49 protein-coding genes and 1 tRNA gene (1 of these 50 only partly in view) are annotated in these 57060 nt (G+C 67.3%); 33 read left to right on the forward strand and 17 right to left on the reverse strand.

Going from position 1 to position 57060, the window contains the following annotated elements:
* Window positions 1-218 precede the first annotated feature (218 nt).
* The 6 genes from S2M10_RS12765 to S2M10_RS12790 form a co-directional block, all read right to left on the reverse strand.
* A complete protein-coding gene (locus tag S2M10_RS12765; RefSeq protein ID WP_168846386.1) occupies window positions 219-452 on the reverse strand; it encodes a type II toxin-antitoxin system HicB family antitoxin in 234 nt (77 codons plus the stop codon).
* Window positions 449-703 (reverse strand): type II toxin-antitoxin system HicA family toxin, encoded by a 255-nt coding sequence (locus S2M10_RS12770; RefSeq protein ID WP_168846387.1) that lies wholly within the window; start codon window positions 701-703, stop codon window positions 449-451. Before S2M10_RS12770 ends, S2M10_RS12765 begins: the two co-directional genes overlap by 4 nt.
* Window positions 704-785: 82 nt before the next feature.
* The gene (gene uvrB, locus S2M10_RS12775; RefSeq protein ID WP_168846388.1) at window positions 786-2981 is read right to left on the reverse strand and encodes an excinuclease ABC subunit UvrB; all 2196 of its coding nucleotides are present in this window, start codon (window positions 2979-2981) and stop codon (window positions 786-788) included.
* 57 nt (window positions 2982-3038) lie between these two features.
* Window positions 3039-3647 (reverse strand): PEPxxWA-CTERM sorting domain-containing protein, encoded by a 609-nt coding sequence (locus S2M10_RS12780; protein ID WP_247650796.1) that lies wholly within the window; start codon window positions 3645-3647, stop codon window positions 3039-3041.
* Window positions 3648-3737: 90 nt separating this feature from the next.
* A complete protein-coding gene (locus S2M10_RS12785; protein WP_168846389.1) occupies window positions 3738-4193 on the reverse strand; it encodes a hypothetical protein in 456 nt (151 codons plus the stop codon).
* 57 nt (window positions 4194-4250) lie between these two features.
* Window positions 4251-5399 carry an MBL fold metallo-hydrolase gene (locus S2M10_RS12790; protein ID WP_247650797.1) on the reverse strand — a complete coding sequence of 383 codons (1149 nt, stop codon included), beginning with the start codon at window positions 5397-5399 and terminating at the stop codon, window positions 4251-4253.
* A 78-nt stretch (window positions 5400-5477) separates the two neighbouring features.
* Between S2M10_RS12790 and ligA the strand changes: the two genes are divergently transcribed.
* The 4 genes from ligA (at window position 5478) to S2M10_RS12810 (ending at window position 13035) form a co-directional block, all read left to right on the forward strand.
* Window positions 5478-7604 carry an NAD-dependent DNA ligase LigA gene (gene ligA / locus S2M10_RS12795; protein ID WP_168846390.1) on the forward strand — a complete coding sequence of 709 codons (2127 nt, stop codon included), beginning with the start codon at window positions 5478-5480 and terminating at the stop codon, window positions 7602-7604.
* Between the two features lie 143 nt (window positions 7605-7747).
* A complete protein-coding gene (locus tag S2M10_RS12800; protein ID WP_168846391.1) occupies window positions 7748-11005 on the forward strand; it encodes a TonB-dependent receptor in 3258 nt (1085 codons plus the stop codon).
* 90 nt (window positions 11006-11095) lie between these two features.
* Complete coding sequence (locus S2M10_RS12805; RefSeq protein ID WP_348770596.1) at window positions 11096-12235, forward strand: histidine kinase; 1140 nt, start codon at window positions 11096-11098, stop codon at window positions 12233-12235.
* On the forward strand, window positions 12232-13035 hold the full coding sequence (locus S2M10_RS12810; RefSeq protein ID WP_168846392.1) for a response regulator: 804 nt from the start codon (window positions 12232-12234) through the stop codon (window positions 13033-13035). Before S2M10_RS12805 ends, S2M10_RS12810 begins: the two co-directional genes overlap by 4 nt.
* A 24-nt stretch (window positions 13036-13059) precedes the next feature.
* On the opposite strand, the gene S2M10_RS12815 is transcribed toward S2M10_RS12810, so the two are convergent.
* Window positions 13060-14163, reverse strand: a complete 1104-nt coding sequence (locus S2M10_RS12815) for an FUSC family protein (RefSeq protein ID WP_247650798.1) — start codon at window positions 14161-14163, stop codon at window positions 13060-13062.
* A gap of 1 nt (window position 14164) precedes the next feature.
* Window positions 14165-14890, reverse strand: a complete 726-nt coding sequence (locus S2M10_RS12820; protein WP_168846393.1) for a dienelactone hydrolase family protein — start codon at window positions 14888-14890, stop codon at window positions 14165-14167.
* A gap of 76 nt (window positions 14891-14966) precedes the next feature.
* Between S2M10_RS12820 and gpmA the strand changes: the two genes are divergently transcribed.
* Window positions 14967-15653, forward strand: a complete 687-nt coding sequence (gene gpmA / locus S2M10_RS12825) for a 2,3-diphosphoglycerate-dependent phosphoglycerate mutase (RefSeq protein ID WP_168846394.1) — start codon at window positions 14967-14969, stop codon at window positions 15651-15653.
* Window positions 15654-15787: 134 nt separating this feature from the next.
* Here gpmA and S2M10_RS12830 read toward each other — a convergent pair whose 3' ends face one another.
* A complete protein-coding gene (locus tag S2M10_RS12830) occupies window positions 15788-17320 on the reverse strand; it encodes an amidase (RefSeq protein WP_282098052.1) in 1533 nt (510 codons plus the stop codon).
* A 177-nt stretch (window positions 17321-17497) separates the two neighbouring features.
* On the opposite strand from S2M10_RS12830, the gene S2M10_RS12835 reads away from it, so the two are divergent.
* The 3 genes from S2M10_RS12835 (at window position 17498) to S2M10_RS12845 (ending at window position 21230) form a co-directional block, all read left to right on the forward strand.
* Window positions 17498-18379, forward strand: coding sequence for an AraC family transcriptional regulator (locus tag S2M10_RS12835; protein ID WP_168846396.1), 882 nt, complete (start codon window positions 17498-17500; stop codon window positions 18377-18379).
* A gap of 435 nt (window positions 18380-18814) precedes the next feature.
* Window positions 18815-20704: a ribonucleoside-diphosphate reductase subunit alpha gene (locus S2M10_RS12840; RefSeq protein ID WP_168846397.1), complete on the forward strand. Its 1890-nt coding sequence runs from the start codon at window positions 18815-18817 to the stop codon at window positions 20702-20704.
* Window positions 20705-20867: 163 nt separating this feature from the next.
* A complete protein-coding gene (locus tag S2M10_RS12845; protein WP_168846554.1) occupies window positions 20868-21230 on the forward strand; it encodes a DUF559 domain-containing protein in 363 nt (120 codons plus the stop codon).
* Window positions 21231-21400: 170 nt separating this feature from the next.
* Here S2M10_RS12845 and S2M10_RS12850 read toward each other — a convergent pair whose 3' ends face one another.
* Window positions 21401-21664, reverse strand: a complete 264-nt coding sequence (locus S2M10_RS12850) for a DUF2171 domain-containing protein (protein ID WP_168846398.1) — start codon at window positions 21662-21664, stop codon at window positions 21401-21403.
* Window positions 21665-21762: 98 nt separating this feature from the next.
* Here S2M10_RS12850 and S2M10_RS12855 point away from each other — a divergent pair, with 98 nt between their 5' ends.
* Genes S2M10_RS12855 through S2M10_RS12870 form a run of 4 tightly spaced genes read left to right on the forward strand, consistent with a single transcriptional unit; the run spans window position 21763 to window position 23695 of the window.
* On the forward strand, window positions 21763-22098 hold the full coding sequence (locus S2M10_RS12855; RefSeq protein ID WP_168846399.1) for a hypothetical protein: 336 nt from the start codon (window positions 21763-21765) through the stop codon (window positions 22096-22098).
* Window positions 22095-22316 carry a hypothetical protein gene (locus tag S2M10_RS12860; protein ID WP_168846400.1) on the forward strand — a complete coding sequence of 74 codons (222 nt, stop codon included), beginning with the start codon at window positions 22095-22097 and terminating at the stop codon, window positions 22314-22316. The genes S2M10_RS12855 and S2M10_RS12860 overlap by 4 nt, the downstream gene beginning before the upstream one ends.
* On the forward strand, window positions 22313-22627 hold the full coding sequence (locus S2M10_RS12865) for a hypothetical protein (protein ID WP_168846401.1): 315 nt from the start codon (window positions 22313-22315) through the stop codon (window positions 22625-22627). The genes S2M10_RS12860 and S2M10_RS12865 overlap by 4 nt, the downstream gene beginning before the upstream one ends.
* A 15-nt stretch (window positions 22628-22642) precedes the next feature.
* The gene (locus tag S2M10_RS12870) at window positions 22643-23695 is read left to right on the forward strand and encodes a ribonucleotide-diphosphate reductase subunit beta (protein ID WP_168846402.1); all 1053 of its coding nucleotides are present in this window, start codon (window positions 22643-22645) and stop codon (window positions 23693-23695) included.
* Between the two features lie 161 nt (window positions 23696-23856).
* On the opposite strand, the gene S2M10_RS12875 is transcribed toward S2M10_RS12870, so the two are convergent.
* The 3 genes from S2M10_RS12875 to S2M10_RS12885 are packed head-to-tail and all read right to left on the reverse strand — an operon-like array spanning window position 23857 to window position 26965.
* The gene (locus S2M10_RS12875) at window positions 23857-24480 is read right to left on the reverse strand and encodes a 2-dehydro-3-deoxy-6-phosphogalactonate aldolase (RefSeq protein WP_168846403.1); all 624 of its coding nucleotides are present in this window, start codon (window positions 24478-24480) and stop codon (window positions 23857-23859) included.
* The gene (locus S2M10_RS12880; protein WP_168846404.1) at window positions 24477-25355 is read right to left on the reverse strand and encodes a 2-dehydro-3-deoxygalactonokinase; all 879 of its coding nucleotides are present in this window, start codon (window positions 25353-25355) and stop codon (window positions 24477-24479) included. The genes S2M10_RS12875 and S2M10_RS12880 overlap by 4 nt, the downstream gene beginning before the upstream one ends.
* The gene (locus tag S2M10_RS12885; protein ID WP_168846405.1) at window positions 25346-26965 is read right to left on the reverse strand and encodes a sodium/sugar symporter; all 1620 of its coding nucleotides are present in this window, start codon (window positions 26963-26965) and stop codon (window positions 25346-25348) included. Before S2M10_RS12885 ends, S2M10_RS12880 begins: the two co-directional genes overlap by 10 nt.
* A 192-nt stretch (window positions 26966-27157) precedes the next feature.
* On the opposite strand from S2M10_RS12885, the gene S2M10_RS12890 reads away from it, so the two are divergent.
* Window positions 27158-27898: a FadR/GntR family transcriptional regulator gene (locus tag S2M10_RS12890; RefSeq protein ID WP_168846406.1), complete on the forward strand. Its 741-nt coding sequence runs from the start codon at window positions 27158-27160 to the stop codon at window positions 27896-27898.
* Here the strand turns inward: S2M10_RS12890 and S2M10_RS12895 are convergent.
* Window positions 27895-28956, reverse strand: a complete 1062-nt coding sequence (locus S2M10_RS12895) for an SDR family oxidoreductase (RefSeq protein ID WP_168846407.1) — start codon at window positions 28954-28956, stop codon at window positions 27895-27897. The genes S2M10_RS12890 and S2M10_RS12895 overlap by 4 nt on opposite strands.
* 99 nt (window positions 28957-29055) lie before the next feature.
* Here S2M10_RS12895 and S2M10_RS12900 point away from each other — a divergent pair, with 99 nt between their 5' ends.
* The gene (locus S2M10_RS12900) at window positions 29056-29436 is read left to right on the forward strand and encodes a helix-turn-helix domain-containing protein (protein WP_168846408.1); all 381 of its coding nucleotides are present in this window, start codon (window positions 29056-29058) and stop codon (window positions 29434-29436) included.
* A 5-nt stretch (window positions 29437-29441) separates the two neighbouring features.
* Here S2M10_RS12900 and S2M10_RS12905 read toward each other — a convergent pair whose 3' ends face one another.
* The gene (locus tag S2M10_RS12905) at window positions 29442-31238 is read right to left on the reverse strand and encodes an IlvD/Edd family dehydratase (protein ID WP_168846409.1); all 1797 of its coding nucleotides are present in this window, start codon (window positions 31236-31238) and stop codon (window positions 29442-29444) included.
* A gap of 100 nt (window positions 31239-31338) precedes the next feature.
* On the opposite strand from S2M10_RS12905, the gene S2M10_RS12910 reads away from it, so the two are divergent.
* From S2M10_RS12910 to hemW, 6 genes are all read left to right on the forward strand, one after another.
* Window positions 31339-32265 (forward strand): Gfo/Idh/MocA family oxidoreductase, encoded by a 927-nt coding sequence (locus S2M10_RS12910; RefSeq protein ID WP_168846410.1) that lies wholly within the window; start codon window positions 31339-31341, stop codon window positions 32263-32265.
* Between the two features lie 205 nt (window positions 32266-32470).
* The gene (locus S2M10_RS12915; protein ID WP_168846411.1) at window positions 32471-33709 is read left to right on the forward strand and encodes an efflux RND transporter periplasmic adaptor subunit; all 1239 of its coding nucleotides are present in this window, start codon (window positions 32471-32473) and stop codon (window positions 33707-33709) included.
* 6 nt (window positions 33710-33715) lie between these two features.
* Window positions 33716-36913, forward strand: a complete 3198-nt coding sequence (locus tag S2M10_RS12920) for an efflux RND transporter permease subunit (protein ID WP_168846412.1) — start codon at window positions 33716-33718, stop codon at window positions 36911-36913.
* Complete coding sequence (locus S2M10_RS12925) at window positions 36910-38436, forward strand: efflux transporter outer membrane subunit (protein WP_168846413.1); 1527 nt, start codon at window positions 36910-36912, stop codon at window positions 38434-38436. Before S2M10_RS12920 ends, S2M10_RS12925 begins: the two co-directional genes overlap by 4 nt.
* Before the next feature lie 38 nt (window positions 38437-38474).
* Window positions 38475-38548 (forward strand) — tRNA-Gly (locus tag S2M10_RS12930).
* Between the two features lie 11 nt (window positions 38549-38559).
* The gene (hemW, locus tag S2M10_RS12935; RefSeq protein ID WP_168846414.1) at window positions 38560-39702 is read left to right on the forward strand and encodes a radical SAM family heme chaperone HemW; all 1143 of its coding nucleotides are present in this window, start codon (window positions 38560-38562) and stop codon (window positions 39700-39702) included.
* A 145-nt stretch (window positions 39703-39847) separates the two neighbouring features.
* Here the strand turns inward: hemW and S2M10_RS12940 are convergent, their stop codons facing one another.
* Entirely contained in the window at window positions 39848-41047 is a 1200-nt protein-coding gene (locus S2M10_RS12940; RefSeq protein ID WP_168846415.1) for a penicillin-binding protein activator, read from the reverse strand.
* Between the two features lie 11 nt (window positions 41048-41058).
* Between S2M10_RS12940 and rsmI the strand changes: the two genes are divergently transcribed.
* The 13 genes from rsmI (at window position 41059) to S2M10_RS13005 (ending at window position 56418) form a co-directional block, all read left to right on the forward strand.
* Complete coding sequence (gene rsmI, locus S2M10_RS12945) at window positions 41059-41892, forward strand: 16S rRNA (cytidine(1402)-2'-O)-methyltransferase (protein ID WP_168846416.1); 834 nt, start codon at window positions 41059-41061, stop codon at window positions 41890-41892.
* 145 nt (window positions 41893-42037) lie between these two features.
* Window positions 42038-42397 (forward strand): YraN family protein, encoded by a 360-nt coding sequence (locus tag S2M10_RS12950; RefSeq protein WP_168846417.1) that lies wholly within the window; start codon window positions 42038-42040, stop codon window positions 42395-42397.
* Between the two features lie 32 nt (window positions 42398-42429).
* The gene (gshB, locus tag S2M10_RS12955) at window positions 42430-43383 is read left to right on the forward strand and encodes a glutathione synthase (RefSeq protein ID WP_168846418.1); all 954 of its coding nucleotides are present in this window, start codon (window positions 42430-42432) and stop codon (window positions 43381-43383) included.
* 15 nt (window positions 43384-43398) lie between these two features.
* A complete protein-coding gene (locus S2M10_RS12960; RefSeq protein ID WP_168846419.1) occupies window positions 43399-43986 on the forward strand; it encodes a DedA family protein in 588 nt (195 codons plus the stop codon).
* Window positions 43987-44209: 223 nt separating this feature from the next.
* Window positions 44210-45172, forward strand: coding sequence for a malate dehydrogenase (gene mdh / locus S2M10_RS12965; protein ID WP_168846420.1), 963 nt, complete (start codon window positions 44210-44212; stop codon window positions 45170-45172).
* Window positions 45142-45744, forward strand: coding sequence for a hypothetical protein (locus tag S2M10_RS12970; protein ID WP_168846421.1), 603 nt, complete (start codon window positions 45142-45144; stop codon window positions 45742-45744). The genes mdh and S2M10_RS12970 overlap by 31 nt, the downstream gene beginning before the upstream one ends.
* Window positions 45745-46629 (forward strand): succinate--CoA ligase subunit alpha, encoded by an 885-nt coding sequence (gene sucD / locus S2M10_RS12975; protein WP_168846422.1) that lies wholly within the window; start codon window positions 45745-45747, stop codon window positions 46627-46629.
* Between the two features lie 65 nt (window positions 46630-46694).
* Window positions 46695-49625: a 2-oxoglutarate dehydrogenase E1 component gene (locus S2M10_RS12980; RefSeq protein ID WP_211091036.1), complete on the forward strand. Its 2931-nt coding sequence runs from the start codon at window positions 46695-46697 to the stop codon at window positions 49623-49625.
* A gap of 2 nt (window positions 49626-49627) precedes the next feature.
* Window positions 49628-50854 carry a 2-oxoglutarate dehydrogenase complex dihydrolipoyllysine-residue succinyltransferase gene (gene odhB / locus S2M10_RS12985; RefSeq protein ID WP_168846424.1) on the forward strand — a complete coding sequence of 409 codons (1227 nt, stop codon included), beginning with the start codon at window positions 49628-49630 and terminating at the stop codon, window positions 50852-50854.
* A gap of 129 nt (window positions 50855-50983) precedes the next feature.
* Window positions 50984-51250: a GIY-YIG nuclease family protein gene (locus S2M10_RS12990; RefSeq protein WP_168846425.1), complete on the forward strand. Its 267-nt coding sequence runs from the start codon at window positions 50984-50986 to the stop codon at window positions 51248-51250.
* 172 nt (window positions 51251-51422) lie between these two features.
* Complete coding sequence (gene lpdA / locus S2M10_RS12995) at window positions 51423-52817, forward strand: dihydrolipoyl dehydrogenase (RefSeq protein WP_168846426.1); 1395 nt, start codon at window positions 51423-51425, stop codon at window positions 52815-52817.
* 223 nt (window positions 52818-53040) lie between these two features.
* Window positions 53041-54225 carry an NAD(P)/FAD-dependent oxidoreductase gene (locus tag S2M10_RS13000; protein ID WP_168846427.1) on the forward strand — a complete coding sequence of 395 codons (1185 nt, stop codon included), beginning with the start codon at window positions 53041-53043 and terminating at the stop codon, window positions 54223-54225.
* Window positions 54226-54372: 147 nt separating this feature from the next.
* On the forward strand, window positions 54373-56418 hold the full coding sequence (locus S2M10_RS13005; protein ID WP_168846428.1) for a TonB-dependent receptor: 2046 nt from the start codon (window positions 54373-54375) through the stop codon (window positions 56416-56418).
* A 68-nt stretch (window positions 56419-56486) separates the two neighbouring features.
* Here S2M10_RS13005 and metH read toward each other — a convergent pair whose 3' ends face one another.
* Window positions 56487-57060 carry the end of a methionine synthase gene (metH, locus tag S2M10_RS13010; protein WP_168846429.1) on the reverse strand. The gene runs 2024 nt beyond the window's last position, so the window shows 574 of its 2598 coding nt (coding positions 2025-2598); its start codon lies off the right edge, out of view; it ends in the stop codon at window positions 56487-56489.

The raw sequence follows: 57060 nt of genomic DNA on the forward strand, positions 1-57060 counted from the left end.
GCGGCAGGCATTGCGATGGCGGCGCTGTGCGCCTGTGGCGGCGCCGTTACCGTCCCGCCAGCGGATCCGCCGCCGCCACAGGCGCACAGCGCCGCCATCGCAATGCCTGCCGCCATGCCGCTTGCGCGCATCTCACCCTCTCCATCGTCGGTCCGGCGTGCCCGGATGGGAGAAGTGTCACCCAACGAAGCGATTAAATCAATCGCTTGGGGCGGACCTCAGGCGGCGAAGCGCGCTGCATAGATCGAGGGGCGGTATCGCGGCTCGGGGATCGGCATGCCGTTTGCCGCCGCGGTCTCCAGCCAACCGGCAATGGCCTCCCGCACATTGGCGAGCGCGGCCTCGGGCGTGTCGCCATGGGTCGTGCAATAGCGCAGGTCCGGAACGTCGGCGATCCAGCACCCATCCTCGTCCGACCAGAGCAGATTGATGTGGTAATGCGGCGCGTTCATTCTTCCATACTCAATCCGAACTCTGCGACCATATCAAGAAACTGGCGCACCTGATAGCGCTTGGCGTCTTTGCCGTCCGGCTGGACTGTGAGCACAAACGGCGCCGCCGGATGAACATATTGGCGATGGCTGCCCTTGGTGCGATCGAGGCGGAAGCCGAACGCTTCAAGCAGGCGCTCGAAGTCGCGGAATGCAACAGACCCACGCGGATCGTTGAGTAACTGCGCATAAAGCTTAGAGATGCGGACCATGGTTCGCTCACTCGTCAAATAGGCGAGTCACTCAATAATGCTGAACCTGCGCAAAAAGCGAGAGCGAAAGCGTTCGCATCACCTACCCCCGCCGCGGGCCGCCGAACTTCGTCTTGGTCTGCTTGCCAAACCGCGTCTTCCGCGTGCCCGGCTTGCCCTCGTTGCTCCGCCCCATCACCGGCGCCTTGCGCTCGCTCTCGGGCAGCCCAAGCTCCTCCGCCTCCAGCGCGCGGATCTCGTCGCGCAGGCGGCCGGCTTCTTCAAACTCGAGGTTCGCCGCCGCGTCGCGCATCTTCTTCTCGAGCTCCTCGATATAGCCGCGCAGATTGTGGCCGACCATGTGCGGACGATCGGCATCGATCTCCACCGTCACGCCGTCCTTCGAGGCAACATGGGCGATGATGTCGCCGATATTCTTCTTGACCGTCGCCGGGGTGATGCCGTGCTCGGCATTATACGCCATCTGCTTCTCGCGGCGGCGCCCCGTTTCGGCCAACGCGCGTTCCATGCTGCCGGTCATGCGATCGGCATAGAGGATCACCCGCCCCTCGACATTGCGCGCGGCGCGGCCGATCGTCTGGATCAGCGAGGTCTCGGAGCGCAGAAAGCCTTCCTTGTCGGCATCGAGGATCGCCACCAGCCCGCATTCGGGGATGTCGAGCCCCTCGCGCAGCAGGTTGATGCCGATCAGCACGTCGTACACGCCCATCCGCAGATCGCGGATCAGCTCGATGCGCTCCAGCGTCTCGGTGTCCGAGTGCATGTAGCGGACCTTCACGCCCGCCTCGTGCATATATTCGGTCAGGTCCTCGGCCATGCGCTTGGTGAGCGTCGTCACCAGCGTGCGATAGCCCTTCGCCGCCGTCGCCTTGCACTCCTGGATCAGGTCCTGCACCTGCTCCTCGACCGGCTTGATCTCCACCGGCGGATCGATCAGCCCGGTGGGGCGGATCACCTGCTCGACGAACACGCCGCCGGTGCGCTCCATTTCCCAGTCGCCGGGGGTGGCCGAGACATAGGTGGTCTGCGGCCGCATCGCGTCCCATTCGTTGAAGCGCAGCGGCCGGTTGTCGATCGCGCTCGGCAGGCGGAAGCCGTACTCGGCGAGCGTGAGCTTCCGCTTGTGGTCGCCGCGCGACATGCCGTTGATCTGGCCGATCGTCTGGTGGCTCTCGTCGACGAAGAGCAGCGCGTTCTCGGGCAGATATTCGAACAGCGTGGGCGGCGGCTCGCCGGGCAGGCGGCCGGTGAGGAAGCGGCTGTAATTCTCGATGCCCGCGCAAGAGCCGGTCGCCGCGATCATCTCCAGGTCGAAATTGGTGCGCTGTTCCAGCCTCTGCAGCTCGAGCAGCTTGCCCTCGGCCTCAAGTTCCTTGAGCCGCTCGGTCAGCTCGTGGCGGATCGCCTCCATCGCCTGCTTCAACGTCGGCCCCGGCGTAACATAGTGGCTGTTGGCATAGACGCGGACATAATCGAGGCTCGCCACCTTCTTGCCGGTCAGCGGATCGAACTCGACGATCTCCTCGATCTCGTCGCCGAAGAAGCTGATCCGCCAGGCGGTATCCTCATAGTGCGAGGGGAACAGCTCCAGATTGTCGCCGCGCACGCGGAAGGCGCCGCGCCCGAAGGCGGCGTCGTTGCGCTTGTACTGGAGGGCGACCAGCTTGCGGATGATCTCGCGCTGGTCGACCACCTGGCCCTTCTTCAGGTCGAAAATCATCGCCGAATAGGTCTCGACCGAGCCGATACCGTAGAGGCACGAGACCGAGGCGACGATGATCACGTCGTCGCGCTCCAGCAGCGATCGGGTCGCGGCGTGGCGCATCCGGTCGATCGCCTCGTTGATCGAGCTTTCCTTCTCGATGTACGTGTCGGACCGCGGCACATAGGCCTCGGGCTGGTAGTAATCGTAATAGCTGACGAAATATTCGACCGCGTTCTCGGGGAAGAAGTTCTTGAACTCCCCGTACAGCTGCGCGGCGAGGATCTTGTTCGGCGCGAGGATCAGCGCAGGGCGCTGCAGTTCCTCGATCACCTTGGCCATGGTGTAGGTCTTGCCCGATCCGGTGACGCCGAGCAGCACCTGGTCGCGCTCGCCGGCACGCGCCTGCTCCACCAGCTCCGGAATCGCGAAGCGCTGGTCGCCCGAGGGCTGGTATTCGGAAACCAGCTTGAACTTCTTGCCGCCCTCCGCCTTTTCCGGGCGCTGCGGGCGGTGGGGGATGAACGCCTGCCCCGTCTCGGGCTCGGCAAGGTTGGTCCGGATCTGGATCGCCATGCGCCGAATATGGGGAGGCGCGGCCTGCCTGAAAAGCCGCGCCCCTCGCCCTTTCGTTCAGGCGTGCGCCGGCCGCCCCGCGCGGCGCCGCCGTAGGGCACCGCCGGCCATTGCCACGCCGCCGATCAGCAGCGCCCAGCTGCGCGGCTCGGGCACCGGGCTGGCGGTCAGCGCGAAGGCCACATTGTCGAGCTGGATGAAGGGCGCGCCGACCGAGATGGTGAAACGCTTCAGATCGCTGAGGTTGAGCGAAACCGCCTGCAGACCCGCGGTAGCATTGAGATCGATCTGCCCGTGGCCCGATCCGCTCAAGCTTTCATAGTCGTAGAGGATCGGTCCGGTATCTCCTCGATTCATCAGATCGGCAATATCGAAGTGCAACAGATCGAAGGCCGTCCCCTGCGTACTGCTGATCACCAGATCACCGTAGGAAGACGGCATGAGCGTCGCGCCGCCGGGATCCGCATTGGCCGGGTTGCCGGTGCCCCAGCCGAAGAAGCCGAACGGACCGATCATCTTGAAGGTCAGCCCCTTCTCGCTGTAGCTCTTGCCGAATGCCTGATAGCCGGCAGTGGCGAGCGGCGTGAAAGTAACGATTTCCGCACCATGGGCGGTCATCGGCAGCACCATCCATGCCGCCGCGAACGACGCAAGCAATCCCCGCATGATTTCCCCTCTCTACTTTGTCGAGGGCATGCATTTACCATGAATGCGGTGTATAGATCGACGCCTAAAGGATTGTACCGGAGTCTAAAATCAGGATTCGGAGGTCCGATAGGCGATCCGCCACATCGCCAGGCCGATACCAGCGGCGATCGAAGCGACGACGAGCGTCTGGCCGGCCTTGAGCGCCAGCCCGACCAGCCAGCCCCGCGTGTCGATCGGTGCGATGGTCGGCACGCCGGCGCCGTAGCCCTGCACGCCCGCGTACAGGCCCAGACCGAGCAGCCCGGTGACGAGCGCGGCATAGCGTCCGCGGCGCAGTCCCAGCGCATGGAGGAACAGCCAGACCGGGCCGCCGACCGCCACGAGTGCGATGGCAACGAAGAGGCTGCCGAGCCCCAGCCCGGCGAACAGCACCGCCACCGATCGCTGGCCGGCCCCGATCAGCAGCAGCAGCACCAGCAGGCCGCCGAGCACGCTCCCGATGGCAAGCGCCTTGCCGAGCCGCCCGATGCTCGTCTCGTACCCGCGCGCCGCCCCGCTGCCCATGTCCTGTCCGCCCCTTCGCTGCTGCCCCTGTACGGTGCAGGCGGAGGCGGCTCAAGCTCAGCGGAAGCGGTCGAACCGGCCTTCGGCGCGACACCTCGCGATGCCGTCGTCGTTCGGTGCCGACGGCGGTGCACCGATCGCCGGCACGTCGAACCCCTGCCCGATCGCGTGCTCGGCGAAGCGGGCGGGATCGGTGCGGCCACAGCGCAGCATCGCCGCGAGCATGTCCGGCGGGGTACGATAGGCTTCCCATGAGAGCCGGAACGTGCCCCAATGGATCGGCAGCGCCCAGGGCCGGCCGAGTCCGTCCCACACCCGGATCGCGTCGCGCGGGCCGATATGCGCGTCGGCCGCCATCTGCCCTGGCTTGAAGCGGAAGGCGCCGACGGGAATGGCGGCGAAGCGCACCGGCCCCAGCGCCGCGGCTTCGACCGGCCACTTGCCGTCGCCCCAGCCGGTATCGCCGGCAAAGAACAGGTTGCCGCCCGGCAGCGTCACCACGAAGCTCGACCAGAGCGCGCGGTTGCGATCGGCGAACCAGCGGCTGCTCCAATGGTGATTGCGCGTGACAACCACGTCGATGCCCGGCCGGAGCGTCAGCCGTTGCCCCCAGTCGAGCCCGCGCGCCGGCACGCCCGCCTGTCCGATCACACTGTCGTTGCCCAATCCCGTCACGACCAGCGGCCGATCGCGCTGCCACAGCGCCTTGAGCGTGGCCTTGTCGAGATGGTCATAATGGTTATGGCTGACGACGATCAGGTCGATCCTCGGCAGGTCGGCGAGCGGAACTCCCGGCACGGCAACGCGCTTGGGCCCGATGCCGAACGGCCCGGCGACATCGCTCCACACCGGATCGGTGAGGATGTTGAGGCCCTGCGTCTGGATCAGCACGCTCGCATGGCCGATCCAGGTGACCCGCATCCCCTGCCCGTCCACGCGCGCGGGTGGCCGCGATTGGCGAACGGCCACGCTGGCCGGCCAGGGCGGCTGGCGGTTCGCGCTGGCGATGCGGTGCGCGAGGAAAGCGAAGCCCAGCGCCGGTGCCGGCGCGGTTTCGCCATCGGGATTGGCGAAATGCTGCCCATCGAAATGCGCGGTCTCGCCGCCCTCGTAATAGATGCGATCGAGGAACGGCGGCACCAGCGTGAGGAGCAGGCACAACGCCACCACGATCCAGAGCAGGATTCCAACAAGTGCCTTGACCATGGTCGCAATACGCATGGGCGCGGGTGATGGCCGCAAAGCCCCTTGCGATCAACCGCCCCGATCCCCTAGCGCACCCCCATGACGCTGCCCCGCACGCCCGATGAAGCCGCCGCCGAGCTGGAAAAGCTCGCCGTCGAGATCGCGCACCACAACCGCCGCTATCACGATGCCGACGCGCCCGAGATCAGCGATGCGGATTTCGACGCGCTGGTCCGTCGCAACGCCGCGATCGAAGCCGCCTTCCCCGAGCTGGTCCGCGCCGATTCACCCGGGCGCCAGATCGGCGCGACCCCCTCGGGACCGCTCGCCAAGGTGGCGCATGCACGGCAGATGTTCAGCCTCGACAACGGCTTTTCGGACGAGGACATCGCCGAATTTCTCGGCCGTGTTCGCCGCTTTCTGAAGCTGCCCGACGATGCGCCGGTGGAACTGACGGCCGAGCCCAAGATCGACGGCCTGTCCTGCTCGCTGCGCTATGAGGATGGCGCGCTGGTCCAGGCGCTCACCCGCGGCGACGGCCGGATCGGCGAGGACGTGACGCCCAATGTCCGCACGATCCCGGACATACCGCAGCGCATCCAAGGCGCGCCGCCGGTTTGCGAGGTGCGCGGCGAGGTCTATATGGCGAAGGCCGATTTCGCGGCGCTCAACGCCCGGCTGCTCGCCGAGGCCGAGGAGACCGGCAAGGAAGCCCGCCAGTTCGCCAATCCGCGCAACGCCGCCGCCGGCTCGCTGCGCCAGAAGGACTCCGCCGTCACCGCGACGCGGCCGCTGCGCTTCCTCGCCTGGGGCTGGGGCGAGCTCAGCGAACCGCTCGCCGACCGGCAGTATGACGCGATCGACCGCATCCGTGCCTGGGGCTTTCCGGTCTCCGATCTGTTCGTCCGCGCGCCCACCCTGGCGGACGCCCTCGCCCAGTATCGCGCGATCGAGACGCACCGCGCCGATCTGGGCTTCGACATCGACGGCGTGGTCTACAAGGTCGACCGCCTCGATTGGCAGGAGCGGCTCGGCTATGTCGGCCGCGCCCCGCGCTGGGGCCTCGCGCACAAGTTTCCGGCCGAACGCGCCCAGACCACGCTGCAGGCGATCGACATCCAGGTCGGCCGCACCGGGAAGCTGACCCCCGTCGCGCGGCTGGAGCCGGTGACGGTGGGCGGCGTCGTCGTCAGCAACGCAACGCTGCACAATGCCGACGAGATTGCGCGGCTGGGCGTCCGCCCCGGCGACCGCGTCGTGCTCCAGCGTGCCGGCGACGTGATCCCGCAGATCGTCGAGAACCTCACGCGCGACGAGCCGCGACCCGACTGGCACTTCCCCAGCCATTGCCCGATCTGCGCCTCCGAGGCGGTGGCGGAGGAAGGCGAAGTCGATGTGCGCTGCACCGGCGGGCTGATCTGCCCGGCGCAGCGGCTGGAGCGCTTGAAGCATTTCGTCAGCCGCGGCGCGCTCGATATCGACGGGCTGGGCGAGAAGACGCTGGTCGAGCTGCTCGATTTGGGCTGGATCGCCGAGCCTGCCGACATCTTCCGCCTCGCGCGCCACCGCGACCAGCTGCTCGGTCGCGAGGGCTGGCAGGAGAAGTCGGTCGACGGCCTGCTCGCCGCAATCGAGGCGAAGCGCGCGCCCGACGCCGCCCGGCTGCTGTTCGGCCTCGGCATCCGCCACATCGGCGCGATTACCGCGCGCGACCTGCTCAAGCGCTACGTCACCCTGCCCGCGCTGGAGGCGCTGGCCGACGAGCTGATCGCATTGCGCGACACGACCCCGCCCCAGCTCGGCGAGACCGAGGCCAGGCACCGCGCCCGGCTGGACAAGGTGATCGCCGAGCGGATCGGCGTGGAGAATGTCGGCGCCGCGGTGGGACATGCGCTGGCGGACTTCTTCCACGAGCAGCACAACCGCGTCGTCTGGTCCGACCTGCTGGAAGAAGTGACGCCGCCGCCCTTCGTGGTCGAATCGCGCGACTCGGCCGTCACCGGCAAGACACTGGTCTTCACCGGCACGCTGGAGGCCGTGAGCCGTGACGAGGCGAAGGCACAGGCCGAACGCTTGGGCGCACGCGTGTCGGGCTCGGTTTCGGCGAAGACGGATCTGGTCATCGCCGGCCCCGGCGCAGGGTCGAAATTAAAAAAGGCGGCGGACCTGGGAGTCCGGGTCATCAGCGAGGCGGATTGGCTGGCGATCGTAAGCGCTTCCGAGTGATGCCTTTTTGCAACGCACCATAGCCGATCATTAACCGGGCGTTCAGTGTCACAATTTCGCAAAGAAATCCGAGCAGGGGGCAGCCAGACAGATGGCATCCAACGCCACGACTGGTAGCCACAGGCTAAAAAAGGGAACTCTCGATGCGAACGCACTATCTTGCAGGCGTGGCCGCTGCCGCGCTGCTTCTTCCGATCGCGGCACACGCGCAGGAAACCACCTCGACGATTCGCGGCACGGTGACCGCCAACGGCGCGCCGGTCGGCGACGCCACCATCGTCACCATCCACGTGCCGTCGGGCACGCGTTCGCAGGCGAAGACGGACGCCCAGGGCAACTTCACCGTCGCCGGCCTCCGTACCGGCGGTCCTTACACCGTCGAAGTGACCAGCTCGGCCGGCAACCAGACCGTCACCGACATCTACACGCTCGTCCAGCAGGCCTATGCACTGCCGATCGAGCTGGCCGGGACGGCAGATTCGGGCTCGGAGATCGTCGTAACCGCCTCGACCATCCGGGGCGCCGGCATCACCTCGAACGGTCCGTCGACCGTCCTCGACGCGATCCAGATCAGCAAGGTCGCCTCGGTCAACCGCGACATCCGCGACATTCAGCGCCGCGACCCGTTCGCCGCAGCCGACATCTCGAACAATGGTGAGCGCGGCGGCGCGATCTCGTTCGCCGGCGTCAACCCGCGCTTCAACCGCTTCACCATCAACGGCGTCACCGTCGGCGACACCTTCGGCCTCAACCAGGACGCCAGCCCGAACATCCGCGGCCCGGTGCCCTTCGACGCGCTCGCCCAGGTCTCGGTCTCGGTCGCCCCGTATGACTTCCGCCAGAGCGGCTTCCAGGGCGGCGCGATCGATACCGTCCTCAAGTCGGGCACCAACGAATTCCACGGCACCGGCTTCTATTCGCAGAACACCGACGGCCTGAGCGGCACCCGCATCGGTAACACCGTGTTCAACCGCCCGAAGTTCAAGTCGGAAACCTATGGCGCCACGCTGAGCGGCCCGATCCTCAAGGATCGCCTGTTCTTCATGGTCTCGGGCGAGCGCAACACCGATCCGCGTCCCTATTCGACCCAGGTGTCGTCGTACGCCAGCCCCGCGCTCCTCACCTCCGCGATCAACGACATCAGCGCGATCGCGAAGAACACCTACAGCATCGAGCCGGGCACCTCGCTGTCGATCAACGAGCGCACGGACGAGAAGATCGTCGGCCGCATCGACTGGAACGTGATGACGGGCCAGAAGCTGTCCTTCTCGTACGTGAATTCGTACAACGTGCAGGGCAGCCAGAACAACACCAGCACGTCCAGCACCACCTACGGCCTCAGCACCAACGCCTATGCGCTGAGCGAGCTGCTCCGCGCCGGCATCCTGCAGCTGAACTCCGACTGGACCAGCAACTTCTCGACCGAAGCGCGCCTGATCTATCGCTGGACGCGCCGCGGCCAGGAGCCGTTCGGCGGGCGTCCCAACGGCCAGCTGGGCGTTTGCTATGACGCCGTCTCGGCCGGTTCGACGACCTCGTGCACCACGGCGCGCCCGACCGTCTATTTCGGTCCGGACAATTTCCGCCAGACCAACGTGCTGTTCTACGACACCTGGTCCGGCTCGTTCGCGACCCGCTACCAGACCGGCAACCACGAACTCCGTGCGCTGATCGACGTCACCCAGAACCGCACGTTCAACAACTTCGTGCAGAACAGCCTGGGCAGCTGGTACTTCGACTCGGTCGCCGACTTCCAGGCGCGCCGTGCGAACAGCGTCAGCTATACCGGCATCCTCGGCGGCGGCGACAACGCCGCGGCGGATTTCAACTACACCGTCTACACGCTGGGCGCGCAGGATGACTGGCAGGTAACGGACGCACTGCGTGTCACCGCCGGCGTGCGCTACACCATGTACGGCATGCGCGACGTCCCAACGCTGAACCCGTACTTCACTCAGCGCTACGGCTTCTCGAACCTCAAGACCTACAAGGGTCTCGATCAGTTCGAGCCGCGCCTGAGCTTCGAGTACAAGCCCGCGAGCAAGCCCTACAGCTTCCGCGGCGGTGCCGGCATCTTCGGCGGCGGTTCGCCCGACATCTATCTGTCGAACAGCTTCTCGAACACGATCACCACCAACTCGCTGACCATCCAGCGCGACGCGACCTGCAACACCGCGGGCTCGCTCTGCGACATCGCGCTGAACAACGTCACCGGCAACGCGCCGGCCGCGCTCGTCACCGCCGCGACCAACGTGACGGGCAGCACCTCGCTGCCGCGCACCAACACCGGCGCGATCGCACCGGACTTCCACCTGCCGCGTTCGCTCAAGGCGACGCTGTCGGGTGACCTGACCCTGTTCGGCTTCAACTTCGGCGCCGACTATTACTATTCGAACACGCTCGACACGCCGATCTTCGTCGATGCGCGCTCGGTGGTGGTGGGCACGCTGCCGGACGGCCGTCCGCGCTACAACGGCCTGCTGGGCTTCAGCGACAACAACTACGACATCCTCGTCACCAGCGCGCACAAGGGCCGCTCGCACATCGGTGTCGTCCGCTTCGACAAGCGGTTCGACTGGGGTCTGTCGTTCGGCGGCAGCTACACGCTCCAGGACGTCCGCGACGTCGGCAACGCCACCTCGTCGACGATCAACTCGAACTATCGCAACCAGTTCTTCGCCGATCCGAACTTCCCGGTCCTCGGCACCTCCAGCGATCAGATCAAGTGGTCGTACAAGTATAACATCGGCTTCGATCATGCCTTCTTCGGCGACTATCGCACCGTGATCCAGCTGTTCGGCGAAACCCGCGCGGGACGTCCGTACAGCTACACGATGCGCGACTCGGCGGCGAACCGCACCGGCGTGTTCGGTACCGTCCTCACCGGCGGCACCACCAACACCAACCTGCTGTACGTGCCGCAGTCGGGCACCGACGCGATCGTCCAGTACGACAGCGAGGCAACCAAGACGGCGCTCGAGGCGCTGATCGACAACAGCGCGCTGAAGAACTATCGCGGACAGATCGCGCCGAAGAACATCGCCCGCAACCGCGCCTTCACGCAGATCGACATCCACCTGGAGCAGGAAATCCCGACCTTCGTGGGCCGTTCGCGCCTGTCGGTGTTCGCGGACATCAACAACCTGCCGAACCTGCTGAACAAGAACTGGGGCGGCCTGCGCCAGTTCGGCTTCCCCTACGCGGCTTCGGTCGTCACCGTGAACTGCGTCACTTCGGCCGGCGCCGTGGTGCCGGCGGGCACCGCGATCGGCACGGCGGCCAACCCGGCCAATGGCTGCGCCAAGTACCAGTACTCCAGCTACCAGGCGCCCAACGACGCCGCGGTCAACTTCAACGGCTCGTTCTACGCGATCCGCATCGGCGCCCGCTTCACCTTCTAAGCGGCACGACCGACCTTTCGAGAATGCCGGGCGCCCTGCGCGCCCGGCATTTTTTTTGCCCCCTCGCCGCGCCGATGGTACAGGCGCGACGTGGCAAAGACTTCGCTTCCGCAGACCAGCACCAGGACCCTGGGCCTTTCCAAGCCCGATCTGTTTTCGCGTCCCTTCTTCGAAGACAAGGGCCGGGCCTTCTGGATTCTCCAGGCAACCGGCTGGAGCGGCTATCTGCTGCTGCGCTCGGTCTCTTCGATCTCGAACGGATTTTCGGTCGAGGGACTGATCAAGGCGATCATCGAGGCGATCGTCGGCTATTGCCTGACGCTGCTGCTCTCGGCGCTCTACGGCTTCTATCGCCGGCTGCCACGCATCCCGGCGGTGCTGCTCACCCTCGCCACGCTGGGGGCGGCGACGCTGATCTATGCGGTGCTGGAGGCCTTCACCTATTCGTTCACCGCCGCCGAAGCGGGGATCACCGTCGCGCGCGTGATCGGCTACAGCTTCCTCACCTTCACGGTGCTGGCGGGCTGGTCGGCGCTCTATTTCGGGATCAACTTCTACCTGATCGTCGAGCAGCAGATCGATCAGATGCAGATCCTGGAGAACCAGGCGTCCAGCGCCCAGCTGGCGATGCTGCGCTACCAGCTCAACCCGCATTTCCTGTTCAACACGCTCAACTCGATCTCGACGCTGGTGCTGCTCAAGCAGACCGAGAAGGCGAACATCATGCTGTCGCGCCTCTCCTCCTTCCTGCGCTATACGCTGGCCAACGAGCCGACCGCGCACGTGACGCTGGCGCAGGAGATCGAGACGCTGAAGCTCTATCTCGAGATCGAGAAGATGCGCTTCGACGAGCGGCTGCGCATGCATTTCGACCTCGATCCGCGCGTCGCCAAGGGCCGGCTGCCGTCGCTGCTGCTCCAGCCCCTGGTCGAAAACGCGATCAAATATGCCGTCAGCACGCAGGAGGACGGCGCCGACATCATCGTCTCGGCTCGGCTCACCGGCGATAGGGTGCAGATCGCCGTGTCCGATACGGGTCCGGGATTGATCGAAGCGCGTCCGAGGCCGACGCTCTCCACCGGCGTGGGGCTCGCCAATATTCGGGAACGGCTGGTGCAGGCTTTCGGGCCTGACCATCGTTTCGAGACGCGAACGAAACCTGGGGAAGGTTTCAGCGTTGAGATCGAGATACCGTTCCAGCTTGAGGAACCGAACCGAGAGGCCGCATGACCATCCGTACCATCCTCGTTGACGACGAATCCCTGGCGATTCAGGGGCTCGAGCTCCGGCTGCAGGAGCATGAGGATGTCGAAATCATCGACAAATGCTCCAATGGCCGCGAAGCCATCCGATCGATCAAGACGCACAAGCCCGACCTCGTTTTCCTCGACATCCAGATGCCGGGGTTCGACGGGTTCTCGGTGATCCAGGGCTTGATGGAAGTCGAGCCGCCGCTCTTCGTCTTCGTCACCGCCTATTCCGACCACGCCATCCGCGCCTTCGAGGCCCAGGCGGTCGATTACCTGATGAAGCCGGTGGAGCCGTCGCGGCTCGCCGACACGTTGGACCGCGTCCGCCAGCGCCTCACCGAGAAGCGCGGGGTGGAGGAAGTCGAAAAGCTGAAGGAAGTGCTCGCCGAAGTGGCGCCGGATGCAGTGGACGACATTGCCGCCGGCGACGGCACCGAGCCGGCCTCCAGCCGCTTCGAGAAGCTGATCAACATCAAGGATCGCGGCCAGATCTTCCGCGTCGACGTCGACACGATCGAGCGGATCGACGCGGCCGGCGATTACATGTGCATCTACACCGGCGACAACACGCTGATCCTGCGCGAGACGATGAAGGATTTGGAAAAGCGGCTCGATCCGCGCCGCTTCCAGCGCGTCCATCGCTCGACGATCGTCAATCTGGATCTGGTCCGCCAGGTCAAGCCGCACACCAATGGCGAATGTTTCCTGGTGCTCAATTCGGGCGCGCAGGTGAAGGTGTCGCGCTCCTATCGCGACGTGGTGGCGCGCTTCGTCCACTGAGCGACGCGGGTCCGGGCGGCCGCGTCAGGCGCCGCCCGGATCCTCCTGCCGCGTGCCCCCGGCTACCGGCGCCGCCCCGCGCGGCGCCAGCCGATGGGCAGCGAGCAGCACCGGCTCGAGGATTGCCATGCCGATCAGCACCGCCATCAGCCGCCGGACGCCCGGCATCATGTCGCCATCGGCATAGCTGTCCGGCACCAGCATCACCAGCACCGCCAGGGTGAACTGGGTGCCGACATAGCGATAGCTGTGCGTCCCGTTCTCGATCATCCGTCCGGTCGCAACCCCGAGCATCGTCCACGCGACGAGTATCGCCGCCTGCCCCTGCGCGGCGAGCAGGCACAGGGCGGAGAGCGCCGCTCCCACGAGACAGCCGAGGAAGCGCTGCGCCAGCCGTACGCTCACCGGCACCAGCCCGCCGGCGCCGAGGTCGTTGACGGGCACCCGCATCACCGACATCACCGCGACCGCGCTCTGCGCCAGCGCCGGGAGCGCGAAGGCGTGCGTCAGGCCGGCCAGCAGCGCCAGCGCGACGCCCGCCTGCCCGGCATGATACAAGGCGGCCGGATGCCACAGCGCCACGGCCGAGGGGGGCGTCGGCGCGGCCGGCCAGCGGCGGCGGAGGGTCAGCGCCGAGGCGATGCTGACCGCCATGCTGGCGAGCGTGCCCGCCACCGTTTCGAGGATGCGGGTCTCGACGAATTGGCCAAGCGCGATGGCGGGCGCGTCGATCTTGTCGAGCAGCACCATCGCGAAGGTGAGCCCGAAGTACAGCCAGGCATAGGCCCGCCGCGCCGTAAGCGCGCGGTAGATGCTGAGCGTGCCGATCGTCAGCACCGCCAGCGCACTGCCCGCCCAGCTGGTCGCGACCAGCGGTGCCAGCAGCAGCGCTAGCGCCCCGCCGCTGATGGTGCCGACGATCCGCAGCAGCCCGCGCACGGCCGTCTCGGCGGCCCGCCCGCGCATCACCATATAGCCGGCGAACGCCGCCCAGGCGACGTTGTCGCCGCCGATCGCATGCGCAACCAGGATCGCCAGCAGCACCGAGACGACGCATTCGGCGGCATCGACGGTGCGGGGCGTGACGCGCCCCAGCACGGCTTTCCAGGTGGTGCGCAGGCGGTTCATCTCATCCGAACAGTTCGGCGAGGAAGTTGGTCATCGCCTGCCAGCTGCGGCGGTCCGCCCTGGGCTCGAAGGCGATCGCCGGATTCTTGCTCTGGACGCGGCTCCGATCGGTGAAGGCATGGCCGGCATGGCCATAGGCGTGGAGCTGCCAGTCCGCGCCGCGTTCGGTCAGTTCCTGCGCCAGCCCCACCGTCGCCTCGGGCGGGCACAGCGGATCGTCCCAGCCATGGCAGACCAGCAGCTTGGCGGTGATCGGCGCCGCGGCCGGCAGGTCCGGCCGGTCATAGACGCCGTGGAACGAGACGCCGCCCAGGATCGGCAGCCCCGCGCGCGCCATGTCGAGCACGCACTTGCCGCCGAAACAGAAGCCGATCGCCGCCAGTCGCGCACCATCGACCGGCGCCAGCCCGGCCAGCGCATCGAGCGAGGCCGCCAGCCGGTCGCGCAGCAACGCGCGATCGGCGTTGAGCGCGTCCATGTAGCGGGCATAGCCGGGATCGGTCATCGCGGTGCGCTTGCCCTGGCCAAAGACATCCGCGACCAGCACGACATAGCCCAGCCGCGCGAGATCCTCGGCCTTGTCGACATCGGCCTGCTTGGCGCCGAGCACGTTGGGCAGCACCAGCACCCCCGGCCGGGCTCCGCCCAGGCTTTCGTCCCACACCGCGGTGCCTTCGAACGGGCCGCCGGGGCCCTCATAGACCAGCGTCTGTCGATCCAATGCCATGCGTGTCGTCTCCTGCGCTTGTCCCCGTCGCCCCTTCCGCTAAGGACGGCAGTGCGCAGTTACAAGGAGATCGCCCATGCCCACGCTCGTCCTGATCCGCCACGGCCAGTCGGCCTGGAACCTGGAAAACCGCTTCACCGGCTGGTGGGATGTCGACCTGACCGAGCAGGGCGTGCGCGAAGCCACTGCCGCCGGCGCGCTGATGAAGGAGAAGGGCCTCGACTTCGACCAGTGCTTCACCAGCTTCCAGAGCCGTGCGATCAAGACGCTGCACCTGGCGCTGGAGGCGATGGACCGCCTCTGGCTGCCCGAAGAGAAGGACTGGCGCCTCAACGAGCGCCACTATGGCGGGCTGACTGGCCTCGACAAGGCGGAGACCGCCGCCAAGCATGGTGACGCGCAGGTGAAGATCTGGCGCCGCAGCTTCGACGTGCCGCCGCCGCTCCCCGAGGCGGGCTCGCCCTGGGACCTGGGCCAGGACCCGCGCTACGCCGGCATCCCGATCCCGCAGACCGAAAGCCTGAAGGACACCATCGCCCGCGTGCTGCCCTATTGGGAGCAGCGCATCGCCCCGGATCTGAAGGCCGGCAAGCGCGTGCTGATCGCGGCGCACGGCAACTCGCTGCGCGCGCTGGTGAAGCATTTGTCGGGGATCCCGGACGACGAGATCGTCAGCCTGGAAATCCCGACCGGCCAGCCGATCGTGTACGAGCTCGACGGCGACCTGAAGGAAGTCGAGCGCTATTATCTCAGCGAGCGGTGATTTCTAACTTCTAAGCCCCTCCCCTTCAGGGGAGGGGTTGGGGTGGGGCCGTGTCTCACCGAGACCAACAGGCGTTCTGGAATCCCTCCACCCCCAACCCCTCCTCCAAGGAGGAGGGGCTTAGTATGCCGAACTCACCGCCCGCGCGGCCCCAGATCCGCCGGGATCGTCGCGCGGTACTGCGGCGCCACCCGCGCCTTGCTCGCCTGCTCATACGCATAGCCCGCGCGCAGCAGCAGCCCGTCCGCATAGGCCGTGCCGATGAACGACAGCCCGGCAGGCAAGCCATCCACCAGCCCCATCGGCACCGTGAGGTGCGGGTAGCCCGACACGGCAGGCAGCTCGCTCGCCGAGGGCCCGACGAATTGGTCGCCATGCGCGGGATCGCTGAGCCAGGGCGTGCCATAGGTCGGCGTCACCAGCAGCTCCGCGCCCGCCGCCTTGAGCATCGCGTCGATCCCCTCCGGCCCCGCCAAGCGCTGCGACTTGGCCCGCGCCGCCTTATAGTCGGGATCTTCGAGGCCCTTGGTCGCCTCGGCCTTGAGGAAGGTCTCCTGCCCGAAGAACGCCATCTCCTCGGCCGCATGCGCCTTGTTGAACGCGATCGCATCGGCCAGCGTCCGCACCTGCACCGCCGCCGGCGTGGTCGCCAGATAGTCGGCGAGATCGGCCTTGAGCTCGGTATAGAGCACCAGCCCCTCGGCCTCGCCCAGGCCGTCTAGCTTGGGCAGCTTTACCTCTACCAAGGTCGCGCCTGCCGCACGCAAATCGTCCAGCGCCTTGTCGAAGCGCGCCCCCAGGTCGTCCGCCATCTCGGGTCGCCAATAGCCGATCCGCATGCCCTTCAGCGCGTCGGCGGCGAGATCTGCCGTATAGTCCTTGCGATAAGCATTAGCGCCCTTGGTCGCCGCATCGGCGGGATCCTCGCCGACCATCGCCGAGAAGAGCAGCGCGACATCGGCCACGCTGCGCCCCATCGGCCCCGGCGTATCCTGGCTGTGGCTGATTGGCACGACATGCGTCCGGCTCACCAGCCCGAGCGTCGGCTTCAATCCCACCAGCCCGTTCATCGCCGAGGGGCAGACCACCGAGCCGTCGGTCTCGGTCCCAACCGCCACCGCCGCGAGGCTTGCCGCTGCCGCCGCGCCCGACCCGCTCGACGAGCCGCAGCTGGTGCGATCGAGCGCATAGGGATTGCGCACCAGCCCGCCGACGGCGCTCCAGCCGCTCATCGAATGGTCCGAACGGATGTTCGCCCATTCGCTGAGGTTGGTCTTGCCGAGGATCACCGCGCCGCCCGCGCGCAGCTGCGCCACCACCGGGGCGTCGCGACCCGTATGATTGGCCTTTAGCGCGAGGCTGCCGGCGGTGGTCGGCAGTTCCCTGGTCTCGATATTGTCCTTGATCAGCACCGGCACGCCATCGAGCGGCCCCAGCGCCTTGCCCGCCTTGCGCCGCGCATCGCTGGCGCGCGCCTGGGCGAGCGCATCAGGGCTTACCGCGATCACCGAGCGCAGCGTCGGGCCCTTCTGGTCCATCGCGGCGATGCGGGCGAGATAGGCGGCGGTCACCGCCGCGCTGCTCGTCTTGCCCGCGGCGAGATCGGCGGCAATGCGCGTGGCCGGCACTTCCTCCACCCGCACCTGCGCCATCGCCGGGCTGGCCATCGCCAGCGCTATTACCCCAACACCCCAATGCCGCATCGCATCCCCCTTTTGTCCGCTTTCTCCGCAGCCTACCGTGGCGCGGTCGAAGCGCAATCCTGACCACCGGAACATTGCGCAAGATCGGTCGGGCGGACCCCCGCGCCGACCCCCTAGGAAGGCGTCGCCACGGAGGAAAAGATGCAGACGCCGCTTGCCCGCTACCATGCCCGGATGCAGCGCGTGCTCGACCATGTCGACGCGCATGCCGACGAGCCCCTCGACCTCGAGACGCTGGCGGGCGTCGCGGCCTTTTCGAAGCATCATTTCCACCGCCAGTTCAGCGCGCTGTTCGGCCTGTCGGTGCACCGCTACGTCCAGCTCGTGCGGATGAAGCGGGCGTCCTATCGCCTCGCCTATCGCCCGGGCGAGTCCGTGACCGGCATCGCGCTCGACGCCGGCTATGAAGCGCCCGAGGCGTTCGCCCGGGCCTTCCGCCAGCGCTTCGGCCAGGCGCCCTCGCAGTTTCGCGCGGCGCCGGACTGGCACCCCTGGCACGCGGCGCTCGCGCCGCTCACCCAAGCAAGGAGCCAGACGATGCAGACCCGATTCACGCCCGACGACGTGACCATTCTGGATTTCCCCGCCACCCCGGTAGCATTCCGCACGCATCGCGGCGACCGCGCCCATCTCGGCGACACGATCCGCCGCTTCATCGCCTGGCGCAAGGCGAGCGGCCACCGCCCGCCGGCCAGCGCCACCTACACCATCTTCCACACCGACCCGCGCACCACGCCGCCCGAGGACTATCGCATCGACCTGTGCGCCGGGGTGGCGCATCCGGTGGCGGACGCCGCCCACGGGATCGAACCGGGCCTGATCCCGGCAAGCCGCTGCGCGATGCTGCGGGTGGTCGGCCAGGCCGACGATCTCGAGCCCGCCGCGCTGTGCCTCTACCGCGACTGGCTGCCGGAAAGCGGCGAGGAACCCGGCGACTTTCCGCTCTTCGCACGGCGGGTCGCCTTCTTCCCCGACGTGCCCGAGCATGCGGCGGTGACCGAGCTCTATCTGCCGCTCCGATAGCGCCCATGGTGCAGCTTGCGCCGCCACAGCTACCAGCGGTTGTGGCGGCGGCGATTCATCCCCCAAAATTTATTTGCAGTTCCGCGTTCGTTCCCTTGCCTTTTTGGAAGGCTAGGAAAGACCGCGCGTCGCGCCTTTCGCCCTGCTCGGCACGCGCCATGAGCCGAGTCATTTCAGCGATGAGCCGTTGCATTCCGATTTCATTTGGGCTCTTGTGCCCGGACTCGGATTGGCACAATCTGTAGTGGTCGCACCAAGGGGCAAACCCAAGCACTGGTAACCCATCGCCCGCATCCCCAAGTGCGGTGAGGGTAGATTCGTGCCGGGGACCGGGCCGATGGACACTTTTTGTTCTCGCGCAATCCGGCTGGTGCTACGATCGCTACCGTGCCCCGAGTCGGTTGTTGCGTAAGGCAGAAGACAGGGGTCCGAGTGATGGAATTCAGAGATAGTGAGACCAGCGTGAACGAGACCGCCACCATCGAAGCCGCCCCCGCCACCAAGGCGCTCGACAGCAAGGCGATCGTGCCGCAGCCCTATCCGGTCGAGGTCGATCATGCGCGCGACGCGCTGCTCACCGATTTCGGCAAGGAGACGCTGAAGGACCGCTATCTGCTCCCCGGCGAAAGCTATCAGGACCTGTTCGTCCGCGTCGCGTCGGCCTATGCCGACGACCAGGCGCACGCGCAGCGGCTGTACGACTATATCTCCAAGCTGTGGTTCATGCCGGCTACCCCGGTGCTGTCGAACGGTGGCACGGGCCGCGGCCTGCCGATCAGCTGCTATCTCAACTCGGTGCCGGACAGCCTGGACGGCATCGTCCAGACCTGGAACGAGAATGTCTGGCTCGCCTCGCGCGGCGGCGGGATCGGCACCTATTGGGGCAGCGTGCGCGGCATCGGCGAGCCGGTGGGCCTCAACGGCAAGACCAGCGGCATCATCCCCTTCGTCCGCGTGATGGATTCGCTGACGCTGGCGATCTCGCAGGGCTCGCTGCGCCGCGGCTCGGCCGCCTGCTATCTCGACATCTCGCACCCCGAGATCGAGGAGTTCCTCGAGATCCGCAAGCCCTCGGGCGACTTCAACCGCAAGGCGCTCAACCTGCACCACGGCGTGCTGATCCCCGACGCCTTCATGGAAGCGGTGCGCGACGGCCGCGAATGGCAGCTGAAGAGCCCCAAGGACGGCTCGGTCCGCTCGACGGTGGACGCGCGCGCGCTCTTCCAGAAGCTGGTCGAGACCCGCCTCGCCACCGGCGAGCCGTATATCGTGTTCTCGGATCACGTGAACTCGACCATGCCCAAGCACCACCGCGATCTTGGCCTCAAGGTCTCGACCTCGAACCTGTGCTCGGAGATCACGCTCCCCACCGGCCGCGACCATCTCGGCAACGACCGCACCGCGGTGTGCTGCCTGTCCTCGCTCAACCTCGAAACCTGGGACGAGTGGAACAAGGACAAGCTGTTCATCGAGGACGTGATGCGCTTCCTCGACAACGTGCTGACCGACTATATCGAGCGCGCGCCCGACGAGATGGCCCGTGCCCGCTATTCGGCGGCGCGCGAGCGTTCGGTCGGCCTGGGCGTGATGGGTTTCCACAGCTTCCTCCAGGCCCGCGGCATCCCGTTCGAAGGCGCGATGGCGAAGAGCTGGAACCTGCGCATCTTCAAGCATGTCAGCGCACAGGTGAACGAAGCCTCGATGGCGCTGGCGGTCGAGCGCGGGCCCTGCCCGGATGCCGCCGACATGGGCGTGATGGAGCGCTTCAGCTGCAAGATGGCGATCGCGCCGACCGCGTCGATCTCGATCATCTGCGGCGGCACCAGCGCCTGCATCGAGCCGATCCCGGCCAATATCTACACCCACAAGACGCTCAGCGGCTCCTTCTCGGTGCGCAACCCGTATCTGGAGAAGCTGCTCAAGGAGAAGTCGAAGAATTCCGACGCGGTGTGGAATTCGATCCTCGAACAGGGCGGCTCGGTCCAGCACCTCGACTTCCTGACGCCGGAAGAGAAGGACACGTACAAGACCAGCTTCGAGATCGACCAGCGCTGGATCCTGGAACTGGCGGGCGATCGCGCGCCGTTCATCGACCAGGCGCAGTCGCTCAACCTGTTCATCCCGGCGGACGTGGAGAAGTGGGACCTGCTGATGCTCCATTTCCGCGCCTGGGAGCTGGGCATCAAGTCGCTCTACTATCTGCGCTCGAAGTCGGTGCAGCGCGCCGGCTTCGCGGGCGGGGTCGAGGCCGACAACACGATCGAGAAGCCGAAGTTCGATCTGGGCGAAAGCACGGATTACGACGAATGCCTGGCGTGCCAGTGATCTGAAGCATGGTGGCGGCGGTGATACACCCTCACCCTCCCGCCGCTTCGCGGCTCCTTCCCTCTCCCAAGGGGAGAGGGACCGTGGAGCGGCGCAAAACCCCCTCTCCCCTTGGGAGAGGGGAGGGGCCCGCGCGCGCCAGCGCGTGGGAGGGGTGAGGGTGATGCGCCTCTACCAGAACCAGCCCGCCGGCACGGTAGACCAGCTCCGCGCACTCCGACGCTCTCCGACGGATGCCGAGAAGCGCCTGCGCCGCGCACTGCGGGAGGGGCTTCCGGGTCGTAAGTGGCGCTTCCAGGCGCCGATCGGCCCCTATCGGGTCGATTTCCTCTGTTTTTCGGAAAATCTCGTGATCGAGGTCGATGGCGGCCAGCATGCGGAGGCCGCGGAATATGATGCAGCCCGCACGCGCTTCATCGAGGGCGAGGGGTATCGGGTGCTGCGCTTCTGGAATCACGAGGTGCTGGGCAATACCGACGGCGTGCTCGCCGAGGTCGCGCGCCATTTGGAGGGTGCGGATCAGTGACACGTGCCACCCTCACCCTCCCGCCGCTTCGCGGCTCCTTCCCTCTCCCAAGGGGAGAGGGACAATGGGGCGACGCTCGCGCCCCTCTCCCAATGGGAGAGGGGAGGGGCCCGCGTGCGTCAGCACATGGGAGGGGTGAGGGTGGCCACGCCGCCCCCCACCCCATCACCTCAAGCCTCTTCTTCGAACAGCTCGACCGCCACATCGGCGTTGGCCGACAGGCGCACCTTGTCGCCCTCGACCTCGGCGACCAGGCCGCCGGGGAGATAGTGGTGGTGCCCTTCATGGCTGCCTTCGGCGCCTTCGATCTGGGCGCCCGAGTCCTTCTTGGTCAGCTTGATGCGGTCGCCATCGACATGGTCGACGGTGCCGACATGGACGCCGTCGGCGCCGATGACTTCCATATGCTCCTGGATTGCGCTCAGATCTGCCATGGGTCTTCTCCTACTTGGGGTTCGCGCACCGAACGCACGCGGTCGCGAAACGATGCACGCTGGCCCAAGGGACGTCTGCCATACGCAGGGATAGCCGCATGAAGATCCGCGCCGCCACCGCCCTCGCCGCCCTCGTCCTGCTCGCCGCCTGCGCGCACCAGGTGCCGAGCGCGGTTGCCCCGCAGGCCCCGGGATTCCTGCTCGGGCTGTGGCACGGCTTCATCTTCCCCGTCGCCTGGGGGCTGTCGCTGCTCTTCCCGGACGTCGCGGTCTATGCAGTGCCGAACAATGGCGGCTGGTATGATTTCGGCTTCTTCATCGGCGTGGTGTTCCTGGGCGTCGGCGCGCAGGGTGGCCGCAGGGTCGTCTATCGCGAGCGCATCGTCGTGCGCGATGGCATGAAGACCGTCCGCGGACGGGTGATCGACCAATGACCCGTACCCTCGCCCTTCAGGCCGGCCTCGGCATCGCTTCGGGCACGGCAGGACTGATCGTCCTCCTCCGCCCCTCGGCGGCGCGCGGGCTGCTGCGCATCCGGCCAAGCGAGCCGGCGACCTATGCGCTGCGGATCGGCGGCATGATGCTGGTCGCGCTCGGCCTGTTCCTCACCGGCTTCGCGCTGGCCTTTGCAAGCGCGGGAGGCGTGGCGTGAGAGAAACCGTCCAACTTGAGCGCAGCGGCTATCAAGCTACCGGCAAGCACTGGTTTGCCCTGAAGCTGATCATTGCTCTTTTCGTTTTGGGGCTACTCAGCATGCTGCCCCTCAAAGACAATATCCTGCACTGGGGATATGTCGCCGTCGCATTCCACGGGATTTTTGAGGCCCTTCGACTTCTTGTCACGCCCCACCGAAGTCATGAGGTTGCTGATGGCCAGTCATATCGCACCATTCGCGTTCAAGGAGCATTGCTGCTGATTGCATGGGCAGCACTTCTACTCTTTGCCATCCAAAAATTGTTCTGATCCGGAGTACCCCAGATGTCGCTTCTCGAAGCCCGCAAGACCTACAAGCCCTTCGAATATCCCTGGGCCTATGAATATTGGAAGCGCCAGCAGCAGGTCCACTGGCTGCCGGAAGAAGTGCCGCTGGGCGAGGATTGCCGCGACTGGGCGCAGAAGCTGACCGATCACGAGCGCAACCTGCTGACGCAGATCTTCCGCTTCTTCACCCAGGCCGACGTGGAAGTGCAGGATTGCTACCACGAGAAATATGGCCGCGTGTTCAAGCCGACCGAGGTCAAGATGATGCTCACCGCCTTCTCCAACATGGAAACGGTGCACATCGCGGCGTACAGCCATCTGCTCGACACGATCGGCATGCCCGAGACCGAGTACAGCGCCTTCCTCCAGTACAAGGAGATGAAGGACAAGCACGACTATCTCGCCACCTTCGGCGTCGATACCGACGAGGATATCGCCAAGACGCTGGCGATGTTCGGCGGCTTCACCGAGGGGCTGCAGCTGTTCGCCAGCTTCGCGATGCTGATGAACTTCCCGCGCTTCAACAAAATGAAAGGCATGGGCCAGATCGTCAGCTGGTCGGTGCGCGACGAGAGCCTGCACTGCGAAGGCATCATCAAGCTGTTCCACACCTTCACGAAGGAGCGGAACTGCCTGACCCCGAGCGTGCGCGACGACATTCTCGACATGTGCCAGAAGACCGTCCGCATCGAGGACGCGTTCATCGACCTGGTGTTCGAAATGGGCCCGGTGAACGGCATGACGCCGAAGGACATCAAGAAGTACGTCCGCTTCATCGCCGACTGGCGCCTGGGCCAGCTGGGCCTGAAGCCGATCTACATGATCGACGAGCATCCGCTGCCCTGGCTCGCCCCGCTGCTCAACGGCGTCGAGCACGCCAATTTCTTCGAGACGCGCGCGACCGAATATTCGAAGGCGGCGACGCGCGGCCAGTGGAACGAAGTGTGGGACAGCTTCGACAAGCGCCGCCAAGCCAAGACCAGCACGATCGCCAACGAAGACGCGATTGAAGGCGACATGTTCGCCAAGGCGGGAATCGCGGCGGAGTAAGACGGGCCGGCAGCGAAGGCCGGCCCTCCCCTCCCTTGGTCATCCCGGCGAAAGCCGGGATCCATTGGGGTCTAAGGTGCCGGCTCCTGCCGAAAGCGAGAGGCGAATGGATCCCGGCTTTCGCCGGGGCGCAAGCGGACCCACCGCCTACGCCCCATAGCTCACCCCAGTGCGGCGATGAACGCCCGCGCATTGGCGCCGACCTGCTCGGCGCTCATCCCCGCCTTGTAGAGCGCCGAACCCAGGCCGAAGCCAGGCGCGCCGGCGGCGATCCACGGCGCCATGTTGTCCGGCGCAACGCCGCCCACCGGCAGGATCCGCGCCTCGGTCAGCACCGCGCGCATTGCCTTGAGCACCGTCGGGCTTGCCGCCTCGGCCGGGAACAGCTTGAGCGCGGTCGCGCCCGCATCGAGCGCCGCGAAGGCCTCGCTCGGCGTCATGATTCCCGGCAGCGAGACCAGCCCCGCCGCCGCGCTCGCGCGGATCACGTCGAGGTTCGCGTTGGGCGAGATGATCATCGTGCCGCCGGCATCGGCTACGGCCTGCACCTGCTCGACGCGCAGAACCGTGCCCGCGCCGATCACCGCCCGCCCGGCGAAGCGCTTGGCCAAGCGCGACACGCTTTCCAGCGGCTCGGGCGAATTCATCGGCACTTCGATCAGGGTGAAGCCGGCCGCGACCAGCTCGTCGCCGATCGCCTCGACCTCGTCGGGCTTCACGCCCCGCAAGATCGCGATCAGCGGGCAACGGGCGAAGGCGGCGTCGAATTCGGCGATGTGGCTCATGCAATCTGCTCCGCAAGTGCGAGGATCCCCGCGACGAACGCATCATGGCTGCTGGCGATGACCGCCTCGCGACCCTGCGCACCGATCGCGGCGGCATATAGGCCGCCCAGCATCGGGTCGGCCAGGATGTGGACGATGTCGTGCCCGGCATGCGCGAGCCGCGCGGCGACGTCGCTGCCAATCAGCAGGCCGCTGGCAAAGGCTGCTGCATCGGCATCGTCGCGCACGCCCAGCATCTTGGCGGCGCGGATGCCGAACAGCGAGGCGGCTAGGTCGCGCTTGCGCCCCTCCTCCACGCCTTCGAGAAAGGCCGGCCCCACCGCCACATCGCCGCCGAGCTGGGCGGCGAGCAGGCCGTGCTTGCGCAGCGTCGCGAACAGCTCGCCGGTCATCGCGGTGGTGAAGTCGGCGATGCGGCCATCCACCATCTCGACCCATTTGCAATGCGTGCCCGGCTGAACGAGCAGCGCGTCGGCGGGCGCCAGTCCTGCCCGCACCGCGCCGAGCAGCTGGACTTCCTCGCCGCGCATCACGTCCGGCCGGCCGGTGACCAGCGTCGAGACGCCGGGCACGATCGCGCCGCGTTCCTCGACCCAGAGCAGTCCGGCCGCCAGCTCGGGGATGCCCGCCGGGGCCGCGACATAGGGCGCCGGCGCCCAGCCGATATTGGCGCCAACCATGCCCGCCATCAGCAGCGGCAGGTCGCCGTGGCGCGCGCGAATGCCGGCGGCCTCGGCGGCGAAGTCGGTGACCGAGGTGACGCCCTTGTCGTCGCGCTCGGTATGGGTGACGGCGCCGTTCTCGATCACGAACACGCGGCGATTGGTCGTGCCCCAGTCGACCGCGAGAAAGGCGCCCGAGAAGCTTACCACCATGTCGCGTACAGCCCGATCAGGATGAGGATGATCACCACGGCGGCAATGTTGAAGCCGGTGGTGGTGTGGAAGCGCACGCCTTCCATGCGGATGCGGTTGCTGCCCCCTGCCGCGGGACGGGCCAGCGAGACGATCACCGCCAGCGCCAGCGAGGCGAGGAAGACGATGCCCATGCGGTTGATGAACGGCACCGCGTTCAGCGCTTCGATCCCACCCCACTTCGCCGGGAACCAGAAGACGAAGCTGAGCACCACCGAAGCGACCGCGCCGACCAGCGCACCCGCCTCGGTAGCGCGCGGCCAGAACAGGCCGAGCAGGAAGATGACGGTGATGCCCGGCGTCACGAAGCCCGAGAATTCCTGGATATACTGGAAGGCCTGGTCGAGGCTGCCGAGCAGCGGCCGCGCGGTGAACATTGCGAGGATGATCGACACCACCGCGGCGATCCGGCCGACGCGCACCAGATGCGTTTCATAGCCCGCCTTGTCGTCGCCATCCTCAGCGCGGCTCTGCACGCCCTTGAGCTTGGCGTAGATGTCGAGCGTGAAGATCGTCGCGATCGAGTTGATCTTGGACGCGGTGGACGCGATGATCGCCGCGATCAGCGCCGCGAAGACGAGGCCGAGCAGCCCGGTGGGCAGCAGCGCCATCATCGTCGGATAGGCCTGGTCGGGCTTGGCGAGATTGGGTGCCAGCACCACCGCGGCGATGCCCGGCAGCACGATGACGACCGGCATCAGCAGCTTCAGGAAACCGGCGAACACCACGCCGCGCTGCGCCTCGGCCAGGCTTTTCGCCGCGAGCGCGCGCTGGATGATATACTGGTTGAAGCCCCAGTAGCTCAGGTTGGCGATCCACATGCCGCCGACCAGCACGGCGATGCCGGGCAGATCCTTGTAGTGCGGATTGTCGGGCGAGAGGATCATGTCGAAATGGTCGGGCACGCGCCGCGTCAGTTCCTGGAACCCGCCGATCACGCCGCTATCGCCGCCGATCTTGGTCAGCGTCAGATAGGCGACGACCAGTCCGCCCAGCACCAGCAGCGTCACCTGGACGATGTCGGTCAGCGCCACCGCCTTGAGGCCGCCGCGCAGCTGGTAGAGCAACGCGAAGGCACCGAGGCCGATCAGCGCCACGTCCTGATTGACCCCCGCCACCTGGGTGACCGCGATCGAACCCAGCCAGATGATCGAGGTGAGGTTCACGAACACGTACAGGATCAGCCAGAACACGGCCATCACCGTGCGGATCGTCGGCCCGAAGCGCTGCTCCAGGAACTGCGGCATCGTGTAGATTTCGTTGCGCAGGAAGATCGGCAGGAAGAACTTGCCGACGATCAGCAGCGTCAGCGCCGCCATCCATTCATAGGACGCGATGGCAAGGCCGATCGCATAGCCCGAGCCGGACATGCCGACGATCTGTTCGGCCGAGATGTTCGCCGCGATCAGCGAGGCGCCGATCGCCCACCAGGGCAGGTTCTTCGAGGCGAGGAAGTAATCGCTCGAATCCTTGGTGGCGCCGGCCTTGTCGCGGCTCACCCATTGCGCGAGGCCGAAGATGCCGATCGCATAGGCGATCACCACGACCAGATCGATGTTGGAAAGACTCATGCCCACTCCTGCCGGCCGCGGCGCGAGCGGCTTGGCCCGCGCATCTTGCCCCGTTCCCGCCCGGATGCGACGGTCAAACGTTCATTTATCTTATTTATCGGGGTTGTCCAGCGGCGGCGCTGGAGTACGATACTGCTATAGTGCAGTTGCCCGCAGCATGGCATGACCAAGAACAGGAAAGCAAACGCGAGGATGTCCACCTCTCTTCCCCTTCCCGCCGACGAGGTCCGCTCCGGGCTGGGCCGCAATCTCACCTATGGGATGCTCGATGCGTTGGGTCGGGCAATCGTCACCGGCCGCTACGAGACAGAGGCCTTCCCGACCGAGGCGGAGCTCGCGAAGCAGCACGGCGTCAGCCGATCGGTGACGCGCGAGGCGGTGAAGATGCTCACCGCCAAGGGCCTGCTGAGCGCGCGGCCGCGCCAGGGCACGGTGGTGCAGCCGGCCTCGTCGTGGAACCTGTTCGATACCGATGTGCTGCGCTGGCTGCTGGAACGGCAATTCTCGGTCGATCTGCTGCGCCAGTTCAGCCAGCTGCGCATCGCGATCGAGCCCGAGGCGGCGGCGCTGGCGGCGCAGTTCGGCACCGTCGAGGACCTGCAGCGCATCTCGGCCGGACTTGCGCGGATGGAAGCGGCGGAGCGTGGGCTGGACGACACGCTGGATGCCGACATCGCCTTCCACGTCGCGGTGCTGCGCGCCTCGGGCAACCCATTCTACGCGCAGTTCCGCGACATGGTGGCGACCGCGCTGCGCACCTCGATCCGCTTTACCAACCGCATCAAGGGCCGCAGCGCGAGCGTGGCGGACCATGCCGCGGTGCGCGACGCGATCGCCGTGAAGGATCCCGCCACCGCCCGGACCGCAATGCGGACGTTGATCGGCGATGTGGTGGAACTGATCGAAACCGCCGAAGGTGCCGAAGCGGCCTAGGGGATCAACCGGTCTGCACGCAGCCGCGCGAACAGCGCGAAGAACGCGTCGTCGGTCGGCTGATAGGCGATGAAGCCCAGCCGGCGACTTTTCGACATGTCGGTGACGACTTCGATCGGCCGTCCGAGATCCGCATCGGTGTGCCAGGGCGAGGCGAGGCGGGCGAGGATCGGTTCGGCCAGCCCTTCCCGCTCGGCGATGGTCCGCCACAGATCGGCATCGTCGGCCATCTGCCGCTCGAGCGGCTGCACGCTGCCGTCGAACGGCGCCGGCTCCAGGCCGAACCATCCGGCGATCTGCGCCCACATCCATTGCCAGCGGAAGACGTCGCCATTGACGACGTTGAACGCCTCGTTCGCCGCCGCGGGCGTCTCCGCCGCCCAGAGGAGATGGCGGGCGAGCTGGCCCGCATCGGTCATGTCGGTGAGGCCGGTCCACTGCGCGGCCGAGCCGGGGAAGCGGAAGGGCCTGCCGGTTTCCCGGCACAAGGTCGCATAGACCGCGAGCGTGGTGCCCATGTTCATGGCATTGCCCACCGCCTTGCCGATCACCGTATGCGGGCGGTGCACGCTCCAGGTGAAGCCGTCGCGCGCCGCCGCTGCGAACACTTCGTCTTCCTGCGCATAATAGAAATTGTCGACGTCGAGCCGCCCCTGCTCCTCGCGGAACGGCGTCTGCGGCAGGCTGCCCTTGCCATACGCCTCGAACGGCCCGAGATAATGCTTGAGCCCGGTGACCAGCGCGACATGACGCGGCCCCTTCGGCTTGAGCAGCCCGTCGAGCAGGTTGCGCACCATCGCCGAATTGACCCGGATATTCTCCGCCTCGCTGTCCTGCCGCAGCCAGGTGGTGATGAACACTGCGTCGGGGTTCACGCCCTGCAGCGCCCCTGCGGTCGCGGCCGCATCGGTGAGGTCCGCGGCGACCGGTGCGACGCCCGCCTGTGTCACCGGGCGGCGTGCCAGCCCGTGCACCGTCCAGCCCTGCGCCGCCAGCAGGTCCGCCGTCGCACTGCCGACGATGCCGCTTGCGCCTACCACCAAAGCCGTCTTGGCCATTTCTGCCTCCATAAAGCGTTGGAGAACGAGCTAGGCAGCCGGGCGCACGGCTTCTAGACGGCACCAAATCGGAACCTAGGCACCGGAAGGTACCCATAGATGCACCCAGGCACGGCGGATTCGGAATGGCGCGAGGATTGCGCGCCACGGCGCGTGCTGGCGCTGTTCGCCACCAAATGGACGAGCATGGTGCTCCACACGCTCCACGCCCGCCATGGCGGCGCGGCGCGCAGCGGCGTGCTGCTGCGCAGCCTGCCCGGCATCTCCAAGAAGATGCTGACCCAGACGCTGCGCGAGATGGAGGAGGTCGGGCTGGTCGAGCGGATCGTGCAGAACGCGGTGCCGCCGGCGGTCGAGTACCGGCTGACACCGCTGGGCGACCGCTTTGTCGAGCCGGTCGAGCTGCTCTATGCCTGGGGGCGCGACAATGCGGATGCGCTCGACCAGCTCGGCAGCCGGCCCACCGCCCGTCGCGCCTGATCCCTTTAATGGCTGTCGCGCGGCAGACCCTTGGTCTGGGCGATGCGCTGATACTTGACCGCGCTCTCGAACACCGCGCCGCCGTCGAACTGGCCGACCAGCCCGCGATGGATTTCCTGCCACGGCGTCTGTGATTCGGGCACATAGTCGATGCCGAGATCGGCGCGGCGGCGGGCAAGTTCCTCGTCGCTGACCAGCATGTTGGCGCTGCGCGTGTTGAGATCGATGCGGATCCGGTCGCCGGTGCGGACCAGCGCGAGCCCGCCACCCACCGCCGCTTCGGGCGCTGCGTTGAGGATCGACGGGCTACCGCTGGTGCCCGACTGGCGGCCGTCGCCCAGGCACGGCAGCGCATGCACGCCCGCCTGGATCAGCGCCACCGGCGGGCGCATGTTGACCACTTCGGCGCCGCCGGGATAGCCGACCGGCCCCGCGCCGCGCATGATCAGGATGCTGTTCGCGTCGATGCCCAGCGCCGGATCGTCGATGCGGTGATGATAATCCTCCGGCCCGTCGAACACGAAGGCGGTGCCTTCGAACGCGCCCGGGTCGTCCGGGTTGGAGAGGTAGCGTGCGCGGAACTCGTCGGAGATCACGCTGAGCTTCATCACCGCATTGTCGAACAGATTGCCCGACAGCACGGTCAGCCCCGCCGCCGGCCGCAGCGGCGTGGCGAGCGGACGGATCACGTCGTCATCCTCGATCTCGGCCGTGCCGATATTCTCGCCGATGGTGCGACCGTTGACGGTCAGCGCGTCGTTGTGGAGCAGCCCGGCGCGGTACAGCTCGCCCATCACCGCGGGCACGCCGCCGGCGCGGTAGAAATCCTCGCCGAGATATTTGCCCGCCGGCTGCAGGTTGACCAGCAGCGGCACGTCGGCGCCGTGGGATTCCCAGTCCGCGAGGCTCAGCTCGACGCCGATGTGGCGGGCGATTGCGTTGAGGTGGATCGGCGCATTGGTCGAGCCACCGATCGCCGAGTTCACCCGGATCGCGTTGAGGAACGCCTCGCGGGTCAGCACGTCGCTGGGCTTGCGGTCGGCGAGCGTCATCTCGACGATCTGCAGGCCGGTGCGATAGGCGCACTCCGCACGGTCGCGATAGGGCGCGGGGATCGCCGCGGAGCCCGGCAGCGACATGCCAAGCGCCTCGGCCATCGCGTTCATCGTCGTCGCGGTGCCCATGGTGTTGCACCAGCCGGTCGACGGCGCCGAGGAGGCGACGAGCTGGATGAAGCCCTTGTAATCGATCTCGCCGGCCGCGAGCATCTCGCGCGCCTTCCACACGATCGTGCCGGAGCCGGTGCGCTCGCCCTTGAACCAGCCGTTGAGCATCGGCCCGACCGACAGCGCGATCGCGGGGATGTTCACCGTCGCCGCGGCCATCAGGCAGGCAGGCGTCGTCTTGTCGCAGCCGATCGTCAGCACCACGCCGTCGATCGGATAGCCGTACAGCGTCTCGACCAGGCTGAGATAGGCCAGGTTGCGGTCCAGCCCGGCGGTCGGGCGCTTGCCGGTTTCCTGAATCGGATGGGTCGGAAATTCGATGGCGATGCCGCCGGCGTCGCGAATCCCCTCGCGCACCCGCTTGGCGAGTTCGAGATGGTGGCGATTACAGGGGCTCAGGTCGCTGCCGGTCTGGGCGATGCCGATGATCGGCTTGCCCGATTGCAGCTCTTCCAGGCTCAGACCGAAGTTCAGATAGCGCTCGACATACAGCGCCGTCATGTCGGGGTTATCGGGATTGTCGAACCAGGCCCGCGAGCGCAGCGCCGCGCGACGAGTTCCAGCTTCTTCGGTCATGATTCCTCCGCTACGGGCGTCTTGGTCGGCATGGTGTGACTTGATAACCACCCCGCCGGGCAATAGGAAGCATATATATCTTATAAAAGGATGGGCTGAAATGTCGGAGCGGATTCGTCTTGGATTGGTGGGCATTGGCAAGATCGCGCGCGATCAGCATCTGCCGGCGCTGGCGGGCGAGGACCGTTTCGATCTGGTGGCCACGGCGAGCCGGCACGCCTCGGTCGACGGGGTGCCCTCGCACAAGGATGTCGAATCGCTGATCGCCGGCGGGCATGCCCTCGACGCCGTTTCACTCTGCACGCCCCCGGAAGGCCGCTATGACCAGGCCCGGCTGGCGATCGAGGCGGGACTGAACGTGATGCTGGAGAAGCCGCCCGCAGCCACCCTCACCGAGATCTTCGACCTGGCCGAGCGCGCGCGCGCCAAGGGCGTGACGCTGTTCACCACCTGGCATTCGCGGGAGGCCGCGGGCGTGGAGCCAGCGCAGCAATGGCTGGCCGGCAAGAACATCTCCGCGGTGCGGATCACCTGGCGTGAGGACATCCGTCGCTGGCATCCCGGGCAGGAATGGATCCTCGCCCCGGGCGGCTTCGGCGTGTTCGACCCCGGCATCAATGCGCTGTCGATCGTGACCAAGATCCTGCCCGACGCGCTGCTGCTCGACGAGGCCTGGATGGAAGTGCCCGAGGGGCGCGCCTCGCCGCTGCGCGCCAAGCTCCACATGCGCTGCGCGGGCGCGCCGGTAACCGCCGATTTCGACTTCCTGCAGACCGGGCCGCAGACCTGGGACATCGAAGTCGACACCGATGCCGGCACGCTGAGCCTCGGCATGGGCGGCAGCGTCCTCCAGCTTCCGGGCGAGGACGCGCACAAGGCGCCGGACCGCGAATATGCCCGCCTCTATGCCCGTTTCGCCGCGCTGGTGGCGGCGAAGCAGAGCGACGTCGATGTACGCCCGCTCCAGCTGGTGGCCGATGCGTTCCTCGTCGGCGAACGCGCCATCGGCGAGCCCTTCGCTTTCTGACGAGGCTAGCCGCCCGCACCACGCCGGCATCTCCGGCGCGGTGCGGGTGCGCGTCCCCGGCCGAACCCGCCCCTGTCGCTACGGCGTTCGACATATTTTGCGACAACCTTTTTGTGGCACCACGGAAACGAGGCATCTAATGCCGAGTTTGGCAGTGACCGGTGGTTCGGCATTCCTCGATCCACCCCTAAGCGGGTTCTGAAATTTGAACGCACCGACCAGCTATGGCCGCTCGGGCCTGATCCTCGTTGCATCGGCCTTGCTTCTCGCCTCGTGCGGTTCCGGTGACGGCGCCGGCAAACAGCAGGCCGGGGGGCGCCGGGGGCCGTCGGGCCCGCCGCAGGTCGGCTATGTCGTGGTGCAGCCGGACAGCGTGCCGATGACGACCGAGCTCGCCGGCCGCGTCACCGCCTATCAGTCGTCCGAGGTTCGCCCGCAGGTGGCGGGCATTCTCCAGCGCCGCTTTTTCCAGGAAGGCACGATCGTTCGCCAGGGGCAGACGCTCTACCAGATCGATCCGAGCCTGTATCAGGCCAGCGTCGCGCAGGCGCAGGCCAATCTCCAGAACGCGCAGGCCAATCTCGAGGCCGCGCGGATCAAGGCGGATCGTTACAAGCCGCTCGCGGCGATGCAGGCGGTGAGCCAGCAGGATTATACCGACGCCGTCGCCGCCTCGCGCCAGGCCGCCGCGCAGGTGGCACAGCAGCGCGCGGCGTTGCAGACGGCGCAGATCAACCTGCGCTTCACGCGGGTGCCCGCCCCGATCACCGGCCGGATCGGCCGCAGCCTGGTCACCGAAGGCGCGCTGGTCACCAGCAACCAGACCGATCCGCTGACAACGATCCAGCGCCTCGATCCGATCTTCGTCGATATCCAGCAGTCGAGCGCCGACATGCTCGCGCTGCGCAAGGCGCTCGCCAAGGGCGGCATCGCCCCCGCCAGCGCCGCCGTTCGCCTCAAGCTGGAGGACGGCAGCGATTATGAAATGGCGGGCACGGTCGAGTTTTCCGAAGTGGTGGTGAACGAAAGCACCGGCACGGTCACGCTCCGCGCGCGCTTCCCCAATCCGCAGGGCATTTTGCTGCCGGGCATGTTCGTCCGCGCGGTGTTCGCCCAGGCGATCGACACCCAGGCCTATCTGGTGCCCCAGGCGGGCGTATCGCGCGATCCCAAGGGCAACGCGACCGTTTTCGTCGTCGGGCCGGGCAACAAGGCGGTGGCGCGCACCGTCGTCGCCGATCGCACGATCGGGCAGAATTGGGTGATCACCCAAGGGCTTGCGCCGGGCGACAAGGTGATCGTGCAGGGCACGGCGAACCTCAAGCCGGACATCGACATCAAGCCGGTGCCCGCCACCACGCCGCAGAAGATCCAGCCGCCCAAAAAGAGCCAGGGGCAAGGCGGCGCCCAGAACCAGGGCGGCAGCCAGGCCAAGGCGGGCTGAGCCGCCATGTCGCGCATCTTCATCGACCGTCCGATCTTCGCCTGGGTGCTCGCCATCATCGTGATGCTGATGGGCCTCGCCGCGATCTTCTCGCTGCCCATCGCGCAATATCCGGACATCGCGCCCCCGCAGGTCAACATCCGCGCCACCTATCCCGGCGCCTCGGCCGAGACGGTGCAGAACAGCGTCACCCAGGTGATCGAGCAGCAGCTGAGCGGCATCGACGGCCTGCTCTATTTCAGCAGCTCGTCCACCTCGCGCGGCCAGGTGACGATCTCGGCAACCTTCGAGAAGGGCACCAACCCGGACATCGCCCAGGTGCAGGTGCAGAACAAGGTGCAGCAGGCGCTCTCCCGCCTGCCCAGCCAGGTGCAGCAGCAGGGCCTGACCGTCACCAAGTCGAACCCCGATTTCCTGATGATCGTCGGCGTCTATGATTCGACCGACAAGAAGACCAATCTCGACGTATCGGACTGGCTCGCCTCGAACCTGCAGGACCCGCTGTCGCGCATCGAGGGCGTGGGCGACACCAACGTGTTCGGCGCGCCCTATGCGATGCGCATCTGGCTCAATCCGGCGCGGCTCGCCAGCTACGGGCTGATCCCGGGCGACATCATCACCGCGATCCAGAACCAGAATACCGAAATCGCCGCGGGCGAACTGGGCGGCCAGCCCATGCCGAACGAACAGATGCTCAACGCCACCGTGACCTCGCAGTCGCGCCTGCAGACGCCGGAGCAGTTCGCCAACATCATCGTCAAGACCGATGCGACCGGCGCGGCGGTGAAGCTGCGCGACGTGGCGCGGGTCGAGCTCGGCTCGGACAATTACAACTCGTCCAGCCGGATCAACGGCCATCCGGGCGCCGGCCTCGCCATCTCGCTGTCGCCGGGGGCCGACGCGCTGAAGACCGCCGAGCTCGTCAAGCAGCAGGTCGAATCGGCCGCCAGGGGGTTCCCGGCCGGCTTCAAATACGCCTATGCCAACGACACCACCGGCTTCATCAAGCTCTCGATCGAAGAGGTGGTCAAGACGCTGTTCGAGGCGATCGTCCTCGTCGTCATCGTGATGTTCGTGTTCCTGCAGAGCTGGCGGGCGACGCTGATCCCGGCGATCGCGGTGCCGGTGGTGCTGCTCGGCACCTTCGGCGTGTTCTACGCGCTCGGCTTCTCGATCAACACGCTCACATTGTTCGGCCTCGTCCTCGCCATCGGCCTGCTCGTCGACGACGCGATCGTCGTCGTCGAGAATGTCGAGCGGTTGATGGACGAGAATCCGGAGATGACCCCGCGCGAGGCGACGATCCGTTCGATGGACGAGATCCAGGTGGCGCTCGTCGCGATCGCGCTGGTGCTCTCGGCGGTGTTCCTGCCGATGGCGTTCTTCGGCGGCTCGACCGGCGTGATCTACCGCCAGTTCTCGGTGACGATCGTCTCGGCGATGGTGCTCTCCGTGCTGGTGGCACTGGTGCTGAGCCCGGCGCTCACCGCGACGCTGCTGAAGCAGAAGAGCGAGGAAACCGAGATCGAGGACAGCTGGCTGGCCCGCCGCTTCCCCTGGATCGGCCGCGGCCTCGGCACCGCCAAGCGCAAGTTCAACAACGGCTTCGATCGCGGGGTGGATCGCTATACCCGCGCGGTGCAGGCGGTGGTGGACCGCAAATGGATCTTCCTGCTCGTCTATGTCGGCGTCTGCGCGCTGCTGGTGCTGATGTTCGTGCGCCTGCCCACCGGCTTCCTGCCGACCGAGGACCAGGGCGCCGCCTCCGTCCAGTTCCGCCTGCCCGCCGGCGCCACCATGTCGCGGACCAAGGAAATCCAGCTGGCGGTGGAGAAATATTTCCTGACGCAGGAGGCCAAGAATGTCTCGGTGATGTTCTCGGTTTCCGGCGGCGGTGGCGGCGGCGTCAACGGCCAGAACACCGGCCAGGGCTTCATCAACCTGACCGACTGGTCGGATCGCGAGGGCGCGGAGAACAGCGCCGACGGCATCGTCAATCGCGCGGCCGGCGCCTTCCGCAACTTCCGCGACGCTCAGGTCTTCGCGCTGGTGCCGCCGGCGATCCGCGGCCTCGGCCAGTCGACCGGCTTCACCATGGAGCTGCTCAATTCGAGCGGGATGAGCCGCGAGCAGTTCCTCGCCGCGCGCGACAAGCTGCTCGCCGCGGCCAATGCCGATCCGGAGCTGGCCCAGGTCCGCCTGACCGACCTGCCCGACGTTGCGACGCTCAAGGTCGATCTCGACCAGCAGAAGCTCGCCACGCTCGGCCTCAACCAGTCGGACGTGAACGCGACGCTGTCGACCGCCTGGGGCGGCCGCTACGTCAACGACTTCATCGATCGCGGCCGCGTCAAGCGCGTCTATGTGCAGGGCGACGCGCCCTATCGCTCCGAACCCGGCGACCTCGCCCAATGGTTCGTGCGCAGCAGCAACGGCCAGATGGCGCCCTTCACCTCCTTCGCCGCGACCAGCTGGGCGACGGCGCCGACCTCGATGGCGCGGTTCAACGGCGTCCAGTCGTTCGAGTTCAGCGGCCAGGCGGCTCCGGGCAAGAGCTCGGGCGACGCGATGCAGCGCATCGCCGAGCTCGCCGCGCAGATCCCCGGCACCAGCATCGCCTGGGCGGGCCTGTCCTATCAGGAGCGGCTCTCCTCGGGCCAGGCGCCCTTGCTCTACGGCGTGTCGCTGCTCGTCGTCTTCCTGTGCCTCGCCGCGCTCTATGAGAGCTGGTCGATCCCGATCGCGGTGCTGCTCGTCATTCCGCTCGGCCTGGTCGGCGCGATCTTCGCGGTGACGCTGCGCGGGCTGCAGAACGACGTCTATCTGCAGATCGGCCTGCTGACGACGATGGGCCTCGCCGCCAAGAACGCGATCCTGATGATCGAGTTCGCGGAGCAGGCCGAGAAGCAGGGCAAGCGCGTGATCGAGGCGGCGCTGGACGCGGCGCGCATCCGTCTCCGCCCGATTCTGATGACCAGTCTCGCCTTCATCTTCGGCGTGCTGCCGCTGGCGATCTCGACCGGCGCCGGCGCCAACAGCCGTATCGCGATCGGCACCTCGGTGATCGGCGGCATGCTCACCGCAACGATCCTCGCCATCTTCTACATCCCGCTGTTCTTCGTGCTCGTCCGCCGCGGCGTGCGCGACGGCCTGGCCGCGCTGCGCAACCGCCGCCGCCGCACCACCCCGGAGGCCCAGGCATGAAGCGCGCGCTGACGCTCCTCACCACCGTGGCGCTCGCCGGCTGTTCCATGGCGCCCAAGGACGTGCGGCCCGCAGCGCCCGTACCGCCGAGCTGGCCAGTGGGCGATTCCTACCTGCGGACGAGCGAGGCCACCTTGCCCGCGCTCAGCTGGCGCGAGGTGTTCCGCGACGCGCGGCTGCAGACGCTGATCGAGCAGGCGCTGGCCAACAACCGCGATCTGCGCGTGGCGGCGGCGAACATCGCCGCGGCGCGCGCGCAATACCAGATCCAGCGCGGCGCGCAGCTGCCCCAGGTCGACGCCAGCCTCGGCATCACCGAACGGCGCGGCAACGCGAACACCATCGGCAACGGCCTCGGCACCGGCACGGGGACGGGGACGGGGAACACGGGCAATACCGGCAACACCGGCGGCAATGTCGGCGGCGGGGTGCGCACCAACTATTCGACGCAAGCCGGCATCACCGGCTTCGAGCTCGACCTGTTGGGCCGGCTCGCCTCGCTCACCCGCGCCGAGCAGAACACCTATTTCGCCACCGAGGCGGGCGCCCGCGCCACGCGGCTGACCTTGGTCGGCGACATCGCCACCGCCTGGCTCACCTATGCCTCGGACGCGAGCCTGCTCGCGGTCGCCCAGCAGACCGCCAAAAGCGCCGAGGACAGCGTCCGCCTCACCCGCGCGCGCCTCGAAGGCGGCATCGCCCCGCGCACCGATCTCCGCCAGGCCGAGCAGACGCTCGCCACCGCGCAGAACGATGTCGCCCGCCAGACCAGCGCGCTGGCGCAGGACGTCAACGCGCTGCGCCTGCTCGCCGGATCCGAGATCGACCCCGCGCTGCTTCCCGCCTCGATCGAGCAGGCCGCGCCCACCATCGCGGCGGTGCCGGCGGGGCTCGATTCGGGCATCCTCTTGCGCCGGCCGGACGTGGTGCAGGCCGAATATCAGCTGCGCGCCGCCAATGCGCAGATCGGCGCGGCGCGGGCGGCGCTGTTCCCCCGGATCAGCCTCACCAGCGTGCTCGGCTTCGCCAGCACCGCGCTCTCCAGCCTGTTCGACGGCGACGCCTTCACCTGGCAGGCGGGCGGCACCGGCAGCTATTCGATCTTCCGCGGCGGCGCGGGCCGCGCCAATGTGCGGCTCACCGAGGCGCAGCAACAGGCGCAGCTCGCCAATTACGAACGCGCGATCCAGGCCGCCTTTCGCGACGTCGCCAATGCGCTGGCGGTGCGGGGCACGATCGACGCGCAGCTGCGCGCGACCCAGCTGCAGGCCGATGCCGCGGCCGACACCTTCCGGCTGAGCGAGGCGCGCTATCGCGGCGGCATCGACACCTTCCTGCAGAGCCTGGTCTCGCAGCGTTCGCTCTACGCGGCGCAGCAGCAGCTGGTGACGGTGCAGCTCACCGCCGCGACCAACCGGGTGAATCTCTACCGCGCGCTCGGCGGCGATTCGCAGCTGGAGGTGACGCGCGACGGACCGCAGCCGGTGGGCGCTTCCGGAACCGCGGCCACGCCAGGCGGTTGACCGCACGCCCCTGCTTGTGGCAGGCGCATGCGGACCGGGCGGGTATAGCACAATGGTAGTGCAGCAGCCTTCCAAGCTGAATACGCGGGTTCGATTCCCGCTACCCGCTCCATCTAGCAACGCATGACAGCCGATCCCGCCCCGCTCGCACTCTATGTGCATTGGCCGTTCTGCGTGTCCAAATGCCCCTATTGCGACTTCAACAGCCATGTCCGCGAAAGCGTCGACCAGGCGCGTTGGCGCGATGCGTTGCTGGCGGACCTTGCCCATGAAGCGGCGATGCTGCCGGGACGGCGGCTGGGCTCGATCTTCTTCGGCGGCGGCACGCCCTCGCTGATGCCGCCCGCAACGGTCGCCGCGATCATCGACGCGGCCGCCAAGGCCTGGACGTTCGAGGACGGCATCGAGATCACGCTGGAGGCGAACCCCTCCTCGGTCGAGGCGGCGCGCTTTGCGGACATCGCGCACGCCGGGGTGAACCGGGTTTCGATGGGGCTGCAGGCGCTCGAAGACGACGCGTTGGTCTTCCTCGGCCGGGCCCACGGCGTGGATGAGGGGCTGGCGGCGCTGGCAACCGCGCAGGCGGCGTTCCAGCGCGTCAGCTTCGACCTGATCTATGCCCGGCCCGGCCAGTCGCTGGAGGCCTGGGAGGCCGAACTGCGCCGCGCGATCGGCTTCGGCACCGAGCACCTCTCGCTCTACCAGCTGACGATCGAGCCGGGCACGCGCTTCGCGACGCTGGCGGCGAAGGGCCAGCTGACGATCCCCGATGCCGATATGGGCGCAGACCTGTTCGAGATGACGCGCGCGATCACTGCGGCGGCGGGGCTGCCCGCCTATGAGATCTCCAACCATGCCCGCCCCGGCGCGGAGAGCCGGCACAACCTCACCTATTGGCGCTACCGCGACTATGCCGGCGTCGGGCCCGGCGCGCACGGCCGGCGCGGCGGGCTCGCGACACTCCGCCACAAGAAGCCGGAGAACTGGCTCGCCGCGCTCGACCGCAACGGCCATGGCATGGAGCGCGAGGATCGGCTGGATCCCGCCGATCGCGCGATTGAGGCGCTGCTGATGGGACTGCGAATCGGCGAGGGCGTGGACCTCGATCGTATCGCCTTGCTGGCGGAGGGCACGCCGCCGATCGATGCGAAGGCGCTCGACCGTATCGTGCAGCAAGGGCTGGCCGAGCGCGAAGGGAGCCGGCTGCGGATCACCGAAGCAGGCATGCCCGTGCTCGAAGCGATACTGCGCGAGATCGTTGTCTAGCCGCCCGCCAACCTCACCCTTCCGGCGCTTCGCGCCTCCCTCCCTCTCCCATAGGGAGAGGGAATTCAGCGCCCTCTCCCCTATGGGAGAGGGAGGGGACCCGCCGCCGGAGGCGGCGGAGAGGGTGAGGGTGAGGGTGCGTGCCTTATTGCGCGCTGGCGGGCGCGGGCGAGACGGTGACGATCGACCCGTCGCGCACTTCCTGCACCTCCAGCGCGCGTGCGGCGATGCCGTCGCGGCCGAAGCGGAAGGCGCCATCCACGCCGCCGAAATCATGGTCGACCAGCATCGAGGCCGGGAAGTCGCTGTTGGTCTTCCAGTCGCGTGCGATGCGGACCGTCAGCAGCACCGCGTCATAGCCGAGCGCCGACAGGCGGTAGGGCGCCGCGCCGAAGCGGTTGCGATACTTCACCGCATATTGCCGGTAGACGCCGTCGGGCACGCTGGCGAACCAGGAGCCGTTGAGCACCGGTCGGCTGGCGATCGCCGAATCGGTGTTCCACAGCTCGGTGCCGAGCACCCGCGCCGCCTTGCCCGCGCCCGAGCGGCGGATCGCCGGCACCGCCAGCGTCGCGGAACCCGCGCTGCCCGCGATCAGGATGGCCTGGTACGGCACGCCCGCAAGCTTGGCGATCGCCGCGTTCATCGAGCCGGGCCGGGCATCGTAATTCTGCATCGCCAGCACCTTGCCGCCCGCGCCTTCCACCGCGCGGAGGAACGCGGTCGAGCTGCGCTGGCCATAGACGCCCGAGGGGATCAGCCCGGCGAACTGGGTGATGCCGTTGCCCTTGGCATAATCGACGACGCGTTCGATCGACTGGGTCGGCGAATAGCCGAGCAGGTAGACGCCGCCGCCCGCCGCGCTCGCGTCGTTGGAGAAGCTGAGCACCGGCACCCGCGCCTTGCGCGCGATCGGCGCGACCGCGCGGGCATCCTCGCCGAGCAGCGGTCCCAGGATCAGCTTGTTGCCTTCCGCCACCGCACGTTCTGCGGCTGCGATCGCCCCGCCGGGACCGGCGGTGTCGTAGCTGGTGATGCGGATCGCATCGGTGCTGGTGTCCAAGATCGCCAGCTGGGTCGCATTCTGCAGCGAGCGACCGAGCCCGGCGTTGCTGCCGGTCAGCGGCACGAGCAGCGCCACCCGGTGGCGCGCGACGTCCTGCGGCAGCCCCTGCTGGATCGGCGTGCTGGGCCGCTCGGCCGGGCGCTCGACCGGCGCCGGGGGCGCCGGCGGCGGCCCGCCGCGCGGCGCGACGCAGGCGCTGGCCAGCAGGGCGAGACCGGTCACGGCCAAACGAAGGGACGCGACGCGCCCCGGTTGCGATCTGCCGCTACCCTCTGCCATGACACTCCCCGATGGAAAACACGCTTGCGCCCGGCCTCTATATCGTCGCCACCCCGATCGGCAATCTCGGTGACCTGTCGCCGCGCGCCAGCATGATACTCTCGCAAGCCGATGTGGTTGCAGTGGAAGACAGCCGCGTCACCGCCGGGCTGCTCCGCCTCATCGGGGTGAAGCGGCCGATGCAGCCCTATCACGACCATAATGCCGATGCCGTGCGGCCCGGCCTGATCGCGCGGATGGGGAGCGAGGCGGTGGCGCTGGTCTCGGATGCGGGCACGCCGCTGATCTCCGATCCCGGCTACAAGCTGGTCCGCGATGCCCGCGCGGCGGGCCATACCGTGGTGACGATCCCCGGCCCCTGCGCCGCGATCGCCGCGCTCACGCTGGCCGGCCTGCCGACTGACCGCTTCTTCTTCCTCGGCTTCTTGCCCAGCAAGGCGCATGCGCGGGCCGAAGCCATTGCAGAGGTCGCCGCGATCAAGGCGACTTTGGTGCTGTACGAATCGGGCCCGCGCCTCTCCGCCTGCCTGTCGGCGCTCGCCGAGGGGCTGGGAGACCGCGAGGCGGGCGTTGCGCGCGAGATCACCAAGAAGTTCGAGGAATGCGTGACTGGCACGCTCGCCACCCTCGCCGCCCGCTATGCCGAGGCGCCGCCCAAGGGCGAGATCGTTATCGTCGTCGGCCCGCCGGGCGAGGCCCCACCCGCGACGCTCGAGGACGGCGAGGCGGCGCTGGTGGAGGCGCTGACCCGCCTGCCCGCCTCCAAGGCGGCGGGCGAAGTCGCCAAGAAGCTGGGGCTGGACCGCAAGTCGCTCTACGCCCGGGCGATGGAACTGAAGGGGTGATACGCCACCCCACTCCAACCGTCATCCCCGCGAAGGCGGGGATCCATTGGCGCTGGTGCCGCGGTTCTTTCCCCCAGCGTCCTGGCACATGGATTCCCGCCTTCGCGGGAATGACGATGGTTGTTGTGGGGAGCGGCTCGCCCCGATGAAAAGCCCCAGGCGCCAGGCCGCCGAGCTGCGCGGCCGCGACGGCGAGCGCCGCGCCGCCTGGTGGCTGTGGCTGCGCGGCTGGCGCATCCTCGACCAGCGGGTGCGCACGCCGGCGGGCGAAGTCGACATCGTGGCACGGCGCGGCAGCCTCGTAGCGTTCGTCGAGGTGAAGACCCGCAAATCCGCCGCCGAACTCGATTATGCGATCGACGAACGCCGCCTCGCCCGGGTCGCCGCCGCGGCGGAGCTGCTGATGCCGCGCTATGCCGCCCCCGGCGACGATATCCGCGTCGACGTGATCCTCATTGCCCCGCGCACGCTGCCTCGCCATATCGAGAACGCCTGGATCGGGTGACCTAGCCCGACAAGACACCCCAAGGAGGCCGCATGCTCACCGTCGCCGTGCAGATGGACCCGCTCGATTCGATCAACATCGCGGGCGACTCGACCTTCGCGCTGATGCTTTCCGCCCAGGCGCGCGGGCACAAGCTGTTCCACTATGCGCCCGAGGACCTCAACTACAGCGCCGGCCGCGTGTGGACCAAGGCGCATCCGGTGACGGTGCAGCGCGTCGAAGGCAATCACTTCCGCTTCGGCGAGCCGGTAAGCCTCGATCTCGGCGACGAGGCCGATGTGGTGCTGATGCGCCAGGACCCGCCCTTCGACCTCGGCTATATCACCGCGACCCATCTGCTGGAGCGCATCGCCGACCGCACCCTGGTGGTGAACGACCCCGCCCAGGTCCGCAACGCGCCGGAAAAGGTGTGGGTGCTCGATTTCGCGCAGTTCATGCCGCCGACGCTCGTCACCCGCTCGGTCGAGGAGGCCAAGGCCTTCCTGGCCGAACATGGCGAGATCGTCGTCAAGCCGCTGCACGGCAATGGCGGCAAGGCGATCTTCAAGATCGGCCGCGACGGCGCCAACCTCTCCTCGCTGATCGAGGTGTTCAACACCGCCTATCGCGAGCCGCACATGGTGCAGGCCTTCCTCCCGGATATCGCCAAGGGCGATAAGCGCATCGTGCTGGTCGACGGCGCGGTCGCCGGCGCGATCAACCGGCTGCCCGGCGAGGGCGAGATCCGCTCCAACCTCGCGGTCGGCGGATCGGCGGCGAAGACCGAACTGACGGATCGCGAGAAGGAAATCTGCGCCGTGCTGGGGCCCGAACTCAAGAAGCGCGGGCTCCTTTTCGTGGGCATCGACGTTATCGGGGGGCAATGGCTCACCGAAATCAACGTCACCTCGCCCACGGGCATCGTCGCGATCGACCGGTTCAACGGCACCGACACGGGCGCCATGATCTGGGCGGCGATCGAGGCCCGGGTGGCCGCGCGCGGCTGACCGGAGCCTGACGCGATGGGCATGATCCTCGGCTGGGGCTATTGGGGCATCTTCCTGCTGATGGTGCTGGAGAATGTCGTGCCCCCGGTCCCGTCCGAGGCGATCATGGGCATGGCCGGGATCGGTGCCGCCAAGGGGCATTTCGATCCGATGCTGCTGGTCCTGGTCGGCACGCTCGGCACGGTGCTCGGCAATCTTTTCTGGTGGGAGGTGGGGCGCCGGCTCGGCTATGAGCGGCTGCAGCCTTTCGTCGCGCGCTGGGGTCGCTGGCTGACCGTCGAGTGGCACGATGTCGAGCGGTTCAAGGGCTATTTCGATCGCTGGGGCGGCCCCACGATCTTCGTGTTCCGCTTCATGCCGTTCGGTCGCACGATCATCTCGCTGCCCGCCGGGCTGATGCACATGCCCTTCTGGAAATTCTGCCTCTATACCGCCGCGGGCAGCGCGCTGTGGAATGCGGCGCTGGTCGGCGTCGGCTATGGGCTGGGCGCGGCGATCGCCGAGATCGACCGGTTCGTCACCCCCGCGATCGTCATCGGCGTGACGGCGATGCTGATCTTCTATATTTGGCGGGTACTTACGTGGAAGCCTCGCGCAGCCTGACGACATCGTGGCGCCCTCGCCGCTGATGGCGCCGGTGCGCATTGCGACCCACGCAAATCCGCGAGAATTCCCCGCTATTGCTCTTGCGAACTAATTGCAAAGATAATCCTGCAGCTAAGCCGAATCCCGGGTTGCAGCCTCGCTATTATAGGCCTATCCCGCCCTCGCTTTCGCGGCGCATGTTCACGCGACCGCTTTGCTTGGAACCAACCAAGGAGATTCCATGGCCCGCAAGAAGATCGCACTGATCGGCTCCGGCATGATCGGTGGCACGCTCGCGCACCTCGCCGCCATCAAGGAACTGGGCGATATCGTCCTGTTCGACATTGCCGAGGGTACGCCGCAGGGCAAGGCGCTCGACATCGCGCAGTCCGGCCCGGTCGAAGGCTTCGACGCGAACCTCAAGGGCGCCAACAGCTATGAGGATATCGCGGGCGCCGATGTCTGCATCGTCACCGCTGGCATCCCGCGCAAGCCGGGCATGAGCCGCGACGATCTTCTGAAGACCAACCTGGGCGTGATGAAGGCCGTGGGCGAAGGCATCGCCGCGCACGCGCCCGACGCCTTCGTGATCTGCATCACCAACCCGCTCGACGCGATGGTGTGGGCGCTCCGCGAATTCTCGGGCCTGCCGCACCAGAAGGTCGTCGGCATGGCCGGCGTGCTCGATTCGGCCCGCTTCCGCCACTTCCTCGCCGAGGAATTCAACGTCTCCGTCGAGGACGTCACCGCCTTCGTGCTCGGCGGCCATGGCGACACCATGGTCCCGGTGATCGAATATTCGACCGTCGCCGGCATCCCGGTGCCCGACCTGATCAAGATGGGCTGGTCCACCCAGGAGCGCATCGACGCCATCGTCTCGCGCACCCGTTCGGGCGGCGGCGAGATCGTCGCGCTGCTCAAGACCGGCTCGGCCTTCTATGCCCCGGCCACCAGCGCGATCGCGATGGCCGAGAGCTATCTGAAGGACAAGAAGCGCCTGCTGCCCTGCGCCGCGCACCTCACCGGCCAGTACGGCGTCGACAACATGTATGTCGGCGTGCCGATCGTGATCGGCAAGGACGGCGTGGAGCGCATCGTCGAGATCGAACTGAACGCCACGGCGAAGCAGAATTTCGACGTGTCGGTCGACGCGGTCAAGGAACTGGTCGCGGCATGCAAGTCGATCGACTCCTCGCTCGCCTGATCCTGCCCGCGCTCGTCGCGGTGCCGGGCGTCGCTTCCGCACAGGAAGCGGTCGCCACGGCACCGACCGAGCCGGTGGCGCTGTTCCGTGCCGTGTGCATGGGCGGCAGCGCCCGGTTGACTCGCGGCATGTCCGAAGCGGCGACCTATGCGACGCTGCCGCTGCCCGCGCAGCGCGCGATCGGCATCGGCGCCGCATCGGCTGCCAATGCCGCCGATGCCCTGAAGGCGCCTGCGCCCGAACCGGCCAGGGTGCCCAACAGCATCTATCGCATCGCCGGCGGCAACCTCTATCTCTTCGTACCCAAAGCCGGCACCGGCACGGGTACGCTCGCCGAATCCTGCATGGTCCTGTGGATCGGCGGCGGCGAGGATTATCTCGCGGCCCGCAAGATCGTGCTGCCGAGCGAGGAAAAGGTGCCGCTCTACGCGCGCCCCGAATCCAAGCCCGACCGCGCGACCTTCACGGCCGCTTCGTTCGGAACGACGCAATATTCGCTCGCCACGTTCGGCGGATGGATTGCGCTGCGCTCCTTTACCCCTCCTCCCAGCGACCCGGAAAAGGCGAACTGAATGAGCATCCTCGTCGACAAGAACACCAAGGTCATCGTCCAGGGGATGACCGGTGCCACCGGCACGTTCCACACCGAACAGGCGCTTGCCTATGGCACGCAGATGGTCGGCGGCGTCACCCCCGGCAAGGGCGGCAGCACGCATATCGGCCTGCCCGTGTTCAACACGGTCGCCGAAGCCAAGGACAAGACCGGCGCCGACGCCAGCGTGATCTACGTGCCGCCCCCCTTCGCGGCGGACTCGATCCTCGAGGCGATCGACGCCGAGATCCCGCTGATCGTCGCGATCACCGAAGGCATTCCGGTGCTCGACATGGTCAAGGTGAAGCGCGCGCTTTCGGGCTCCAAGTCGCGCCTGATCGGCCCGAACTGCCCGGGCGTGCTGACGCCGGGCGAGTGCAAGATCGGCATCATGCCGGGCTCGATCTTCTCCAAGGGCTCGGTGGGCGTCGTGTCGCGCTCGGGCACCCTCACCTATGAGGCGGTGTTCCAGACCACCAATGCGGGCCTGGGCCAGACCACGGCCGTCGGCATCGGCGGTGACCCGGTCAACGGCACCAACTTCATCGACGTGCTCGAGCTGTTCCTCGCCGACGAAGCCACCCAGTCGATCATCATGATCGGCGAGATCGGCGGCTCGGCGGAAGAAGAAGCGGCCCAGTTCCTGATCGACGAGGCCAAGCGTGGCCGCAAGAAGCCGATGGCCGGCTTCATCGCGGGCCGCACCGCGCCTCCGGGCCGCCGCATGGGCCATGCCGGCGCGATCGTCTCGGGCGGCCAGGGCGGCGCCGAGGACAAGATCGCGGCGATGGAAGCCGCCGGCATCCGCGTCTCCCCCAGCCCCTCGCTGCTCGGCGAGACGCTGATGGAAGTGCTCAAGGGCTAAATTGCAACGGTAGCGCTCCTATATAAGGTGGGGATGGGAGCGCTAACACGAACGGAAGCATGATCATGGGCTATGAAGGCCTCGACTTCGACGACATCGCCGGCGGCGTGAGCCCCGGCTTCGTCGAGACCCTGTACCGGCGCTACAAGAGCGATCCGGCTTCGGTGGAACCCAGCTGGCGGACCTGGTTCGAGGGTCTCGAATCGACCGCCTCGGGCCCCAGCTGGCAGCGCACCAACTGGCCGCTGACCGAAACCGACGCGCTCACGGCCGGGCTCGACCCCACCCAGATGGAGCCCGCGCCGAAGCCCGCCAAGGGCGGCGCGCCTGCCAAGCCGGCCGCGCCCGCCGCCTCGACGGCGGACGTGACCAAGGCAGCCGAAGATTCGATCCGCGCGATGATGCTGATCCGCACCTACCGGGTGCGTGGCCATCTCGCCGCCAATCTCGATCCGCTGGGCCTCGCCCGCCAGAACCTGCCCGCCGATCTGACGCCGGAATATCACGGCTTCTCGGGCGCCGATCTCGATCGCCCGATCTATCTCGGCGGCGCGCTCGGCCTGCAGCACGCCACGGTGCGCGAGATCGTCGCGATCCTCCAGGCCAATTACTGCGGCAATGTCGGCCTTGAGTACATGCACATCGCCGATGTGGAGGAGCGCCGCTTCCTCCAGGACCGGATGGAAGGCAAGGACAAGGCGATCACCTTCACGCCCGATGGCAAGAAGGCGATCCTGTCCAAGGTGATCGAAGCCGAGCAGTGGGAAAAATTCCTCGGCAAGAAATATGTCGGCACCAAGCGGTTCGGCCTCGACGGCGGCGAATCGATGATCCCGGCGATGGAAGCGATCATCAAATATGGCGGCCAGCAGGGCGTCCGCGAGATCGTGTACGGCATGGCCCATCGCGGCCGCCTGAACATGCTCGCCAACGTCATGGAAAAGCCGTTCCGGATCATCTTCCATGAGTTCGGCGGCGGTTCGGCCAACCCGGACGACGTCGCCGGTTCGGGCGACGTGAAATATCACCTCGGCACCTCCACCGATCGCCAGTTCGACGGCATCAGCGTCCATATGTCGCTGGTGGCCAACCCGTCGCACCTCGAGGCGGCCGATCCGGTCGTGCTCGGCAAGGCGCGCGCGCTGCAGACGATCCGCGGCGACCTGGAAAAGCACGAGCAGGTCCTGCCGGTGCTGATCCACGGCGACGCGGCGTTCGCGGGCCAGGGCATCGTGTGGGAGACGCTCGGCTTCTCCGGCATCCGCGGCTACAATACCGGCGGCTGCATCCACTTCGTCATCAACAACCAGGTCGGCTTCACGACGAGCCCGCAGTTCGCGCGCTCCTCGCCCTATCCGTCGGACGTCGCCAAGGGCGTCCAGGCGCCGATCCTGCACGTCAACGGTGACGATCCCGAAGCCGTGACCTTCGCCTGCAAGGTGGCGATCGAGTTCCGCCAGGAATTCCACCGCGATATCGTGATCGACATGTGGTGCTATCGCCGATTCGGCCACAATGAAGGCGACGAGCCCGGCTTCACCCAGCCGCTGATGTACCAGAAAATCCGCCAGCACCCCGGTGTGAGCAGCATCTATGGCCAGAAGCTGATCGCCGAGGGCGTGGTCGACCACGGCTTCATCGACGAGAAGACGCACCAGTTCACCACGCTGCTCGAAGGCGAGTTCGAGGCGGGCAAGACCTATCTGCCGAACAAGGCGGACTGGTTCGCCGGCCGCTGGTCGGGCCTGGGCGCGCCGTCCGAGGGTGAAGCTTCGCGCCGCAACGTCGAGACCGGCATCGAGAAGAAGCTGTTCGACAGCCTCGGCCGCACGCTGACCACGGTCCCCGAGGATCTCGAGATCCACAAGACCCTCGGCCGCGTGCTCGATGCCAAGCGCGAGATGTTCAAGTCGGGCACCAATTTCGACTGGGCGACCGGCGAGGCGCTGGCCTTCGGCTCGCTGCTCTCGGAAGGCTATGCGGTGCGCCTGTCCGGCCAGGATTCGGGCCGCGGCACCTTCTCGCAGCGTCACGCCGTCTGGGTCGACCAGAAGACCGAGGCCAAATATGTGCCGCTCACCACGGTGCCGCATGGCAGCTTCGAGGTGCTCGATTCGCCGCTCAGCGAATATGGCGTGCTCGGCTTCGAGTACGGCTATGCGCTGGCGGACCCGAAGGCGCTGGTGCTGTGGGAAGCGCAGTTCGGCGACTTCGTGAACGGCGCGCAGATCATGATCGACCAGTTCATCGCGTCGGGCGAGTCCAAGTGGCTGCGCGCCAACGGCCTGGTGATGCTGCTGCCGCACGGCTATGAAGGCCAGGGGCCCGAGCACAGCTCGGCGCGTCCGGAGCGCTTCCTCCAGCTCTGCGCACAGGACAACATGCAGGTGGTGAACGTCACCACGCCGGCCAATTACTTCCACCTGCTGCGCCGGCAGATGCACCGCAACTTCCGCAAGCCGCTGATCCAGATGACGCCCAAGTCGCTGCTGCGCCACAAGATGGCGGTGTCGAGCGCCGAGGAGTTCCTGGGCGACAGCCACTTCAAGCGCATCCTGTCGGACCCGAACGCGCCGGCGGATACCGAGGTGAAGCGCCTCGTGCTCTGCACCGGCAAGGTCGCCTACGACCTGATCGAGGCGCGCGACGCGGCCGGCGACAAGAACACCGAGATCGTCCGGATCGAGCAGCTCTACCCGTTCCCGGGCGAGCCGCTGACCGAGCGGCTGAAGCGCATGACCAACCTCGAAGAGGTGGTGTGGGCGCAGGAAGAGCCGAAGAACAACGGCTACTGGTTCTTCGTCGAGCCGCTGATCGAGGAATGCCTGATCGATGCCGGCGTCAAGCCGCAGCGTCCGCGCTACGCCGGTCGCTCGGCAGCGGCCTCGCCCGCCACCGGCCTGATGAAGCGCCACACCGCAGAGCAGGGCGCGCTCGTTGCCGACGCGCTCGGCCATAATGTCCGCGATGAAATCCGCCGCACCCGGAAAGGTTGAGAATGGCCACCGAAGTCAAAGTCCCCGTACTGGGCGAATCGATCACCGAAGCTACCGTCGGTGAATGGCTGAAGAACCCGGGCGATCCCGTCCGCGCCGACGAGCCGATCGCCAGCCTCGAGACCGACAAGGTCTCGGTCGAAGTCCCCTCGCCGGTCGCCGGCGTGATGGGCGAGCAGATCGTCAAGGTCGGCGATACCGTCGAAGTCGGTGCGGTGATTGCGATCATCGCGGGTGAAGGTGCTGCGGCCGCTCCGGCTGCTGCGCCCGCCGCGGCTGCTGCTCCGGCGGCTACCCCGGCCCCGGCGCCTGCCGCTGCCCCGGCTCCGTCGGCCGATGCCGCTGCGCTGTCGCCGTCGGTGCGCCGTGCGGTGCTCGAAACGGGTGTCGATCCCTCGACCGTGCAGGGCACCGGCAAGGACGGCCGCCTGACCAAGGACGACGTGATCGCCGCCGCCAGCAGCAAGCCTGCTGCTCCGGCGCCGGCCGCTGCGCCTGCCCCCGCCGCTGCTCCGGCAGCGACCGGCGGTCGCAAGGAAGAGCGCGTGCGGATGACCCGCCTGCGCCAGACCGTCGCCAAGCGCCTCAAGGAAGCGCAGAACACCGCCGCCATGCTCACCACGTTCAACGACGTGGACATGACCGCGGTGATCGAGGCCCGCGCCAAGTACAAGGACCTGTTCGAGAAGAAGCACGGCGTCCGCCTCGGCTTCATGGGCTTCTTCGTGAAGGCCGCGTGCATGGCGCTGAAGGACATCCCCGGCGTCAACGGCTCGATCGAGGGCGACGAGATCGTCTACCACGATTATTGCGACGTCTCGGTCGCGGTCTCGGCCCCGCAGGGCCTGGTCGTGCCCGTGATCCGCGACGCGCAGGACCTGTCGGTCGCGGGCATCGAGCGCACGATCGGCGATTTCGGCAAGCGCGCCAAGGACGGCACGCTGAAGATGGACGAGATGAAGGGCGGTACCTTCACCATCTCGAACGGCGGCGTGTTCGGCTCGCTGATGTCGACCCCGATCATTAACCCGCCGCAGTCGGCCGTGCTCGGCCTGCACCGCATCGAGGAGCGCCCGGTCGTTCGTGACGGTCAGGTCGTCGTCCGCCCGATGATGTACCTCGCGCTCAGCTACGACCACCGCCTGGTCGACGGCCGCGAGGCGGTGACCTTCCTCGTCGCGATCAAGAACGCGATCGAGGATCCGACCCGCCTGCTGATCGACCTCTGATTTTCCTTGTGCCCCCGCGAAAGCGGGGGCCCAGGGTAGGAAAGTACATCGCGTGTAGCCCCGGGCTCCCGCTTCCGCAGGAGCACGGAACCAAGGAGAAGCCCGACGAAATCCGGCTGCGTGTACATCATGGCCAACAAGCGCAACGGCACGATCTATGTCGGATCAACCAGCGACTTGGCCGCACGAGCATACCAGCATCGCACCGGCATGATCGAGGGCTTCACCAAGGACAAGGGCTGCACGCGCCTCGTCTGGTACGAGGCGCATGAGGATCTGGACGGGGCGCGGCTTCGCGAACGCCAGATGAAGAAATGGAAGCGGGCGTGGAAGATCGAGCTGATCGAACGCGACAACCCGCAGTGGAAGGATTTGTACGGGACGCTCTTCGGCTGAGCCGCGCTATGGCGCCGGATCGAGGAACGACCTTCGCAACCCTGGGCTCCTGCTTTCGCAGGAGCACGGATATGGCTGGACCCGCCCGTTCCCCTGCGAAAGCAGGGGCCCAGAGCCCCGGGCGACACGGCCGATAGTTTAAGTGCCCGCACGCGCACGCATGGAGCGGAAAATGGCTGAATATGATTTCGACGTCCTGATCATCGGTTCTGGCCCCGGCGGTTATGTCGCGGCGATCCGCGCGGCGCAGCTGGGTCTCAAGACCGGCTGCGTCGAAGCCCGTGAGACGCTGGGCGGCACCTGCCTCAACGTCGGCTGCATCCCTTCCAAGACGCTGCTGAACGCCTCCGAGCTGTTCTACGAGGCCGCCTCGGGCGCGCTGGCCAAGCACGGCGTCAAGCTCGGCTCGGTCGAGCTCGACCTGCCGGCGATGATGGCCGACAAGGACAAGGCCGTGAAGGGCCTGACCGGCGGCATCGAATTCCTGTTCAAGAAGAACAAGGTCGAGTGGGTGAAGGGCCTCGGCACCTTTATCGACGCGCACACCGTGCAGGTGGGCGAGCGCACCGTCACCGCCAAGAACATCGTCATCGCCACCGGCTCGTCGGTCACCCCGCTGCCCGGCGTGACGATCGACCAGAAGGTCGTCGTCGACTCCACCGGCGCGATCGCGCTGGAGAAGGTGCCGGCGAACATGGTCGTGATCGGCGGCGGCGTGATCGGGCTCGAACTCGGCTCGGTCTGGCAGCGCCTCGGCGCGAAGGTGACCGTGGTCGAGTATCTCGACCAGCTGCTCCCCGGCATGGACGGTGAAGTGCGGAAGGAAGCTTCCAAGATCTTCAAGAAGCAGGGCATGGAGATCAAGCTCTCCACCAAGGTGACCGGCGTCGTCGTCAACGGCGACAAGGCGACCGTCACGATCGAGCCCGCCGCCGGCGGTGCTGCAGAGACGATCGAAGCCGATGCCGTGCTCGTTGCAATCGGCCGTCGTCCGAACACCGAGGGCCTGGGCCTCGACAAGATCGGCCTCGCCACCAACCAGCGCGGCCAGATCGAGACCGATCACAGCTTCCGCACCGCCGTGGACGGCGTGTGGGCGATCGGCGACGTGATCCCGGGCCCGATGCTCGCGCACAAGGCCGAGGACGAGGGTATCGCGGTGGCCGAGAACATCGCCGGCCTCACCGGCATCGTGAACCACGCGGTGATCCCGAGCGTGGTCTACACCCACCCCGAAATCGCCGGCGTCGGCCTCACCGAGGAACAGGCGCGCGAAAAGGGCGAAGTGAAGGTCGGCAAGTTCCCGATGGCGGGCAACAGCCGCGCCAAGGCGATCGACGACACCACCGGCTGGGTGAAGGTGATCGCCGACGCCAAGACCGATCGCGTGCTTGGTGCCTGGATCATCACCGCGCCCGCCGGCACGATGATCGCCCAGGTCGCCCAGGCGATGGAGTTCGGCGCGACGTCGGAAGACATCGCGTACACCTGCCATGCCCACCCGACGCATTCCGAGGCGATCAAGGAAGCGGCGATGGGCGTGCTCGGCAAGCCGATTCATATCTGATCCGGGTTTAGCCACCCTCACCCTCCCATCGCTGGCGCGATGGGCCCCTCCCTCTCCCAAGGGGAGAGGGGTGAAGGTCCCTCTCCCCTTGGGAGAGGGAGGGAGCCGCGAAGCGGCGGAAGGGTGAGGGTGATCCAGCCCACCAAGATCCGAAGCAAGCGCCGCCGGCATCCCCGGCGGCGTTTTGCTGTTCGGGCCCCCGGAACCGCGCTAACGACCGCGCATGACCCCTTCCCTCGGCACCCATGACGCAATCATCCTCGGCGCAGGCGCAGCGGGGATGTTCTGCGCCGCGATGGCGGGCCAGCGCGGCCGCAAGGTCCTGCTGCTCGACCATGCCGAGGCGCCGGGGAAGAAGATCCTGATCTCCGGCGGCGGCCGGTGCAACTTCACCAATCTCGGCACCGCGCCCGATCGCTACCTCTCCGCCAACCCGCATTTCGCCAAGTCGGCGCTCGGCCGCTACACCGCGCAGGATTTTCTCGCGCTGGTCGAGCGCCACGGCATCGCCTGGCACGAAAAGACGCTGGGCCAGCTGTTCTGCGACGGCTCCGCGCGCCAGATCGTCGACATGCTGCTCGGCGAATGTGCGATGGGCGGCGTGCCCCTCCAGCTCGGCGCCAGCATCACCGATGTCGATCATGCCGACGGCCGCTTCCGCGTGACCACCGCCGAGGGCGTGGCCGAGGCCCCAGCCCTCGTCATCGCCACCGGCGGCCCGGCGATCCCCAAGCTGGGCGCGACCGGCTTCGCCTATGATCTCGCTCGCCGCTTCGGCCTCAAGGTGGTCGAGCCGCGCCCCGCGCTGGTTCCCCTCACCCTCGGCCCGGACCAGGCACTGTTCCGCGAGCTCTCCGGTGTCTCCACCGCCGTTGCCGCCCGTGCGGGCAAGGCGGCATTCCGCGAGGCGGCGCTGTTCACCCATCGCGGCTTGTCCGGCCCGGCGATCCTCCAGGTCTCCTCCTATTGGAAGCACGGCGAGTCGATCGCGATCGACTTCCTCCCCGATCAGCCCCGGGGCTGGTTGCGCGAGGCGAAGCGCGCCGAGCCCCGGCTCGCCTTGCGCAGCCTGCTGAACCGCCATCTGCCCGATCGCCTCGCCACCACGCTTGCCGAACGAATTGCGCTCACCAGCGAACTCGGCAATTGCCGCGATGCCCTGCTGGAACAGGCCGAGGCGCGGTTGGCCGGCTGGCCCTTCACCCCCAATGGCACCGAAGGCTTTGCCAAGGCGGAAGTGACCGTGGGCGGCATCAGCACCGCCGACCTCTCCTCGCAGACCATGGCGGCGCGCCGCATCCCCGGCCTCTATGCGATCGGCGAAGCGGTGGACGTCACCGGATGGCTGGGGGGCTACAACTTCCAATGGGCATGGGCCAGCGGCTGGGCAGCGGCGCAAGCTTTGTAAGTGCTGCAATCTGTTGCGTGAACAGCACGTTGGGATTCATAAAGTTACTTAACACCCGGTTTTCATTTGCAAAGCTTGCGCAGCTTCGGCCAGAATCGCCGGACGGAGCAACTATCTCGTTGGTCCTGGGGGGAATTTTCGAGTCGAATGAACGTCAGGTGCGTTTTGGCGGCCGCCGCGTTGGCCTGCCCCGCCACCGCCTTCGCACAGCAGCAGCCCGATCCGGCAGCAGCCCTCCCCGGGGCAGCGCCCGCCGCGGGGGTGTTGGTCTACGGCCCCGATTTTTTCGCCAACACGGCGCTGCCCACCGCGCTGGACATGGTGCAACGCCTGCCCGGCTTCACGCTCGACGTCGGCAATAGCGAAGCGCGCGGCATCGCCGGCAATACCGGCAACGTGCTGATCGACGGCAAACCGCCCGCTTCCAAGACCGACGGTCTGGGCGAGATCCTGCGCCGAATCAGCGCCAGCAGCGTCGCGCGGATCGAACTGATCCGCGGCGGCGCGCCCGGCATCGACATGCAGGGCCGCGCGGTGATCGCCAATGTCGTGCTCAAGCGCACTGCATCGACCGAGACGCTGATCAACTTCCAGAGCTATATCTATCGCGACGGCTATGTCGGGCCCGACGTGACGCTGCAATATGCCCGGCGCGACGGGGATCGCCGCGACGAAGTCTCGCTGGAGCTGATCAGCGATCGCACCAGCGGCACCGCGCAAGGCTATCGCGTCCGCCGCGACGCCGCGGGCAATCTGCTCGTCCGCCAGGCACTCGACCTTTGGGACCGCGACCGCACGGCGATCCTGCGCTCGACGATCCAGCGCGCCGCCGGCGGCGGGCTGCTCACCGTCAACGGGCGGTTCGACTATCTCGACTATCCCACCAGCTTCACCGTGACGACGCTGGAAGGCACCGGCAGCTATACCCGCGCCACCGACATCACCCACCAATGGAAGGGCGAACTCGGCGCCAACTGGACGCGGTCGCTCGGCGGAAAGAGCGAGGTCGAGGTGATCGGGCTGCAGCGGCTGGGCCATCTCGGCTATGATTCGGATACGCTCGTCGGCACCTTCGATTCCACCTTCGGCCAGCAGTCGCGCACCGGTGAATCGATCCTGCGCACGATCCTGCGCCACAAGACGAACGCCAAGCTGTCATTCGAGGGCGGCGGCGAGATCGCCTATAACTTCCTCGACAACCGCACGACCTATACCGAGGAGGGCGTGGCCGTGGCGCTGCCCGACGAGAAGGTGTTCGTCAGCGAGGTGCGCGGCGAGCTGTTCGGGCTGGCGCGCTGGCAGCCCTCCGCGCCGGTGACGCTCGAGGCGGGGCTCCGCACCGAAATGTCGCGCATTCGCTCTGATGGCGACACCCAGCGCAGCCGCGCCTTCTTCTATCCCAAGCCGCGCGCGCAGCTGACCCTGCGCCCAACCGCGCGCGACCAGCTGCGGCTGCGGGCGGAACAGAGCGTCAGCCAGCTCGACTTCACCAATTTCGTCGCCGCGACCGAGATCAATCTCGGCACCGTGCGCGCCGGCAATGGCGACTTGCGGCCCGAACAGACGCTCACGCTCGAGGCCGTCGTCGAGCATCGTTTCTGGGGCAAGGGCGCGCTGGAACTGGGCGCCAAGCACGAAGCGACGCGGCATGTGATCGACTATATCCCGCTGGAAGGCGGGTTCGATGCGATCGGCAATATCGGCACCGGCACCCGCGACACGCTGTCGGGCACGCTGACGCTGCCGTTCGACAAGCTGGGCATCAAGGATGCGCGCTTCCGCGGCAATGCGGAGGTGGTGCGCAGCCACGTCACCGATCCGCTGACCGGCGAGCGGCGGCGCTACACCAACGAAGTGCCGTTCACCTGCTCGGGCAGTTTCAGCCAGGATCTGTTCGGCGGCCGTTTCACCTATGGCGTGTACGGCAGCTGCGGCCAGCCGGGGACGAACCTCTACCGGATCGGCGAGTTCCGGACGACCGAGATCGAGCCGGTCGTCGAGATTTACGGCATCTGGAAGCCGAGCAAGAAGCTGACAATCCGGCTCGATGCCGGCAACCTCACCAACCCCGCGCGCATCTATGAGCGCGACGTGTACACCGGCGAGCGCAATGCCTCGCCGCTCGCCTATCGCGAACAGCGCGTCCAGCGGCGCGGCCAGTATCTCTACCTGCAGATCCGCCGGACGCTGTAGGGGCTACTACACGCCGCGCCACCTGCGCCAATGGATCCTCGCCTTCGCGGGGATGACCATTGGGATCCTCAGTCGAGGTTCGGCCGCAGATAGCGGGTCGCCAGCTCCTCGCTGATCCCGCGGCGGGCGGCATAGTCCTTGAGCTGCTCCGGCCCGATGCGGGCGACGCCGAAATATTCGGCCTGCGGGTGGCCGAAATAGAAGCCCGAGACCGCCGCCGTCGGCAGCATCGCGAAGCTTTCGGTGAGGCTGATGCCGGTGCGCTTGTGCGCGTCGAGCAGGTCGAACAGGATCGGCTTGAGGCTGTGCTCGGGGCAGGCGGGATAGCCCGGTGCCGGCCTGATGCCGCGATATTGCTCGCGGACCAGCGCGTCATTGTCGAGCTGCTCGCCCTCGGCATAGCCCCAGAGCGCAGTACGGACGAACTTGTGCAGCCGCTCGGCGAACGCCTCCGCGAGACGGTCCGCCAGCGCCTTGAGCAGGATGTCCGAATAGTCGTCGATCGCCGCCTTGAAGCGCGCGAGATGCGGCTCGATGCCGTGGATCGATACCGCGAAGCCGCCGATCCAGTCGCCGTCATGATCGATGAAATCGGCCAGGCACATGTTGGCGCGGCCCTCGCGCTTGGCGATCTGCTGCCGC

The organism is Sphingomonas sp. S2M10 (assembly GCF_012650175.1).
Lineage (GTDB): Bacteria > Pseudomonadota > Alphaproteobacteria > Sphingomonadales > Sphingomonadaceae > Sphingomonas.

What these genes read in the sequence shown, in the direction of transcription:
- S2M10_RS12855 (WP_168846399.1), top strand. Translation starts at nt 21,763, where the DNA reads ATGAAGATCCGCGCCGCCACCGCCCTCGCCGCCCTCGTCCTGCTCGCC.
- S2M10_RS12900 (WP_168846408.1), top strand. Translation starts at nt 29,056, where the DNA reads ATGCACCCAGGCACGGCGGATTCGGAATGGCGCGAGGATTGCGCGCCA.
- S2M10_RS12790 (WP_247650797.1), bottom strand. Translation starts at nt 5,399, where the DNA reads ATGGTCAAGGCACTTGTTGGAATCCTGCTCTGGATCGTGGTGGCGTTG.
- S2M10_RS12910 (WP_168846410.1), top strand. Translation starts at nt 31,339, where the DNA reads ATGTCGGAGCGGATTCGTCTTGGATTGGTGGGCATTGGCAAGATCGCG.
- S2M10_RS12800 (WP_168846391.1), top strand. Translation starts at nt 7,748, where the DNA reads ATGCGAACGCACTATCTTGCAGGCGTGGCCGCTGCCGCGCTGCTTCTT.
- S2M10_RS12925 (WP_168846413.1), top strand. Translation starts at nt 36,910, where the DNA reads ATGAAGCGCGCGCTGACGCTCCTCACCACCGTGGCGCTCGCCGGCTGT.
- S2M10_RS12785 (WP_168846389.1), bottom strand. Translation starts at nt 4,193, where the DNA reads ATGGGCAGCGGGGCGGCGCGCGGGTACGAGACGAGCATCGGGCGGCTC.
- S2M10_RS12835 (WP_168846396.1), top strand. Translation starts at nt 17,498, where the DNA reads ATGCAGACGCCGCTTGCCCGCTACCATGCCCGGATGCAGCGCGTGCTC.
- S2M10_RS12780 (WP_247650796.1), bottom strand. Translation starts at nt 3,647, where the DNA reads ATGCGGGGATTGCTTGCGTCGTTCGCGGCGGCATGGATGGTGCTGCCG.
- S2M10_RS12810 (WP_168846392.1), top strand. Translation starts at nt 12,232, where the DNA reads ATGACCATCCGTACCATCCTCGTTGACGACGAATCCCTGGCGATTCAG.
- odhB (WP_168846424.1), top strand. Translation starts at nt 49,628, where the DNA reads ATGGCCACCGAAGTCAAAGTCCCCGTACTGGGCGAATCGATCACCGAA.
- S2M10_RS12880 (WP_168846404.1), bottom strand. Translation starts at nt 25,355, where the DNA reads ATGGTGGTAAGCTTCTCGGGCGCCTTTCTCGCGGTCGACTGGGGCACG.
- S2M10_RS12770 (WP_168846387.1), bottom strand. Translation starts at nt 703, where the DNA reads ATGGTCCGCATCTCTAAGCTTTATGCGCAGTTACTCAACGATCCGCGT.
- S2M10_RS12980 (WP_211091036.1), top strand. Translation starts at nt 46,695, where the DNA reads ATGGGCTATGAAGGCCTCGACTTCGACGACATCGCCGGCGGCGTGAGC.
- S2M10_RS12970 (WP_168846421.1), top strand. Translation starts at nt 45,142, where the DNA reads ATGCAAGTCGATCGACTCCTCGCTCGCCTGATCCTGCCCGCGCTCGTC.
- S2M10_RS13005 (WP_168846428.1), top strand. Translation starts at nt 54,373, where the DNA reads ATGAACGTCAGGTGCGTTTTGGCGGCCGCCGCGTTGGCCTGCCCCGCC.
- S2M10_RS12895 (WP_168846407.1), bottom strand. Translation starts at nt 28,956, where the DNA reads ATGGCCAAGACGGCTTTGGTGGTAGGCGCAAGCGGCATCGTCGGCAGT.
- S2M10_RS12840 (WP_168846397.1), top strand. Translation starts at nt 18,815, where the DNA reads ATGGAATTCAGAGATAGTGAGACCAGCGTGAACGAGACCGCCACCATC.
- S2M10_RS12850 (WP_168846398.1), bottom strand. Translation starts at nt 21,664, where the DNA reads ATGGCAGATCTGAGCGCAATCCAGGAGCATATGGAAGTCATCGGCGCC.
- rsmI (WP_168846416.1), top strand. Translation starts at nt 41,059, where the DNA reads ATGGAAAACACGCTTGCGCCCGGCCTCTATATCGTCGCCACCCCGATC.
- S2M10_RS12905 (WP_168846409.1), bottom strand. Translation starts at nt 31,238, where the DNA reads ATGACCGAAGAAGCTGGAACTCGTCGCGCGGCGCTGCGCTCGCGGGCC.
- S2M10_RS12875 (WP_168846403.1), bottom strand. Translation starts at nt 24,480, where the DNA reads ATGAGCCACATCGCCGAATTCGACGCCGCCTTCGCCCGTTGCCCGCTG.
- S2M10_RS13000 (WP_168846427.1), top strand. Translation starts at nt 53,041, where the DNA reads ATGACCCCTTCCCTCGGCACCCATGACGCAATCATCCTCGGCGCAGGC.
- S2M10_RS12830 (WP_282098052.1), bottom strand. Translation starts at nt 17,320, where the DNA reads ATGGCCAGCCCGGCGATGGCGCAGGTGCGGGTGGAGGAAGTGCCGGCC.
- S2M10_RS12765 (WP_168846386.1), bottom strand. Translation starts at nt 452, where the DNA reads ATGAACGCGCCGCATTACCACATCAATCTGCTCTGGTCGGACGAGGAT.
- S2M10_RS12960 (WP_168846419.1), top strand. Translation starts at nt 43,399, where the DNA reads ATGGGCATGATCCTCGGCTGGGGCTATTGGGGCATCTTCCTGCTGATG.
- uvrB (WP_168846388.1), bottom strand. Translation starts at nt 2,981, where the DNA reads ATGGCGATCCAGATCCGGACCAACCTTGCCGAGCCCGAGACGGGGCAG.
- S2M10_RS12990 (WP_168846425.1), top strand. Translation starts at nt 50,984, where the DNA reads ATGGCCAACAAGCGCAACGGCACGATCTATGTCGGATCAACCAGCGAC.
- S2M10_RS12920 (WP_168846412.1), top strand. Translation starts at nt 33,716, where the DNA reads ATGTCGCGCATCTTCATCGACCGTCCGATCTTCGCCTGGGTGCTCGCC.
- S2M10_RS12890 (WP_168846406.1), top strand. Translation starts at nt 27,158, where the DNA reads ATGTCCACCTCTCTTCCCCTTCCCGCCGACGAGGTCCGCTCCGGGCTG.
- S2M10_RS12870 (WP_168846402.1), top strand. Translation starts at nt 22,643, where the DNA reads ATGTCGCTTCTCGAAGCCCGCAAGACCTACAAGCCCTTCGAATATCCC.
- hemW (WP_168846414.1), top strand. Translation starts at nt 38,560, where the DNA reads ATGACAGCCGATCCCGCCCCGCTCGCACTCTATGTGCATTGGCCGTTC.
- S2M10_RS12885 (WP_168846405.1), bottom strand. Translation starts at nt 26,965, where the DNA reads ATGAGTCTTTCCAACATCGATCTGGTCGTGGTGATCGCCTATGCGATC.
- gpmA (WP_168846394.1), top strand. Translation starts at nt 14,967, where the DNA reads ATGCCCACGCTCGTCCTGATCCGCCACGGCCAGTCGGCCTGGAACCTG.
- S2M10_RS12820 (WP_168846393.1), bottom strand. Translation starts at nt 14,890, where the DNA reads ATGGCATTGGATCGACAGACGCTGGTCTATGAGGGCCCCGGCGGCCCG.
- lpdA (WP_168846426.1), top strand. Translation starts at nt 51,423, where the DNA reads ATGGCTGAATATGATTTCGACGTCCTGATCATCGGTTCTGGCCCCGGC.
- ligA (WP_168846390.1), top strand. Translation starts at nt 5,478, where the DNA reads ATGACGCTGCCCCGCACGCCCGATGAAGCCGCCGCCGAGCTGGAAAAG.
- S2M10_RS12860 (WP_168846400.1), top strand. Translation starts at nt 22,095, where the DNA reads ATGACCCGTACCCTCGCCCTTCAGGCCGGCCTCGGCATCGCTTCGGGC.
- S2M10_RS12940 (WP_168846415.1), bottom strand. Translation starts at nt 41,047, where the DNA reads ATGGCAGAGGGTAGCGGCAGATCGCAACCGGGGCGCGTCGCGTCCCTT.
- S2M10_RS12845 (WP_168846554.1), top strand. Translation starts at nt 20,868, where the DNA reads ATGCGCCTCTACCAGAACCAGCCCGCCGGCACGGTAGACCAGCTCCGC.
- sucD (WP_168846422.1), top strand. Translation starts at nt 45,745, where the DNA reads ATGAGCATCCTCGTCGACAAGAACACCAAGGTCATCGTCCAGGGGATG.
- S2M10_RS12950 (WP_168846417.1), top strand. Translation starts at nt 42,038, where the DNA reads ATGAAAAGCCCCAGGCGCCAGGCCGCCGAGCTGCGCGGCCGCGACGGC.
- gshB (WP_168846418.1), top strand. Translation starts at nt 42,430, where the DNA reads ATGCTCACCGTCGCCGTGCAGATGGACCCGCTCGATTCGATCAACATC.
- S2M10_RS12815 (WP_247650798.1), bottom strand. Translation starts at nt 14,163, where the DNA reads ATGAACCGCCTGCGCACCACCTGGAAAGCCGTGCTGGGGCGCGTCACG.
- mdh (WP_168846420.1), top strand. Translation starts at nt 44,210, where the DNA reads ATGGCCCGCAAGAAGATCGCACTGATCGGCTCCGGCATGATCGGTGGC.